The following is a 57,671-nucleotide window of genomic DNA, read 5'->3' on the forward strand; positions in this document are numbered from 1 at the left end:
CCGCCATGCGCCATGCGAAGCTCGCAGGAGCTGACTTCCTCAGCTATCCCCGGCCAGGCGATTCCATCGTTGATGGATAGCTAGGGCTGCCAGCTGCGACCTGGAGAGGCGCGCCGCATAGCGTTAGCAGGCCGGCGAGAGCCGGACTCATCCCCGATCGTCCAGACCGAAACTGCCCTTGGACGCTGGCCCTGGTCACTAGCTGTGGCCTGGAACGACTCTCTACTTTGCCCCTGGTGACACGGACCCGAGCGGAGGGCCTCAAGGCGCCGCGCCGGTCCCCCCGCCGCGGCCGGGGCGGGGGGCCGGATGAGGCCGCGGCCCTGTCACGGCGCCCATGGGTGCCGTAGCGTTGGCGTACTGCGCAGGCCGGCCATCGCGACATCGGGAGGGACGATGAGCGACCCCATCTGCTCCATGTGCCAACGGCCGTACGACCCCGAGTTCATGACAGGGCTGCCCTGTCGCGTCTTCAGCCGTGAGGACGTCGTGACTCCGGGCTGCCCGGCACAGCAGCGCATGATGGCGAAACTGAATGAACAGGCCCGCAGAACCCCGCCGGCGGGGGGATGTCTCATGCTCATCCTGGCGCTGCCCCTGCTGTTGATCCCTCTGTTCCTGTGACCGGGGCCGGGCGGCCGGTCAGTCCCCTGGATCGAAGGGGTCGTCCTCGGCTCCGCCTCCGTCGCCGGGCCCCTTCTTCCTCGACTCGCCGACCGCGGCGGCGATCCCGATCCCGAGGGGAGGGCCGGGTTGCCGGGCTTCGGTACGGCTGTGGCTCACTCCCGTGCCCGAGGCGGCTCCCTCTCGCGAGGGAGCTCCAGGACCGCTCTCACCGGCGATCCCCTCGGGGCCCGCGATCTCCAGGATTGGTTCCAGCAGACAGAACCGACCTGGAGGATGACCATGAGGATTCGCCGCACCGCGCTCGCCGGACTCGCCCTCGCCGCGATCACCGCAGGGACGGCCGCCCCGGCGATGGCCCAGACGGCCCGGACGGCCCCGGCCGCCCACGCCACCCCGTCCGCCGCCACCGCGCGGCAGGCCCTGCCGCCGGTGAACCCGGACGCGCTGCGCCGGGCGATCGCCGGGCTTCCCGACGCCGAGGGGACTGCCGCCCAGGTCCGGGTGGGCGGCTCCGGGGGGAGCTGGCAGGGCGTGTCCGGGGTGCGGGACCTGCACTCCAGACGGCCGGTGCCCGCCAACGCCCGCTTCCGGGCGGGAAGCGTGACGAAGGTCTTCACCGCGGCCGTGGTGCTCCAGCTCGTCGCCGAAGGCAGGCTGGACCTCGACCAGACCGTCCAGCACTACCTGCCCGGCCTGCTCCCCGAGAATTACCGGCCGGTCACGGTCGGCCAGCTGCTCAACCACACCAGCGGCCTGCCCCCGGCGGACCAGACCAAGGGACTGCCGGCCGAGGAGACGGCCGACGGGTTCACCTGGATCTACAAGCGCCGCTTCGAGCACTGGACACCGGAGCGGATCGTGGCGCTGGCCGTACAGGACAAGATGGAGTTCGAGCCGGGCACCGCGCAGCACTATCTCAACATCAACTACACCGTCGCGGGGATGCTGATCGAGAAGATCACCGGGTCGAGCTACGAGCGGCAGGTGCGCGAGCGGATCCTGCGCCCCCTGGGACTGCGCGACACCTCTCTGCCCACCGACGACCCGTTCCTCCACGGCCCGCACACGAACGGCTACCAGGTGCTGGACGGCAAGACGATCGACGTGACCGTCTGGGGGCACTCGATCGAGTGGGCGGCTGGCAACCTCGTGTCCACGACCGCCGACCTCGAACGCTTCACCAAGGCGCTCTTCCGGGGCGACGTCGTCCCGGCGGCCCAGTTGGAGCAGATGTTCACCGTTCCGCCCAAGGAGGTCAGGATGTACGGCGACGCAAAGAAGGAGGCGAATTACAGCATGGGGCTGACCCGGGTGGATCTGCCCGGCGGGATCGTCCTGTGGGGTAAGACCGGCGGCCGGTACGGCTATCTCACGGGCATCGGCGGGCTGCGCAACCCGGCGGGCGCTGGCGAGTCACCCCGCACGCTCGTCTACTCCTACAACTCGGTGGACGCCAAGTCCGAGAGCGTGAAGCCGAGGATGATGAAGATCATCATGACGGCGTTCTCCTGACGGGCTAGTGGCCCGTCACGCAACCTTGGCCGGATAACTGGTCCAGCTTCTGATCGGTAAGGGGCTCTGACCAGGCCGACCTCATCGCTCAGCACAGCCCAGTGCTCGATGAGTTCATCCATGCCAAGCGGCGGACGTTCCATACCCATAGATCCGCGCCAGGCCCTTCGCCATTACAGAAGGTCAGGCCAGGGATCTTTGAGGTTTGGCGCCTATGACACGTTGGTTAACGGCACCCCAAGTCGTCTGCCAAGTGTCATGAGAGCGTCAGTGGGTTTTGCCGCAGGATATCAGCGGGCTTCCGCCACGAAAGTGTCAGTAGGTCCCAATAGTAAGAATCGCGTCACGCGGCCCAAACGAGCGGCGGTTTCGCCGCCCGAACTCCCCGCGCGACCATCAGACCGTTTATGACGTGCTGGCCGCGTTCGTTCGCGAGCACCGTTCGGGGAGTCACAGAGGACGAAATCAGAAAAGTGGCTCATGTTGATACGACCCACAAGATGCGTTCACGTCCAGGGAGGTGGGTGTATGAAAGGCCACCTCCATGAGCGTGGCCCGCGCAAGATCCCGGACGCTCATCCTCCTCACCCCCGTGACAATCCGCGCGGGTATTGTCAGCCGGGGGCGCTAGCGTGCTCGTCCATGTCCGAGAACGCGCTCGTGATTCCCGAGCATCAGCGAAAGCGCCTCCACCCCCGGCGTGGTGGCGGCACGCCTGCGGCGCCCGCCGCCATCGACCCCGGCGCCGCCGAACGGCTGCGCAAGGCCCTGACGGAGTCGCAGGAGAGGGCCGAACGACTGCTCAGCCACGCGAAGAGCGCTCCCGAGCTGGTCGAACCCGCCCGCGCCCACCTGGACGGCCCCGCGAACCCCACCGGCGCAGCCGTCCTCGCGGCCGCCGTCGCGAAAGGGCCCATCGAGACGCAGGACCTCGCGGACGCGTGGACCACCGAGCACGGTCTGGCGTTCGCGGCCGCGGCGACGGCCGGGCTCGCCCGCGTCCGGGTCGAGCCCGACGGAGGAGGCATGGGTCGACGTCTTCAGCTGGTGCGCCACGACGACCACGCGCTCTTGTGGGGTCGCGGCGACGCGGCCTTCGACGACGTCGCTCCCCGCGTGCGCGCACTCATCGCGGCGGCCGGTGACAAGGAGTACCAGGACGTCGTCACGGTCCTGGCGGCATTCCGCCAGGACCTGATCGCGCGGATCGCCACGGCGTTCCTGGCGCCGTCGAAGACCGGCTGGGTGGACGACTTGTGCGCCGAACTGCCCGACAATCTGCCGCCCTGCCTGGCGCAGCGGGTCATGTGCTCGCTCGGCACGGCGGACCAGGTCGCGAAGTTCCGCGGGACGCGGCAGCCGTGGGGGTGGCTGGTCAGGGACCACGTCCTGCACACCGCGGCCGACGGGCTCGGTCCCGCACTGGCCCCTCTCCTGGCCGACCTCATCGACCGCACGGCCGATCCTCTGGCGTTGGAGGTCATGGGCATTCTGCCGTCCGACGAGGCATTGAAGGCCCTGGTGGAACGCCTCGGCCGGCCGGGCGTGCACGCGGTCGTCGTCGAGGCCGCGGAGCGCTTCCCGGAACGCGCGCGCCGGACTTTCCGCGACGCCGTGGACTCCGGCCCCGGGGAGATCGCCCGGTACGCGGCGCGCCTGCTGGGCGGCCCGGCCGTGCGGGAGGCGGGGTGGGCCGATGAGGCCGCGCCGGAGGACCTGCCGTCCGTGCTGGCCGACCCGCCGTGGGCCGGGGGCCTGCCAGACCGGAAGCGCGCCACTGTCAAGGGCCTCGAACCCCCGGCCGAGCGGACGGCCGTATGGGAGCCCAGTGAACGCGAGCGGTGGGCCGCTCCCCCAACCGGCGAAAAGGTCGACTGGGGGAAGGAAATCGAGCTCTTCCGCGACCGCCAGCTGCCTGCCGAGCGGCAGTGGGACCTGTTCCTGTCCGGCCCGGAGGAGGACGTTCGTCCCCTGCTCGCCCGCTGGAGGCCCAGCCTGACCGGGGCCGCCCCCGAACGGCTGGAGCCGATCCTGGCGCGCTTCTCCGCGGACGCCGCCCCGGCAGCGCTGGACATGGCCGACGTGCGGCCCGCGGCCACAGCGGAGCTCCTGCTCCCGTTCTGCGACGCCGGGATCGCCGCGCAGATGGCGGAGTGGCGGCTGCGGCGCCGCGCGCTGCGCCCCGTCGCGGAACGCTGGTTCGCACGGCACGCGGCAGCCGCGGCACGCGCGCTGGTCCCCGCCGCGCTCTCCGCCGCGAAAAAGGCAGCTGACCGGCGGGCGCGGCGCGACGCGGAGATGGCGCTGGTCCACCTCGCCTCGCATGGACACACCGACAACGTCCTGGCAGCCGGCCGAGACCACGGCTCCAAGGCCGCCGCCGAGATCGAGGCGCTGCTCGCACTCGACCCGATGGCGGCCGCCCTCCCCGCACAGATGCCCGATGCCCCGGACTGGCTGGACCCGCACCTGATCCCCGAGGTGCTGCTGCGGGACGGGCAGGCCCTGCCCGGCACGGCGGCCGGCCACCTGGTCACGCTCCTCACCGTGTCCGAGTTCGACGACGTCCACCCCGGCGTGGAGGCGGTGCGGCAGGCGTGCGACCCCGCCTCCCTCGCCTCGTTCGCCTGGAAGATCTTCGAGCTGTCCGGCCTGCGCGAGCGCGGTGGCGGCCGAGGCCTCGAGAACGAGGGCTGGGTCATGGCCGCGCTGGGCCTGCTCGGGGACGACGCCACGGCCCGCGACCTGACACCGTTGATCCGCAAGTGGCCGGGCATGAACGGGAACCGCATGGCCGTCGCAGGGCTCGACGCGCTCGTCGCGATCGGCACCGACACCGCGCTCAGCGAGCTCAACGGCATCGCCGAACGGATTAAGTACAAGGGCCTGCAGGGCCAGGCGCGGGACCGGATCGCCGCGCTCGCCGCCGACCGCGGGCTGACCGCCGAGCGGCTCGCCGACCGGCTCGTCCCCGACCTGGGCCTGGACGCGGGGGGCACGCTCGTCCTCGACTACGGCCGGCGCCGGTTCACGGTCGGGTTCGACGAGCAGCTCAAGCCGTTCGTGCTCGACGAGGACGGCACGCGGCGGACGAGCCTCCCCAAGCCCGGCGCGCGCGATGACGCCGAGCTGGCCCCGGCGGCGCACAAGCGGTTCACCGCGCTGAAGAAGGAGGCACGCGCCACTGCGGCCGCACAGCTGGAGCGGCTGGAGCGGGCGATGGTCGCCGGACGGCTCTGGAGCGCGGACGAGTTCCGCGAGCTCATCGTCGGGCATCCCTTAATCTGGCACATCGCCCGCCGGCTGCTGTGGACGGCCGGGGGCCGTACGTTCCGGATCGCCGAGGACCGCTCGCTCGCTGACATCGACGACGCCCAGCTCGCCGTGGCCGGCACCGACGAGGTCGGGCTCGCCCACCCCCTGCACGTGCCCGCGGACGAGTTGGCGGCGTGGTCCGACGTCTTCGCCGACTACGAGATCGTCCAGCCGTTCCCCCAGATCGGCCGCCCGGTCCACGTGCTGACCGAGGGCGAGCGTTCCGGGGCCGCGCTCGACCGGTTCCGCGGCCTGACCGTCACGACTGGTGCGGTGCAGGGCATGGAGCGGCGTGGCTGGGACCGTGGCGTCCCGCAGGACAACGGCATCATCTTCTGGATCTCGCGGCGCTTCCCCGGCGCCCGGACGGTCGTGCTGGACCTCGACCCCGGCATCTCGGTCGTCGCTCCGGGAGACTGGCCGGAGCAGCGGATCGAAGAGGTTCGTATCATCCCCGGCCACGACCCGTCCCGGCGGCCCGGCGCCTGGCATTCCGCGACCCTCGCCGACCTCGACGCGGTGAACGCCTCGGAGCTCCTGACCGACATCCTCCACCTCACCGACGGCCGCACGGCCACGTAGGCCGTTGCCCCGGCCGGGATGAAGCGCGTGTGGCTGAACGTGCCCTTCCCAAGGCGAGGGCCTTCGCTGGTCGCACCGCGAAGACCGGGGCCTAGCCGCCCCGCTCGTTGGTGAAAGCGCCGTCGGTCACGCCGAACCGCCACTGCCCGTCACCGTCCCACTTGGTGGTCCAAGCGTCCGCGAGGCGCCGGAGTCCGGCCCGAGTACGGGTGCCGTTAAAGGACGCCTGTTCGGGGCCTGGTGCTGGCAAGCCGCGACCGCGCGTGTTTCTCATAAACGTCCGTTATCACCACCCGGGCCGGATGGACCCCAGGTCGGGGTGTTCCGTATAGGCGTTCCGCGAACTGTTCCGGTGAAGGCCCCCTATCCGGAACACTTGAACCGGGCTGTACCGCTGGCGTATCCCGGCGAGCAACGCCGGCGAGGGTACTCACAGTGCGGTCCTCGACGCCATCGCCGACTACGAAGGCAGATGACCGCGCCACGGTGACGTGATGGTCCTGAGCTGCTCAGGCCGTCGATGCTGTTATGGCCCCCGGGGCTGCGCCAGCAGCAGCTCCGGCGGGCCCAGCGTTGCCACGACCTCCGGCGGGATGGAGAGATCCTCCTCCTCTTCCGGGTCGGGCCCGAATCTGGCTTCCACCTGCTCGAGGAACGCCCGCCAGTCCTCCCGGTGCTTCTGGTAGGCGGCCACGATCTTCTTGATCTTGTCGGGTACGCCGAGCTGCTCGGCCACCGCGCCCAGGTCGGCCGGCCCGCGCACCCAGCCGCCTCGCACGCGTACGGCCATGCCGTGCTCGGCCAGCGCGCTCAGCCCGGTCGTGGCGGCAGTCTCCGAGATGCCCGCCAGGCCGGCAACACCCGCAACTACACCATCCGCTAATCTCGCGGCAATTGAACAAGGGAGAGAGCCTGCACGCGCTGCGCCGCGACCTGCACTACGCCCAGCAGGGCGCCATCACCCGCCCGCATCTGGATGCAGCAGACCGAACAGGCGTGGTGCTTGACCCTGCTGACCAACTCCCTGGACAACGGAATATTATTCTAGAGCGGTGCTGGAGCTGCGTTCACAGGGCCGGGAGGTGAGCGACGAGATCCCGTCGCACATCTCGCCCGGGCACAGCGACAACATCAACTTCTTCGGCGTCATCAACGTGGACGTCGAGGCCGAGCTGGCCAAGCTCGACACCGGTGGCTGGCGGCCACTGCGACCCGCGCAACTGAGCTAGCTGGGGCTGACGACCTGATACGCCATGTGCCGCGTCCCATGAGGAGCGCGGCACAGGCGGTTGATCTCAAGAGGTGGCCCGCTCTGGGCGGCGGGCGGCGGGGAGCGAACGGCTCTGACAGCCGATCAGCTGAAGAACCTGCCGGCATGTCGCTACCGGTCGTCGCCGGGGTCGGCGATCCGAATGGGCACGCGCGGTGTTCAAGTGCGAAGCAGGAACTGTCAGCGGGTGAGGATGTGACGGTAACGTTCGGCTACCGCGATGGTCTCGCGTCCCACCTGCTCGAAGAATTCGCTCATGGCGTCCATCCGGGCTCCGGCCGGAGTCGAACGGCCGAGGGCTTCGGCGTTTTGGCGGGCGACCTCGGCGATGTTGGTGTTGAATCGCGCGCTGGCCAGGAGTGACCGGTACCAGATCTCCTTGTCGACGATGTAGCGGTCTCGCCGTCGGCGCTGATCTCGTTCCCGGCCGATCAGGTTCATCGCCTCAAGCTCGGCGACTGCCTTGGAGATGGATGCGGGGCTTACCTGCAGGCGTTGCACGAGGTCGGCAGCAGCGAGGCCACCGCTGTGCGTGGTAGACAGGCAGGCCAGCACGCGTGAGGACATCCGCGTCAGGCCCGACGCGACGAGAACGTCGGTGAGCTTGTCCTCCGCCTCTTGCGTTCTGGCCGCAGGAGGTTGTTGTGGATCGATCGCTATAGGGCGTTGACGCCGGGCGCGCTCTCGTGTCGCCTCGTGCGCCTGATCCGGGCGATAGGCGCCAGCGCCGCCGTTGCGGTTCACCTCGCGGCTGATCGTGGACGTCGGCCTGCCCAGTCGCCGGGAGATCTCGGCAAACCCGAGCCCTTCCGTCAGGCCCTGGGCTATCCGTTCGCGATCCTTAAGCGTCAACCTGCCTTCCGGCATCAGCTGCACCCCCTGTCGTCCACTCCGCTCCTTGCATTCAACCACACTCACTGCAACAAGTTGTTGCATTCATCGCCATTGTCATCGCAACAATGCCATTTATCAGCGCATTTACGGTTGACTATTCCATGAATGCAACGTAGCGTTTCCGCTTGTCCAAATGACCGAAGACGACCGAAAGGGGACCCATGGCAACGACAAGCAATCCCGGAACCAACCACGAGGCAGTGCAGCGCGTGTTGGACGGCGCGGTGGCGTCAGGCGCGACGCCGGGCATCGTGACCGAGGTCTGGAAGGGCGACTCGCGCTGGTTCGCGTCCGCAGGCAAAGCCGACGTCAGCACCGGGCGCGAACGCGTGCCGCAGGAGTTGTTCCGCATCGGCAGTGCGGCCAAGGCGTTCACCGCCGCCACCACGCTGAAATTGGTCGGTGAGGGCGTGCTCAGCCTCGACGACACGGTGGAGAAGTGGCTGCCCGGCTTGCTCGACGGCAGCCTGTACGACGGCGACAAGATCACGCTGCGGCAGTTGCTGAACCAGACCAGCGGCATCTACAACTACAGCATGGACCCGGAGTTCTTCGTCACCGGCCAAGGCGAGGCCTGGTACGAACGCCGGTTCAAGGTCTTCACACCCGAAGAACTGGTGCGGATCGCGCTACGGCATCCGCCCTGCAACGCCCCCGGCGAGGCTTTCCAGTACTCCAACACGCAGTACTACCTGGCCGCGATGATGGTGGAGAGGGCCACCGGAGAATCGTATGGCAACCTGCTCGATCGCCTCATTCTGCGGCCCCTCGACCTGACCCGGACGTCGCTCCCCACCACGCAGACGATCATCCCCGGACCGCATCCGGTGCACTACTCCCGGCTGTACGTGGAAGACCCGGCGGCGCGACTGCACGACGCGAGCGAGTCGAACGAGACCACCGCCTGGAGCGCCGGCGGAATGCTCTCCTCGACCGGCGACCTGCTCACATTCTTCTCGGCGCTGTTTTCCGGCCGGATCCTCAACCCGGCGCAGATGGAGGAGATGTTCACGACCGTGTCGACCGACGGCTCCGGGTGGCTGCCCGGCACCCGCTACGGGCTCGGCGTGTGGGTCAAGCAGAAGCTGCAGAGCGGCGTGCCCGTGTGGGGCAACGGCGGTGCCGACTATGGCACCTTCACCCTCGTCATGGGCAGCCCCGACGGCACCCACATGGTCGCCTCCCACGTGAACACCGACTTCTCTCCGCAAGCCTATGCGGCCTTCCTGTCCATCCTCGACATCGAGTTCAGCCGCGTCGAACACGCCGGTTGACCGCGACGCCGGACAGCAAGATGGCGGCGCCCCCGAGCTCATCGACAACCTGGTCGACTACGCCATGCTCCCCGCGGGCCCGAGCCGCATCGCGATCGGCTACGCCGGCGAGTTGGATCTGCGCAACCGCCGCGCCCGTGTGCGGCGCGAGGGCGGGCGCCGTCGACGTCATCGTCTGGCAGACCGCCACCGCTCGGCTGCTGCCCCGCCTGCTGGACGGACGCCACACCGGACCTGTCGTCCTCACCGACCGGTGCCGGGTGTCGGCCAGGTCGGCGATGCGCGGGGAGAACTGGTAGCCGCAGATCGCGAACAAGCCCGAAACGATGTCGGAATAGCTGGCGGTGTCGGTGACCACCGTCTCGGGCTTGGGTCCGCCGTCGAGGTTGTGGATGGCGTCCAGGATGAACAGCGAGTCGCGCAGCGTGCCCGGCACGACCAACCCGCCGATGCCCATCACCTGGTCGTTGACCACGTTCAGCCAGGTCGCGCCGCGCTGGCGGCCGAAGTAGACGGGGTTGTGGCCGGTGTGCAGGTTCTGCACCGGTACCACGAAGCACAGCCCGTCGGCCGAGGCGATGTGCCCGCCGCCCCAGCATCTGACGATGTCCAGCTCGGCCTGGGCGGCGATGAGGCGGGCATTGGCCGCCGCGATCGTCTCGCCGCGCAGGTAGCCCTGATCGACCTGCAGCAGCCGGGCCCGGGTCAGCGCGGGCACGTTCGGCTTCTCGATCGGCACCAGGCCGACATTGCACGCCTCGGCCACGATCAGCGCGGCCAGGCTGACCGGGAAGTCCTCCATGGGTGAGTCGGCGCCGGAGATGTGGGTGAAGTCGGCCGGCAGCCCGGTACGGTCGAACACCTCCAGCAGCAACTCGGGAAAATCCAGCCGGGGCAGCATGCCATCCAGCAGAGAGCGCAGCTCCTTCATCAGCGGCGGCTCTTCAGCCGCGCCGAGCTTCTCCAGTTGCAACCGGCCACCGACGAACTGCACCGCGGTGTTCGCCCCGAGCCCGTCCAGCACCCGGATGTAGGCGCCCTCCAGCGCGCTGGCGAGCTCGGCCAGGTGCCCGGCTGGCTCGACCTCCAGCTCAAGTGAGGCGAGGATGCGCGACTGCGCCTGCTGCCACGCCTGGCCGTCCAGCAGTCGCGCGCGCGGGTCGCTCCACCGCTCAGACCCTTCGGCGAACACATCGCGCCGACGCAGCGCGTGGTGCAGGTGCATGACCGCGCACGGCACGAACGCCGCCTTGTCGATCTGCCCCTCCGGGAGATCCGGATTGCGGTAGATGAGTGGCCGCCACGAGCCCGTGATCAGCGCCTCGTGCGCGGTGATGTCACCAGGGCCGTAGCGGCGGCGGTTCTTGGCCCTCGCCGCGGCGGCGCGCACCATCGCCAGCACCGCCGTACCGGCCTCGACCGCACGGAACCGAATCGTGGCCAGCAGCAGCTCGATGAAGCCCTGCACCGTGCGGTAGCGCTTGATCAGCTCGGCTCGCCATTCGGCGGCCGCGTCATCGTCGGTTGTGGGCACGAAGGCCGTGATCGTCTCCACCGCCGAGGCCAGCTTCTCGCGCGGCACCACCTCTTCGATCGCCTTCCACACCTCCACCAGCGACACCAGCCGATCCTCGGTCGCCTCCGGCGCCGACATCAGCACCTCCACCGCTGAGGCCATCGTGCGCGCCGCCTTGCGCAACTTGGGGAACGTGCGCAGTTGCTCGGCTTTGCCAGCCCGCTCCGCCCGGGCCAGCAGGTTCGAGGTGATGAGCAGGTCCAGCACGTCGAGGGCGTCGTCGACCGACGAGGTCTCCAGATGCCGCACGGTGGCCAGCAGCGTGGCCGCCTGCCGATCGACTTCCAGATCCCGCAGCGTCGGTGCCTTGGAGGCCAGGCCGTAGCGGGCCAGCGCGGACAGCTTCACCGCCGGTACCGGCTCCACGACCACCGCCCCGGCGCCCAGCCTGCCGATCTCGGCCACCCGATGCAGCTCCGCCACCATCACCCGGCCCGAGGCCCGCGTCGGCGCGGTGCGCAACCGCTCCAGCTCCGAGACTCACCGATCGGCAGGCACCTGCAGCAGAGCAGTCAGCCTCGCCCGCAGCTCCGGGCCTGCGCGCTCGGCCAGCGTGCGATACAACCGCGCGTGCTCCTGCCGGCGCACCTCGCTGATCAGGCGGGTCAGGGTGGTGATCCCTGTGGGCAGGAGAATGCCCTCGCGCAGCATGTGCACCACGGCGCGGTCGAACAGCGCCCGCGGTCCCTCGATCGTTGACCAGACCCGGGCGGCCACGTAGTCGCGGACCTCCTGCTCGCGTTTGGAGAACTCCGCCAGCTCCAGCAGGTCCCGGATCTCCCAGGCGTGTTCGTAGGCGGTCTTCGGCCGGGTCAGGTACTCCGGCGCGCACGCCGGGTCGATGTCGAGTTGCTCGGCGACGAACTCCAGCACCTCCCTTGGCACGTCCAGGGGGTCTTCGGCCAGGAAGGTGCCGAGCATCCGCACGGTCTCCCACTGCACCGCCCACCCCAGCTTCGTCGCCGGACGGCGCTTACCGGCCAGTGCCTCCAGCGCCCTGGAGTCCAGCCGAAAGAACTGCTCGAGTTCGGCCACCGACACCTCGAACGCTTCTTGAAGTCGACGCAGGCGGAGGGATGGTCGTCGAAGAGCAGCCCCCGAGCAGGACGTGATGTCGGCTGCCTTGCGGCAGCTGTTCAGTCCTTCCCTCGGCTGGCGAGCAGGTGACCGGTCTCGGTGCGCCGGTAGACCACGCGCCGACCGACCCGCGTGCCGACGACGAGGTCCGCATCGCGCAGGATGGTCAGGTGGCCGCCGACGGTGCCAAGTGACAGGCTTAGGTGTGCGGCGATTTCGCTGCTGGTCGCGGGGTGTTCGAGTTCGTGGAGGATGGCCGCGCGGCCGGTACCTAAAAGCCGCTCCAGCGACCGGGCGGGACGGGTGCGCGCCGCACCGTCGGCGGATCCGCGGGCCGGGTAGACCAGTGCGTACGACGTCGGCGGTGCCTCGCACAGCCACGTGCCGCTGCTCAGTACGCTGACCGGGACGAACAGCATGCCCTCGTCACCGACGACGCGGTCCGGGAAGGCTTGATCGCTGAAGCGGATGGCGTCTTCGCCAACCCAGGCGCTGCGGCGGCTCATATGCTGCAGAGCACGCGGCCAGCCATAGGCGGCCAGCAACCCCGCCCGGTAGGTGACATCGCGTTCCAGGAGGGCCCGCCGGCGCGGCCAGTCGGAGGCCACATGGGCCTCCCATGTGTAGTGGAGCAGGTCGGCGGTGCGGGCCGCCCAGCCTCGTCCGGTCAGCCAGTCCAGATCGTGCTGCTTCCAACTGCGCGCCACCGACTCCTCCAACTCAGCGCGCACCTCCTCGTCGGGCGCCCGAGTGACCTGCGCGAGCTCGTCTTCCAGGGTGGTGCGCATGCCGCCCGGCGGCGGGATCGCGACGTGGCTCGGCAGCCACTTGGTCGACCCCAGCAACCTGACCAGGCCCTCGGCGAAGGGGTCCACCTCGAGGGCGGCGCGGAACGCGCCGTGGTGGCGGGCATGCCAGGAGGCCAGCCATGGATCGGTGCAGGGCTTGCCAAGCACCATCATCGACCCCAACGTCTCGGCGAGCGGAGACAGCGCGAACCGGGACCGTGACAGGGCCAGAGTGCTCAACCGCAACAGCATCATCTTTCGCCTCCTGCCGAAACGATAGTGTCCGCTTCGGTGCTCCTGAACACTCCCGGCCCATGCGCTCGACCCTCATGCGACTGACCGACTTCCGCTGGTTCCTCTCCGCACAGGTGGTATCCCTGCTGGGCACTTCCATGGCGCCGGTCGCGCTGGCGTTCGGTGTCCTAGACGCATCGGGCAGCACCAACGACCTCGGTGTCGTCCTGACCACCCACATGGTGCCGCTGCTGGCCTTCCTCCTGGTAGGCGGGGCCGTGGCCGACCGCCTCCCGCGCCGGACGGTCCTGGTGGCCGCCCACCTGGGCTCAGCCCTCACCCAGGGCGGCGTCGCCGCCCTTCTGCTCACCGGGAGGTACGCGCTGCTGCCGGTGGCCGCCCTGGGGTTTCTCAGCGGCATCCTCGCTGCGTTCACCACGCCGGCCCTGCGCGGCATCGTGCCCCAGCTTGTCCCCGGGGATCGGATACGGCAGGCGAACGCCCTGCTGGCATCGGCGAGAAACACCACGAAGATCCTCGGACCGAGCCTGTCCGGGATCGCGGTCGCAGCTACCGGTGGCGGTCCCGCCATCGCCTTCGACGCTCTGACCTACCTCCTCGCCGCGGGCTTCCTCACCCGACTGTCCCTCGCAGCGGCTCCGACCGCGCCGCGGCCCTCCTCCAGGATGCTGGCCGACATCCGCGACGGCTGGACCGAGTTCCGGCGCATCCGCTGGGTGTGGACGGTGTCCCTGTGCTTCTGCGTGATCAACCTGGTGCAGGTCGGCACCTGGCAGATCCTGGGACCCGTACTGACCAGGCAGCTCAGCGGCGAGGAGACCTGGGGGTTCGTGCTCAGCGCCCGCGGCGTCGGCATGCTGGTGATGAGCACGCTGATGTACCGGCTGGTGGTCAGGCACCTGCTGCGGCTGGGCCAGCTGATGAGCGTGCTCGGCGCGCTCCCCCTACTCGCACTCGGTGCGCACCTGCACGCCTCCTGGCTGATCGCCGCCGCCTTCGTCGCCGGACTGGGATCCTCAGTCGCCGCCGTCGGTTGGGAAACCTCGCTGCAGGAGCACATCCCCGCACATGTGCTCTCGCGCGTCTCGTCCTACGACGACCTGCTGTCCTACATCGCGATCCCTATCGGTCAGCTGGGCGTGGGACTGCTCGCCGACAGGTTCAGCGGCTTCCAGGTGGCCGCGACCGCTGGCATCATCTACGCCGTCGCGGCCGTTCTCCCTCTGGCCTCCGCCGCCGTGCGCCGACTGCCACACGCCCAAGACGACCATGCCCGTACTGCGAGTTCCCTGGTCGCGGGTGCGCGCCGCCGGCGCCGCGCTCATGCACTCCGGTCCAAGCCTCAGTAGGCCGTGACCCGGTCGGGTTCCTGGGCAGGTTCGGTCGCACGGTCCTGCCTGTGACCGCCTGCGGTGGGCCGCGGGCGGATCGGCCACCACATGGCCCGGCCGAGGAGTGCGGCAAGGGCGGGGACCAGCACCAGCGACACGACGAGCGCGGAGAGCATGATGCCGAGCGTCATCGCGAAGGCCATCTGCTCGTTGCCCGGGGACGTGATGAGGCTGGCGAAGGTGGCGGCCAGTACCACGCCGGCCGTCGCGATGGCCGGCGTTGTGTGCTGTACGGCGCGGGCCACGGCGGCGCGAGCCGTACCCGGTCGCCGCATCTCCTCCCGGATCCGGTCGGTGATCAGGATGTTGTAGTCGGTGCCCAGCGCCACGACGAACAGGAACAGCACCAGCGGGAGGGCGAAGCTGACGCCCGGCTTGCCGAGAACGTGCTGGAACAGCAGGGTGGCGGCGCCGAGGGTGGCTGCGAAGCCGAGCCCGACGGAGAGCATCAGGATCACCGGTGCGAGCAGGCTGCGCAGGAGCAGCAGGAGGATCAGCGCGATCAGCGCGGCCGCGACCGGGAACACGATCGTGAGGTCGTGGTCGACGGCGGCCGACATGTCGGCGATGATCGCCGGCGTCCCGCCCACGTGTGCCGTCGTACCGGCGGGCGTGTGCTGGGCGACCGCTGCCCGGATCGGTCCGGAGGCCAGGTCGCGGGCCTGCTGGCTCTGCGGGTCCGCGGTCGGGTAGAGATCGATCCGGGCAGCACGGTGGTCCTTGTTCAGGACGGTTCTTGCGACCTGGCCCACGCCCTTGACCTGGGTGAGCGCACGGGAGAGACCGTCGAGTCGGTCGGCTGTGAGGGTGCCGCCGTCGGTGGCGGCGACGAAGACGCTCGTCGGGTCCGACACGCCGGCGGGCAGTGTGCGGGAGATCTCGGCCGCGGCGGCCGCGGCGGCGGTGGTCTGGGCACCGGAGCCGCCCTGACCGTAGTCCATGCTGATGCCGATCAACCCGGCGGCCAGCGCGGCAAGCAGGGCGACGGAGGCGGTCAGCATCATCAGCGGTCGTCGCGTGACCAGCGTGCCCAGGCGGGCGGCACGACCGTCGCGCGGCTCGCCGCGCAAGGCCGCCCGGGAGGGCCAGAACATCTTGCGCCCGGCGGCCGCGAGCAGCGCCGGCAGCAGGGTGAGGCTGCCGAGCAGCATCACCAGGACCGCGACGGCGATCGCGGGGCCCATCGAGCGGAACTGCCCGAAGGTCGCCACGCCCAGTGTGGCGAACGCGGCCACGATGGTCAGCGCCGCCGAGGTGATCGCGGTGCCCACCCGGCCGGAGACCTGCGCGGCCACCTCGCGGGCGGACTGCTCGGGCCAGGACCGCAGCTGCTCGCGGAAGCGGAACAGCAGGAACAGCAGGTAGTCGATGCCGATGCCGAACAGAACCACGTTGATCAGCCCCGGGGTGCTCGCGTCGAGCTTGAGCCCGGTGAGCATCGCGGCACCCGCGACGGCTCCCGCCGCCACGAAGCCGATCACGGCGACCGCGAGCAGCGGCAGCAGGGCCGCCAGCACGCTGCGAAACACCAGCACGTTGAGCAGGATGATGAGCCCCATGATGAGGCCGCTCCCGACCGTCGTGGCGGTCTTGCGGGAATCGACGGTGTCGACGGTGTCGGCGAGAGCACCGGTGAAGCCGGTACGCATCCCCGCCTCGGAGAACTGCGTCCGGGCGGCCTCCCGGAAGGTCCGGTAGACGCCCTGGACCCCCTTGTCCGCACGATTCCCGATCAGCTCGACGGAGAGCAGTTCGAAACTCCGGTCTGGCGCCGTCATCGCCGGGGCGATCCGGGGCGTCTGGGAGCGGTCCGGGATCAGGAACTGCTGCGGGCCGTCGTCTTCCCTGGGCATGATCACCCGGCGCTTGCCCAGCTTCGCCGCCTCGGCCTCGACCCGCTTCTGGTCGGCAGGGCTGAGAGCCTTGCCGTCGATCCGCGCGACGAGCACCGTCACCGTGGTGGCGTCGGGGTTCGCTCCGAACCGCTCCTTGGCGATGTGCAGCGCGGCGGCCGAGTCGTAGCTCCGGGGCAGGAAGTCCCCGGCCTGGTTCTGGGTGACGCGGTCGAACAGCGTCGGGGTCAGGGCGCTCAGTGCGACACCCAGCACCGCCCAGAGGGCGATGACCTTCCACGGGCGTCTGGTGGAGTATCCGGTCAGGGCGCGGATCACGATGTCCTCCGGCGGACGGACTTGAATGCGGACGTCTGCCGGGGGCTCCCGGCCGGTATCCAGACCATCAGTGCAAGAGGCGGCAAACCTCCTGGCAGCGGATGATCCGGGCCGGGGCCCTGAATCCTCCCCCCGGCCCGCGACCAGGACCCTGGTCCTAGTCCCGATCCGGATACGGGTTCGCCAGCTGCCGCCGCCGGTGCTGCCACTGCGGCTGCTGTGCAACCCTGGTCCGGGGCCGGAAGGCCGGATACAGGGGGAAACAGACATGCCCAGGAGCCGACACGTCGGGCCTGGCGATGCCCGGGAGCTGCCGCACATCGACAGCGCCGAGCCGCCGTGGACCCGTAACGACGCGCTCGTGACCGGCGGGGCGTGCGTGATGAACCTGCTCAGCTACGCGTTCTTCAACGCTCCCGACGGCCGGCACGCCGTGAGCGTGGCAGGGTTCCTCTTCGTCGCGCTGGCAGCCCTGCCGCTGCTCGCCCGGCGCCGCCACCCGGTGGCGGCGCTCGCGGCCATCCTGGTACTCGATGCGACGGCCACCCTGACCGTGCCGCTGCCCAGGCACTTCGGTGCCGTCCTGGTGGTCGCCCTGTACTCGGTCGCCAGGGCCTGGCCCGGCCGGATGACGGCGGTCGCGGCCGCCGCGACGGTGTCGCTGACGCTGCTGAGCCAGAGCAACGGCCGCGTTCCACCCTGGCAGGACGCCGTCATCCCGCCCCTCACCACCCTGATCGTCGTCGGCACCGCCATGGCGGTCAACCGCTGGCAGCAAGAGGTGGCGGCCAACCGCAGGCTCCTTGCCGACCGTGCGGTGGCCGACGAACGCCGCCGCATCGCACGGGAGTTGCACGACATCGTGGCCCACCACATCACCACCATGCAGCTGATGGCCGGCGGGGCTCGGGCCAACATCGCCGAACCTGAGGTGGTCCAGGACGCCCTGGTCACTCTGGAGGCCTCCGGGCGGCTCGCGCTGCGCGAGATGCGGCAGCTCCTCGACGTACTGCGGGACGGCGACGAACCGGAGGCCGTGCCGTCGCAGCCCCAGCCAGGCGCCGACGACCTCGGCCGCCTGGTAGCCGAGTCCCGCCTTGCCGGACTGCCGACCGAGTTCAGCGTCCACGGGCCGCGGCGCCCGCTGTCGCCGACCGTCGGCCTCACGGTGTTCAGGATCGCCCAGGAGGCCCTCACCAACGCCCGCAAGCACGCGGGGCCCGCCCGCGCGTCCGTACAGCTGACCTACCGTCAGGATCGGGTCACCATCGAGGTGCGGGACGACGGCGGGGGCACACCGCCGCAGGAGGCGGCGGTGGGCTTCGGCGGATACGGCCTGATCGGCATGCGCGAGCGCGTCGCCCTGCACGGCGGCACTCTCACCGCCGGCCCGCAGGCCGCCGGGGGGTTCGCCGTGGTGGCCGACCTGCCGCTGACCACGGACGAGGCGGACGAGGCGGCCGTCCAGCACGAGGGGGTAGGCCGATGACCGGGACCGGGCCGACGCCGCCGATCAGGGTGCTGATCGTGGACGACCAGCTGCTGGTACGGCGCGGACTGTCGCTGATCCTCTCCCCTGACCCGTCCTTCGAGGTGGTGGGAGAGGCCGAGAACGGCGCGCAGGCCGTCACCCTCGCCCGCCGGCTGCGCCCCGACGTCGTGGTGATGGACATCCGGATGCCCGTCCTCGACGGGGTCGGCGCGACCAAGGAGCTCGCCGCCACCGTGCCCGGCTCCCGGGTCCTGGCCCTCAGCACCTTCGACATGGACGAGTACCTCGTGGGCGCCCTGCGCGCCGGGGCCTACGGGTTCCTGCCCAAGGACAGCTCCCCTGAGGACCTGAGCGCGGCGATCCGCACCGTCCACGCCGGCGAGGCCGCCGTCGCCCCGCGCCTGCTCACCCGGCTGATCTCCACCTACGTACGCGCACCCCACGGTGCGCCACCGACCCCCACGGGCCTGGGTGAACTCACGCGCCGCGAGATCGAGGTGTGGCGTCTGATGGCCACCGGCCTCGACAATACTGAGATCTCCCGCGTCCTGGACATCAGCCTCTCCACCGTCAAGAACTACATCACCAGCATCTTCGACAAGCTCGCCGTCCGCGACCGCGCCCAGGCGGTCATCGTGGCCTACGAATCGGGCCTGGTCACTGCCCGGGTGGTAGCCGGGGACCCGCCCGGCGACGGGCAGCGGGGAGCGGTGCGCTCACTTCCCGCACAGGGTGGTGTCGAGAAGGGCCAGGACATCGGGGGCCCTGCTTGGCGGGTGCGCCGTCGGCGGTGACCGCGCGGCCACCCCCGGCACCACTCGACGGCGAGCGGTGCCGCCGAGGCAGCCATGATCATCGCTACCGGTCCCGCCTTACGGGATGATCAATCGGTCGGTGAGGTGCCGCAGAGTGCGTTGTCGATCAGGCGGGCAGTGGCTTGGCCCTGCTCTCGCGTGCCGGGGTAGGTGGTGCGTGAGACGATCACGCTGGTGCGGCCGTCCTGGGTGACGGCGTTGTCGGTGATGAACCCGGGTGTGCCGCCAGGGTGCGACCAGGCCGTGACCCCGCAGCTCAGTTGCTGCTTGGCCATGCCCAGGCCGAACTCCCTGCCGGGCGCGCCGATGGGAACCGTGGTCGTCATCTTCTTCAGCTGTTGCGGCGGCAGCAGCTTCCCGCCCAGCAGCGCACGCCAGAACCTGCTCAGGTCGCCGGTGGTGGTGACGGCCTCGCCCGCCGCACCGGCCCAGCCGAGACTGAGCAGGGTGACGCGGAACGGCCTGGAGGTCTTGGCGTCCTGGGTGTAGCTCTGCGCGTGCGGCGTGGGCAGGAGCGGGGAGTCGCCGGGCAACGTCGTGTTCCGCAGCCGCAGCGGCGTGATGATCCGGCGCTTCACCTCCTTGCGCCAGGAGTTCCCAGTGGCCCGCTCGATGACCAGCCCGGCCAAGAGGTAGTTGATGTTCGAGTAGCTCCAGCGGGAGCCGGGGGCGAAGAGCGGGCGGTGGGCGACGCTGAGAGCCACCAGTCGCCGCGGGTTCATGCGCAGGAACCGGTAGGTGCGGTAACCCCGCTCGGTGCGCATCTTCTTCTCGATGTCGCCCACGGAGTCATACAGGCCGCTGGTGTGCTGGAGCAGGTGTCTGATGGTGATCGCGCGCCCATTGTTGCCGTTGCCGCGCACCAGCCCGGGAAGCCACCGTTCGACGCTGTCGTCAAGGGACAGGCGGCCCTCCGCCTCCAACTGCAACATCACAGCAGCGACGAAGGTCTTGGTGTTGCTGCCCATCCGGAAGTGCCCGTCGAGCGGGATCGGCACGTTGCGGCCCCGCACCGCCGTGCCGCTCGCTGCGGCCAGGTCACCGCCGAGTGAGACCACCCGCGCCTGCACTCCCAGCGTGCCGGCGTCGCGGATCGCATCCAGATCCGCCTGCAATGCCGCCCGATCGTATCCGGACCACGATGCGTGAGCCGGACCCACCGCCAGCGCACCGACGGACGCGGCCACGGCCGCTGACGCCACGACCGCATGGAAACGGCGCCAGCCCACACTCTTCATCATCATTCTTTGCCTCCCGGCAGATTCGATGCTGCCCACCATGTCTGGTGGAGTATCCGGTCAGGGCGCGGATCACGATGTCCTCCGGCGGACGGACTTGAAGACGAACGTCCGCCGGGGGCTCCCGCCCGATATCCAGACCATCACTCCGAGAGGCGGCAAACCTCCTGGCAGCGGATGATCCGGGCCGGGGCCCTGGGTCCTTCCCACGGCTCGCGACCAGGACCCTGGTCCTGGTCCTGGCCCCGATCCGGATGCGGCTCCGCCGTCGGACACGTTCTTGGCTGGCCACACCCTCTAGGCGGTGCGGATCACGGCGACCGGGCAGTGCGCGTGGTGCAGCGCTCCTCTGCTCACCGAGCCAAGCAGCGCCCGCTGCAGGGCGTTCCTGCTGTGACTGCCGACGACCACCAGATCAGCCTGCGCTGACGCCTCGCGGTCGAGGCGATGCGCGAGGTCGGCATCGACATCACCGGCGAGCAGCCCAAGGTCCTCACCATCGACGCCACGTCGAGGCCTCCGACGCCGTGATCACCATGGGCTGCGGCGACGCCTGCCCATCTTCCCCGGCAAACGCTACGAAGGTTGGAAACTTGACGACCCCGCCGGCCAGAGCATCGAGGCCGTGCGGACGATCCGGGACGAGATCAGGGAGCGAGTCGACAAGCTGATCGCCAATCCCCTGCCCGGCTGACGATCAGCCCGCCGGCTGACCGCTGGGCCAGGGAAAACGCCTCGCACCGCGGCCGTGGAGCCGCGTACCGTCCATGCTGTGGACACCAACGAACAGCGGGACCTGCGCCCGCTGATCAGCTGGCTGGAGCGCATCGAGCCGTGGCAGAAACTCACCGGTGAGGACTCGCGTGCCTGGCAGGCCGACCCGCGCAGTTCTCTGGCCGGCGACGATGCCAAGACCGACCCCTTCCAGGTGTCCCACGCCGTCTGGCACGCCCTGACCGTTTCGGTCACCGAGATCGTGCGCGGCGCGGGCGAGCTGACCACGCTGGGCGCCGATCTGGCACAGCTGGTGTGGAGTGGCTGCAGCGCACTGGCCCACGGCGACGCCTACGGCACGCTGGCGATGCTGGACAAGGAAATCGTGGCCCGGAACCAGGACGTGGCTCTGGTACGCGTCACCGGTTCGATCAGCGGCCTGTACTGGTGCACCGTCGCAGCCGTGCTCATGGTGAACCAGGGGTTCGAGCTGCTGCAGGCACGCAGCGTCTCCTACCGTTGAACCCTCGTGCCGGCCGGGCCCGCGCCAGCCGCCGGTGACTGTCGGTGCTGGGTGGTTTGCTGGCGTGTATGACGCTGGTGAACTGGGAGCGCTTACCAGGTGAGACGGTCGAGGAGTTCGTCGCGGCGATGCTGCTGCTCCGGCATCCGCACGGCAACCGGATCACTCCCTCACGCGGAGATCGGGGTCCCCGTAGCTTCGGCCGAAAATCCAACAGATACGCCTCTGGCCTGCATTGATAGGCAGAGCTCAGGTCTGGCGCACCACCCTGAGACCTCTGCATAAGTACAGGTGAGAGGCGTATCTGTTGGATCCTGCGCCATTACTACCGGGACCCCTCACCTGTGGAGGCTGATGGGTACTCATGGAGTCCTCTCAAAAGGGCATGCAGAATCAGCGCCGGAGCAAGGCCGGTCGCCGGGATGGCTGGTCGAAGGGCCGGTCCCGCGCACAGTGGGCCGGTGTGTATGCGGGCGTCAGGCCAGGCTGCGGCCGCGTTGTACGGCGGCGAGGGCCGCCTCGGTGTCGGCCGTGGCGAGGTCGGCGTTCATGTGGGCGCCGGCCAGGGCGCCGGCTGCGGCGGAGGCGCCGACTTGGGCGGTCAGGTCGGTGGCGTTGCCGGCCACCCACACGCCCGGCACCTCGGTGGTGCCGGCCATGCCGGAGGCGAAGCGGCGGCCCATGCCGCCGGGCAGACCCTCCATCGGCAGGCCGAGTTCGTCCAGACCGTCGGTGCGGGCCTGCATACGGGTCACGACCGCGAGCACCCGCCGCGGCACCAGCTCCCCATCGCTCAGACGCACTCCCGCGATGGTGCCGTCCTCGGCGGTCACGACCCTGTCCACCTCGGCATCGACGACCTGGATGTCGCGTGCGGCGAAGCGCGCTCGCGTGTCCTCGTCGAGCTCGGTGTCGCGGGTGAAGTAGATGAGGTCGTCGGTCAACTGGCGGAACAGCAGCGCATGATGGATCGAGGCCGGGCCCACCGCCAGGATCCCGATGGGCTCGTCGCGTACCTCCCAGCCGTGGCAGTACGGGCAGTGCACAACGCCGTGCCCCCAGTGCTCGGCGAGCCCGGGAAGTTCGGGCAGCACATCTCGCAGGCCGGTGGCCACCAGCAGACGGCGCGCCGTCAGGGTGCGGCCATCGGCCAGGGTGACGGTGAAGCGCAGGCCGCCCTGCGCAGGCGCGGTGGCCGGGCGGGTGGAGGTCACTTCGCCGTCCACGACGAGGCCGCCGTAGCGCCGCACCTCCTCGCGGCCGATGCGTAGCAGCTCAGTCGGCGAGGTGCCGTCCAGGCCGAGCAGGCCGTGCACGCCTTCGGCGGGTGCGTTGCGGGGAGTGCCACTGTCGATCACGACGACCGAGCGGCGGGAGCGGGCGAGCATCAGCGCGCCGTTCAGACCTGCGGCGCCACCGCCGATCACCACGGCGTCGACGGCCTCCCCCGGCAGATGAGCGGTAGTCGTCGCAGCCATCGGGTCGTAGCCTTTCATTCGTGCGGGGCCCGGTCGGTCCCAGGGGTCGTACACGAATGACGGTAACCATGCCTTGCGGTTAGAGCATACGATATTGCCTATGACGCAAATCGATGGCGAGCTTGACAGCCTGGTGCGCAAGAGGATCCGCGCTTTGCGGGTGGCGCAGGGCTGGTCCCTGGAAGAGCTGGCCACCCGCGCCCACCTCAGCCAATCCACACTGAGCCGTATCGAGAACGGCCAGCGCCGCCTCGCCCTGGACAGCCTCGTCGCCATCGCCCGCGCCCTGGACACTTCGTTGGACCAGCTCGTCGAGACCGCCACCGATGACGTTGTCACCAGTCCCATGATCGACGGCGTCCATGGTCTGATGCGCTGGCCCATAAAGGCGGATCCGGGCATGACGGTCGTGCGTCAGCGCATGACCGAGCCGCCACCCGACAACCCTTCACGTATGCGCGCTCATCCCGGCCGCGAATGGCTCGTCGTCCTGTCCGGCACCGCCGTGCTCTTGCTGGGCAACCGGCGCTTTCGCATTGAGACCAACCAGGCGGCGGAGTTCCCCACGATGCTCCCGCACGCCATCGGCGCCGAAGGCGGACCGTGCGAGATCCTGGGCATCTTCGACCGCGACGCCCGCCGCGGCCACCAACGCACCGACCAAGACACCAGCCGCCCCTGCCCGTAAGGGTCCATGCTTGCGCGTTCGGCAGACCATCCGGCCAATGTCTTGCGTATCCGGAAATGCGGCACGCCACGACAACATGATCGTTTTAGCGTGGCGTCATGACCCACGCCTACCCGCACACCTCACACGGTGACCCGCACCATCAGCCCCAGGTCGACGCCGACGGCCAGGCGGAGATCCTCGACCTGGACGCAGAGGTCCTGGCCGAGCACATCGCGTCCGTCGCTGAATGGCTGCCTGTCGAGACCTCCCCTCGTCACATCGTGGATCTGGGCTGCGGGACCGGAGCCGGCACCTTCGCCCTGCTCGCCCGCTACCCAGAAGCGCACATCACCGCCGTCGACTCCTCGGCCGAGCATCTGCGCCGACTGCGGGAGAAGGCCCGCACGCAGGGGGCGGATGATCGCGTGCGCGCCGTGCAGGCCGACCTCGACACGCCATGGCCCGACCTCGGCACACCGGAGCTGGTGTGGGCGTCGGCAGCCATGCACCACCTGGCCGACCCCGACCGAAGCTTGCGCAAGGTCTACGACCTGCTCGCCCCCGGCGGACTGTTCGCCGTCGTCGAGCTGGACGGCTTCCCCCGCTTCCTTCCCGAGAACGCGCCGGAAGACCGGCCCGGGCTGGAGGAGCGCTGCCACGCCGCCCTCGCGCACCACCACGCCGAACACGTGCCGCACCGCGGCGCCAACTGGGGTCCCAAACTGACCGCGGCCGGCTTCACCGTCGAGGGAGAACGCGCCATCACCGTGCACATCGACGGCTCCCGCAACAAGGCGGTCGGCCACTACGCCGTGAGCAGCCTGCGGCGCCTGCGTGGCAGCGCCGCCCACCTGCTCGCCGCCGACGACCTCGCCGCCCTCGACCGGCTGCTCGATACCGACAGCCCGCACAGCATCCTGCGCCGCAGCGACCTCGCGGTCCGCACCGAACGCACCGTGTGGGCCGCACGGCGCAACTGAACTGCGCGACGCCACCGCATGTGCGCGGTGTAACGCAGGTGGCTGCCCATGCTCAGCTCGGGACTTTGCGCGACGCCGACCTTCCTCCCTGTCGCTGCCAGTCTGCCCTGGGCCCCACGGTGCAGGGACGGCCAGCCAAAGGGCTGGTTGCCTTCCAGGCAGTCCTTCTATCGGCTTTTTTGCCTTACGCGCAACAATCCATGCCTCTCAAGCAACTGCCTCCTAGGCTGGTCATCAGGAGCGCAGACCTAGACACGCAGCCTCCCCTGTGCAGCACGACCGCCGCAGCGGAGGACATACACCTTCCGCGCATCGATGAGCGCCCCCTCGGCGCAGAAAGAAGGAAAGCCTCATGAGAGCCCACCACAACCAGTCGACCGCGGCGCGCGCCCCCGGCGGCAGCGAGCCTGCCGAGTACGAAGCGTGGCGCCAGGGCAGGTGGGAGGAGATCGCCGGGCCGAACGGCAAGGCGAAGGTCGTCGCCAACGGCAAGGTCGTCGGACCGGACGTCCACACCCTGCCGGGCGTTCCCGGGCAGTGGAGTACCGACGAGGCAGGCGCCCTGACCGTGACAGCCGCTGTCGAGAACGGGGTGAAGGTGGGCGGCGAAGCGGTTGAGGGAACGGCCGAAGTGCCTTCCGGCAGCCCTCTCGAGTTCCCCGGTGGCCGCGTCGGCTTCGCGGGAGGATCGGATGGCGTCTACGGCCTGGTCGTCATGGACCATCAGGCAGTCGCCCGCTCCGGTCTGACCGGGATCGACACCTACCCCTACGACCCGGCCTGGGTCTTCGAAGGCGAATACCGCGAGGCACCCGAGGGCCGCCGCATCGAAGTGGGGCGGCTGACCTCACCGCGCAGCACGGAAGCCATCCTGGCGCCCGTCGATCTCGCCGTGACCGTCAACGGTACGGAATACGTGCTGGCCGTCCTTGAGGACATGCCCGGACAGCGCCTGGTGGTGTTCACCGACGAGACCAACGGGAACGAGACGCCCGAGATCGGCCGCTGGCTCGTCCTGCCGCTCCTGGAGCCCGACAGCAGGCTGACGGTCGACTTCAACAAGGCGACGCTCTCGCATCACCACCTGCAACCTTCCGTCTTCACCTGCCCTCTCTCGCCTCCCGGCAACCATCTGCCGATGCGCGTCGAGGCAGGAGAACGCGCCCTGGTCTACGACACGACCGACCGAAGCTGACCGCGCACCCGGTACGTAACCCCCACACAAACAGAAAGAAGCAACACCATGAGCCAGGACCTCAAGGACATAGCCATTTCGTACCTGCGCAGCCTGGAACAGCGCGACTGGGCCACCGCACGCGCCATGTGCGCCCAGACGGCGACCGTCTGGCACAACGACGGCAAGGGCGAGGAGACGATCGAGGAGAACATCAAGGGGATGGAGGGGCAGATCGACGCCATCGAGTCGATGCGCTACGACATCATCCGCCAGTTCTCCCAGCCCGACGAAGTCCTCCAGCAGCACGTGGTGCACGTGGCCACGAAGGACGGCGTGCGCGGCCAGGTGCACGCTGCCGTGTACTTCCGCTTCGACGGCGATCTCATCACCCGCATCGAGGAGTACGCCAACTTCGTGCCCGCCGCTCAGGACGACGCCATCAGCGCATGACGTAGCCCTGATCTGAGCGTTCCAGCCGGCCGGTCGGGCCAGCTGGAACGCTCAGTCACACCGGCCGGGACCGCCGCGGGGTTCTCGGTCATGAACACACCGAGCATCCGTACGATGCCCACTGCCCCAGCTTCGTCGTCGACCACCGCCGCAGGGCCACCTGCTCCAACGAGGTCCGATCCAGCCGGAACGGCTCCTGAGGGAATCGAACGTCACGAGCGACCTGCTCATCAGAGAGAAATTCGAAGGGCATGGCCCAGGAACGTAAGCCTGCCAACCAGCCCAAACCCGGCCCCGAAACCAAGATCAAGCCCCTACCGCTGATCCCTGCACTCAGCCTCCTCGAAGGCCGATCTTGGCGATGAACACGGCGAGGTTCGCGACGGTCCGCTGGATCTTCTCCTCCAGGGTGAGCGACTCGTGGAGCCGCGCACCGACGCCCGCGTCCTTCTTGCCCCGCACGTACAGCGGGCAGGCGAGGTCGCTGCATATGTAGGCGCCCACGGAGTTGCCCTGCTGCCCGGCCTTGCCCGCCTTCGCGGCGACCATCAGCGAGACGCCTCCGGTGTGGGTGGTCATGCATAGCGAGCACATACTGCGCAGCGTCTGCCAGGAGGTGGCACTGGGGCAGCGCAGCGCGAGTGCCACCAGGCGGCCGTCCAGCTCGGTGGCGAGGTAGGCGCGGTCGGGGGCCTGGGGATCTCGCCAGCCGAGGAAGTCCAGGTCGTCCCAGGGGCGCTCGGCCAGGTCGCGAGGGACGGACAGGCGCTTCGCCTCGCCCTTGGTGCAGTTCACGAACGCGGCGCGGATCTCTTGCTCGGTCAGCGGGTTCATGAGCGGTAGGCTAATTTGCCTAAAACTGTTAGGCAAATGCATAATGGCTGCCGCTAGATGGGAGAAGGGTTATGGTTCGAGCAGGGCTGACCACAGAACGTCTGACCCGGGCGGGGGCAGAACTGGCCGACGAGGTCGGCTTCGACCAGGTGACCGTCTCGGCGCTCGCCCGGCGGTTCGATGTCAAGGTCGCGAGTCTGTACTCACACCTGAAGAACTCCCAGGACCTCAGAACCAGGATCGCCCTGTTCGCCCTCGAAGAACTCGCTGACCGGGCCGCTGACGCCCTGGCCGGGCGCGCCGGCAAGGACGCCCTGGCCGCCTTCGCGAACGTCTACCGCGACTACGCACGGGAGCACCCCGGCCGCTACGCCGCGGCCCGGCTCAGGCTCGACCCCGAGACGGCGGCCGCCAGCGCCGGCAGCAGGCACGCACATATGACGCGGGCGATCCTGCGCGGCTACGACCTGACGGAGCCGGACCAGACGCACGCGGTCCGGCTGCTGGGCAGCGTCTTCCACGGCTACGTCAGCCTGGAGCTGGCCGGAGGCTTCGACCACACCGACGTCGACTCGCAGGAATCCTGGTCCTGGATCGTGGATTCCCTCGACGCCCTGCTGCGGAACTGGACCGCACCTTGACCGGCAGCGGTCCGCCGCGCCCCGGCGCATCTGAACAGTCCGGAAATCTTGATCAACAGGCTGAGGCAATGAACACCGAGCACGACTGGATCACCACACCCGTCACCGCAGACATCCTGCGCGGCGTCCTCGACGTGGAACGCACGGCGCACGGCCTGCTGCCGCACCGACTGCCCGCTCGGGCTCGCCGGCAGATCCCCGACGACCAACTGGCCATGGCCGAGGCCCAGCCGTCCGGCGTGCGGTTGGCCGTCCGCACCCGGGCCACCACCATCGAACTGGACACGCTGCCCACCAAGAGGGCCTACCGAGGTTTCCCGACCCCGGCGGACGGCGTATACGACCTGCTGGTCGACGGCCGTCTCACTGCCCAGGCCACGGTGACCGGCGGCAATGTCCGCACGATCGACATGGCCACCCAGTCCGTCGAACTGCGCGAAGGGCCTGTCGGCACCGCCCGCTTCACCGATCTGCCCGCGCGTGACAAGGACGTCGAGATCTGGCTTCCGCATACGGAGATCACCGAGCTGATCGCCCTGCGCACCGACGCCCCGGTCGAGCCGGCGCCGGACAGCGGGCGCAGGGTGTGGCTGCACCACGGCAGCTCCATCAGCCACGGCTCGAACGCCGCCCACCCGACCGCCATCTGGCCGGCCCTGGCCGCCGCCCAAGGCGGAGTGGAGCTGGTCAACCTGGGGTTCGGCGGCAGCGCGCTGCTCGACCCGTTCACCGCCCGCGCGATGCGGGACACCCCCGCGGACCTGATCAGCCTCAAGATCGGCATCAATATCGTCAACGCCGACGTGATGCGCCTGCGCGCCTTCACCCCTGCGGTCCATGGCTTCCTCGACACCATCCGCGAAGGGCATCCCACCACACCGCTGCTGGTCGTGTCCCCCATCCTGTGCCCGGTCCAGGAGGACACCCCTGGCCCCCTCGCGCCCGAGTTCGACGGCGGGACCTTGCGGTTCAAGGCCACGGGCGACCCCGCCGAACGCGCCGCCGGGCGCCTGACGCTCAACGTCATCCGCGACGAACTCGCCCGGATCGTCGAACAGCGGGCGGCTGACGACCCGAACCTGCACCACCTCGACGGCCGCGACCTTTACGGCGAGACGGACTACGCCGAACTGCCGCTGCCCGACGAGGTCCACCCTGACCCCGCCGGACACCGCCGCATCGGCGACAACTTCGCGCGGCTCGTGTTCGGCGCCGGCGGCCCCTTCGCCACCAAGACCGGCTGACCAGATCGCGGAAAGCTCATGGGTGGAGTACTCGCCGAACCGGTTGATGTGCTCGGCCAGAGGACCAGGTCCTCCCCTCAGCAACTGCCGCACGATCTTCGCTCCAGGGCGTTGTGGAAGATGACCGCGTTCGTGAGCAGCGCATGGAACGTCATCGTCTTCCCCTGCTCGGCCGTCGTGCGACATGCGCGACAGTGGGATCCACCGCGGCGAACCTCAGGGCCGTCGGCCGGATGGGAGTCGGCACTCGCCGAGCCGCCCCCCGGCGAGGTGAGGACGATGCGGCTGGACTCTCCCCCCATGGGAGGCCTCATGCTACTCCTGACGATCCTGGTAGCTGGTCAAGGAAGTAGCGGGGAGAGTGGGTGATCGTTTGATGAGTGCCGCGCCGCTGATCGCAACGACGAAGCGACGCCGTAGTCAGCGGCCGGAGCCGGAACCCGGCGAGCCGGCCCTGTGTCGCCTCGACGGCCACCAGCGCTCAGCATGACGGCACCCCCGCAGCCACCAGGCCCTGTTCTGACGGTGGTGCAGGATCTTCACATGGCGCGTGCCCGCCACGGCAGAAAGTATGGATGCGCTGGAGAACGGGCGTGTCGCCCCGGACAGTGACTGCGGGCACCCTGATAGCCCAGTTGTTGAGGAGAGCGACGTATGACCATCGTGACTGACATCGAGGCTCGCGGCATGCACCACTGCGAGACGACGGCGCTGGGGGTGCTGTTGCGGCATGAGGGACTTGATCTGTCCGAGCCCATGCTGTTCGGGCTGGGCTCGGGCCTGTCCTTCGTCTATTGGGACAGCAAGGGCATGGCGTTCCCCTTTCTCGGAGGCCGCGTCAAGCCTTTCGACCTCACCAGGAACCTGACTGCCAGGCTGGGGCTGACATTACTGGCCAAGGAGACCACCTCACCGCGTAAGGCGTGGGAGAACGTGGCGGCCCCCATCGATGCCGGGCGGCCGGTCGGCCTTCAGCTCGACTGCTTTCACCTGGAGTACTTCCGGTCCAAGGTGCACTTCGGCGGCCATGTCGTCGCCATGTACGGCTACGACGAGCACGACGTCTACCTGGTGGACACCGACCAGCAGGGAGGAGCGGTGCGCACCAGCCGGGCCAGCCTGGCCATGGCGCGGACCGAGCGAGGCCCGATGACCGCCAGAAACCGATCTTTCACCATCACCCTGCCGGAACACTCGCCCGGCTGGCAGGACCAGATCATCCCCGCCATCAGGGACTGCGCCGACGCCTTCCTTGCCGCTCCCATCGCGAACCTGGGCCACCGCGGCATCGAGAAAGCCGCCAAACAGGTGCCCACATGGCTGCTGCGCACCGGCAATCCGCAGCAGGACCTACCGCAAGCCGCCCTCCTCATGGAGAAAGCCGGCACCGGCGGCGCCTTGTTTCGCGCCCTCTATCGCGACTTCCTCGGCGAGTGCATCCAGCTGATCGACGACAGCAACCTCCGCGCCGGTCACAAGCTGTACGCCGAGGCCGCCACCCTGTGGACGGACGTGGCCATCTTGATCACGAAGGCTGGAGAGAGCGGCGACGTGGGGCATCTCGAGGAGGCCGGCGTCATTCTCCACGATCTTTCGTGCATCGAGAGGAATGCCATGCAGGTGCTGCGTCAGTTGTAGCTCCGCTTTTTCACATATCCGCGCTGCGATGAGTCGGGGCAGGTCATCTCTGCGACCGGGGCCAGGCCATCAGCGGTTCGATCAGCCAGGAAGGCAGCACCGGCACATCGCTCCCCATGTGATGATCGCGGCGCTGGTGGTTGTCTCGTCGGACAAGTGAGCGGCAGCCCCGTCACGGTCACGACGCTCCGCCGTAGAGCGCCCGGAAGTGCAGCAGCGTCTGATAGTCCGAGTCGGATTCCGTAAGCGTGTAGTCGTCCTCCAGGACGCCGTTCTCATCCCACTGCTTCGCCCACAACGTCATGCCGTACTCGTACTCGCCGTCCTCTGCGAGCTGCCCGTTCTTGTGCCACTCCCGCGCCCGCCCGTGCTTCGCCCCCCGCGCAAAAGTCGAGTCCACCATGGGCTGCCCCGACGGATACCACTCCTTCGTCGACCCCCACTGCAGACCCTCCCGGTAGGTCGTCTCGGACCTGAGGGCGCCGTCTTTCTCCGTGAACGCGACCCCGGTGAAGGGCACGTCGTCCAGGTGGTAGAGGCCGTCGTCTTCGTAGACGACTCGGTCTGCTGGGACTCGATCCATGGAGGCTTCCTAGCTGTCTTGTCGTCTGGTTCGACGGGCGCGTCCTGCCCGCTGCCGGCCCGCAAGCTCCTGCTACCGCTGGTGACTTGTGGTCTGATGCGATTCTGCCAAATCGCTGTGGTCGTCCGAGGAGCGCTGCCGGGCACGGCGGCATCTGTTCGGGGAGCCAGAGCACAGGTGTGGCGTCAGCAGGACCCAACCGATCCCCTCAACCCGTGGCTATTCGCGCGAGTGCCACTTGTGCGGCGAATACCTTGATGAAGTAGCGTGACCTGCGTGACTGCCGGGTCGGCCTTGGGCCACGCACCAGAGAGCAGCCCGGCTGACGCTTGATCGCCGGGCGGGCCCGCGGCCCGCCGTCTTCTTCTCCATTCAGTACGGCACAGCAGGAACCACCCATGGAGAAGGATGGATTTCAACAAGCAGGTCATCGACGAGTTCCGCGCCAACAATGGCCAAGTCGGTAGCTATGTCGAGGGAGCGAGGCTGCTCCTGCTCACCACCACCGGCGCCCGCTCGGGCAAGCCACACACGACCCCGCTCGTCTACCTACCCGACGGCGTCGAGCGCATGCTGGTCATCGCCTCCGCCGGAGGAGCGCCGAACAACCCGGCCTGGTACCACGATCTGAAGGCCAACCCGCGCGCCACCGTCGAGACTGGCGTCCTCATCTTCGATGTCGAGGCGGAGGTCCTGGAGGGCACCGAGCGTGACGCGGCGTTCGCCCGCGCGGTGGAAGGCGGCCCTGGCTGGGCCGACTACCAGGCCAAGACGACGCGCACCATCCCGGTCGTCGCACTTCGCGTGACTGGTCCGCCTCGGGATAGCGCCCCGTCGGGCGGTGCGTACCTCAAGCTGGTGCACGACGGCTTCCGCCGCGAACTCGCGCTGATCCGCAAGGAGCTGTCCGATTCAGGACGGCCAGGCCTGGGCGTACAGCTGAGGATCACCTGCTTGACCGTCTGCCAGGGCCTGCACCATCACCACACGGGCGAGGACACCATGATGTTCCCCAGCCTGGCCGAGCAGCATCCCTCGCTCGCTCCGACCTTGGAGCGGCTGGCCAAGGAGCACGAGCGCATCACCGTACTCCTGGAAGAGCTGAAGCAGGCCCTTTCCGGTGAGGATCCGCTGAAGGTACGGGCCGAGATCGAACGGCTCGTCGACGAGCTCGAAGCGCACCTGACGTATGAGGAGGAGCAACTGATCCCGATTCTCGACCTCGCCTGAAGTCAGCAGGCGATCGCCTCTGCCCGGGTGGCGCAGGCGCGACACCTCCGTGTCGGGGACGAGGGCGGCGCTCCGCCGCCCTCGTCCCCGTGGCGTCTATCTACCGTTGATGGCCACCTCGAGCAGGTCGATCGCCGACCCGTTCGCGTCGCCGTCGAACACCAGCTTGACGTACTGGGCCGAGGCGCTCAGCGGGTACCGGTTGGAGAAACCGAAGTCAGCGGTGCCCGTGGGGCCGTTGATCGTACCGGCGTCGTTCCATGACACGCCGTCGACGCTGGTCTGGATCTTGATGGTCTTGGGCGTGTTGAGATACTTCTGATCGAGCGAGTTGAAGTTGATGGCGATGTTCGAGATATCGGACTTCGCCTGGAGCTTGAACTGAATCCACGCCGCCTGGCCCGCCGGTGCCGACCACTTCGACTGGTCGAAGTGGATGCCCTCGATCGTTCGGCCGTCGACGAGGTCGGCCACCCCGTCCTGATCGTGACTCGAGGTGATCTCCGCGACCCCCGCGAGGTTGCGGTACGGCAGGAGGTCCAGGAAGACCCTGTTGGTCGTCACGGTCTTGCCGTCCACCGTCACGTCCGCCCACACGACTCCTCTCGTGGGCTTCTCCACAGCCGGTGTGGTGATCTTGTTGTGTTTGAAGGTGAACGTGTCCACTTCCTGGATGGCGACCGGCTTGTACTTGTCGCCGCCGGTCAGGTCGACGACGCCGCCATGCCATCTGATCTGCGCCGCGTCCAGCCCGATCGGTCCGCCCTTGGCCGACCTGCCTTCGATCTCGTAGCTCAGCCCGTCGTTCAGCGGAAACTCGCCGTATGCCTCCTTCCCTGCGACCAGCAAGGACGCCTCGATCATGTCCTCGCCCACGTGGATGACGTGGTCCCTGACTCGGACCTTCAGCGTGCCCTGCTTGGTGATGCCCTCATGCGTGCCGGCGACCGTGATGGTCGTCGTGCCGTTCGCTCCCGCGGTCACGACTCCCTTGCCATGCACCGCCGCTACGTCGGGATTCGCGCTGCTGTAGGTCACGTCCGAGAGCTGCGCCTTCAGCGCGGGATAGGTCATGTATCCCTCGGCACGGACCTTCAACATCGCGGGTGCGACCTGCTCGCCGGTCGCGAGGACGTCGGTCAGCTTGTACGTCCGGGCCGGATCATCGGTCACGATCTTGATGATCGTGTCGACCGGGTCCTCCCCCACGTCGGCCAGGTTGATCGACAGACTGTCTCCCCGCTGGCTGAACGAGGTGATCGGGACGTTTCTGTTCAGCCATGTCACCGACGTCACCCGATCGTCGACCGGGCCGATGGTCAGGGACCTGCCGGCGATCGCGTCGAAGCCCTTCTTGCCGTCCGGCCCCTTCATGATGTGGAGGTAGATGGTGTTGTCCCGGGCGGTCGCGTAACCCCACTGCGGGCCGGTCGCGCCGTTCGGGAAGGCGAACTTCTCGTAGTTTCCTCGCCCGTCGTCGTCGTAGCCGTAGCCGGACAGGAAGTACGGCGTCGTTCCGGTCGTGGACTCGTGCTTTTCTGGACTGCCGTCCGGCGCGAACCAGCCGACCAGGTTCTCCCTGACGTCGATGAATTCCTGGGCGGCCTTCGGGTACCTGGTGGCGATTTCCTGGGGCGAGTGCCAGTTGGGCCCGCGGCTGTCGATGATCGACTGATCGTTGTTGTCCGCGTAGCCCCGCCCGGCGTTCATGACCATCTCCTTGGCCACCTGCCGGTAGTCATCACGTTTGCCGTAGTACGGCGACAGTTCGTCTCTGGTGTGGATCATCTTCCACGGTTCCATGACCGTCCGCTTGAGAAGATGGTTCCGAGCCGTGTTGGCATAGATTCCCGACGCCTCGTCGGTTCGGAGATCAGGGTCGCCGTACTCCTCGCCCCAGGCGTTGGAGTTCACGATGATTCCGTCGGAGTAGTTGCGGATGCCGCTGTAGACGACGTCGAAGTTCTCTGTCCTGTGCCCCTGGGGGCCGTCGAAGTACAGGTAGCTCGGGTCATAGCGGCGAATGAGGTCGGCGATGTCCTGGACGGTTCTGTCAGTGGTCTGGGACGCGTAGTAGAGGCCGAACCTGACTCCCTGGCGTTTTACTGCCTGCTCGAACCTCTTGATGCCGTCGACGACGTTCCCGTGCCCGTCCTTCGGATAGTAGATGTGCCGATCGCTCTTGGGGTCACAGAACTTCGAAGGCCAGAAGTAGGCCTGCTGGTTCGTTTCGACCGACACCAGCGAGTGTCCTTCGCTCTTCGCTCTGGCCGCCCATCGGTCGACGGAGAAGTTCGGATCGACAAAGGAGTTGTACACGGCGGTGGCATGCGTCAGAGCACCGACTCTGCCCTCTTCGAACCACTTGTTCGGACGTTCCTTCACGGTGATGGTGAAGTCCTTGGTGGCGCGGGTCCCCTTGCTGTCGGCCACCTGCACGGTGAAGTGATAGTCGCCGGGTTCGGCGTTGACGCTGATGACGCCCTTGGTGCTGTTCAGGTCGACCTTCCCGTCGACCAGCCCGTCCGCGATCGTGCCGTCGGAGTTCAGCTCCAGGCCATCGGGCAGCTTCCCGCCGACCACCTTCCAGGTGTATCCCGGCGTGCCTCCGGCGGCCATGAACTGGAACGCCGACGCCGAGACACCATAGGCGTTGCCGGTGGCGGACTTGTTCCAGACGTAGGGCCATTCCTTGTAGCCGGTCGGCAGGGCCTTGGTCGCGTCGCCCGACAACCCCTGCGACACGATCTTCAGGGTCTCCGACGGCCCCACGACGGAGTTGACCAGGCCGTCTATCCGGTTACCCGCCTGATCCGTCACCCGGCCGTAGAAGCCGAGATACGCCACGTTCTTGTCCTGCGCCACCGGCACACCGTTCGCGTTCACGTCCTCCGTGTAGGTGTGCCTGATCTGGATCATCAGCTTGTTCCAGCCCTGCCGCAGGTGGACGGCGCTCTTCGTGAGGTCCTTCTGCACCTCCGCGGGCGTGCTCGGATCCGTCATGCACCGGTCGTTGGCGTAGAGCCGGTACGAGCCGCTCGCACCGACGTTGACATACGCCTGCTGCTCGACCGGGCTGTAGACGTAGGTGTGCGCGTACACGTACTTGTTCCTCGTGTCCACGCCCTGCTTGACCGTGTAGTACCCGTAGAGATCCTGGTAGTCGTCATAGTTTCGGTTGTAGACACGGTCGTCGAAGTACTCCCACGTCCGGCTTTCGCCGCCGAAGCTCAACGCCTCGCCGACGCCCGGAGTGATCTTCGTCTTCCCGTCGACGGGTTCCGCCCTGTTGTAGACCTCGATCTCGGAGATTCCGGTGATCGACGGGTACGGCACGCGGCCCTTGTCGATCTCGACCTTCATCTCGCGCACGTTCTTCAACCCGGGCCGTACCGAATACACGGTGGGCTCGGACGGGCTGGCGGATGTGCTGTTGACCTTGCCGGATTCAACCTTGCTGCCATCGTCCAGGGTGAAGGTGAGGTGATACCAGTCGTTCACGTGCCGCGAATCACCCCACTGCGCGATCCGCACCTCGTTGAGCGCGACGGGCTCGCTCCATTTGAGGTTCACCCATGGGCTGGAATCATTTTCGGTGACCCACTGCTTCCTGGTGTCACCGTCGACCAGATACGCGACCGGATTCACCGCCAGAGTCGATGACGATGCCGTGATCTCCGACGCCTTGGGCGCCTGGTTCACCAGCTCCCCGGCCTCGCATTCATAGAGCTTGTCGGCCACCGGGGAATCGAACGGGCCCGACACCAGCCAGGAGTTGATGAACGGCGCGTTCCCGGCGGCCTGCTGCGCATACGCCGTCGTGTTGACAGGGCCGAGGAGCAGCGCCGCGACGATCACGGCGCCTCCACCTAACATAGTGGCGATTTTTCGCATTGTTCCAGAATCTTTCTACCCTGCGGGCTGTCAGGCCTTGAGGCTTCCGGCCGACAGTCCCGACCGCCAATACCGCTGCAGGACGATGAAAGCGATGACGAGGGGAACGACCGAGATCAGCGAGCCGGTGACCACGATGTCGTACCAGGGCTGGTCTCTCAGTTGGCTGTTCCAGAAGTAGAGCCCGAGCGTGAGCGGCCAGAGCTTGTCGTCGGCGAGCATCATCAGCGGCAGGAAGAAGTTGTTCCAGATTCCGACGAACTGGAACAGGAAGATGGTGACCAGGGCGGGCGACATCAACCGCAGTGCGACGGTGAAGAAGATGCGCAGTTCGCCCGCGCCGTCTATCCGTGCGGCGTCGGTCAGGTCGTCGGGTACGGAGGCCGTCGAGTACACCCGCGCGAGGTAGACCCCGAACGGGGTGACGACGCTCGGGATCAGCACCGACCAGTACGTGTTGACGACCCCCGCGGATGTGGCGAGCAGGTAGAGCGGCAGGGCGAGCAGCGGCGGCGGGATCAGCACCGCGCCCATGATCACTGCGAACACCCCCTCCCTGCCTCGGAACGGGTACTTCGCCAGGGCGTATCCAGCCATCGCGGCAATGAGCGTCGCCGTCAACGCGCCCCCAGCCGAATACAGCAGACTGTTGAACATCCAGCGAGAGAAGCTGCCGTCGCTGTGCTCGAAGACCTTGGCCACGTTGCCGGCGAGGTTCTGGTTCGCGCCGAACCAGAAACCGTTGGTGCCGAACAGGTCGCCGTTGGACTTGGTGGCCGAGACGAACAGCCACCAGACGGGCAACAGGAAGTATCCGGCGATCGCCAGCAGCAGCACCACGGTGCTCAACTGAGCGGCCGAAGATCCACGGTGCTCGGCCGGACGTGCGGCCCGCCGCGAGCCGGCCTCATTCTGTTCGCTCATCACGATCCCCTGCTGCTCAGACGCAGGAAGCCATAGGACAGGACGAACGTCGCGAGAGCCAGCACCACCGCGATCGCCGCGGCGTAGTTGTAGTCGTTGAGACCGAAAGCCGCCTGGTAGGAGAGCATCACCGGGGTGTAGCTGTTGCTGATCACCGAGGTCATGGAGCGCAGCACCATCGGCTCGCCGAACAGTTGCAGTGTGCCGATGATGGAGAACACGCCGGTCAGGGTGAGTGCGGGACGCAGCAGAGGGATCTTGATGTGCCAGGCGATCCGCACGCCGGAACAGCCGTCCACCTCTGCCGCCTCGAACAGCTCGCGCGGGATGGACCGCAGAGCCGTATGGAGGATCACCATGTTGTATCCCGTCCAGGACCAGGTGACGATGTTGCCGATCGAATAGAGGATCGTGTCGGCGGTGAGGAAGTCGACCTTGACGCCGGCGTCCTCTCCGAGACCGACCAGCGGGCTGATTCCGGGTACGTAGAGAAACGACCACAGAACTGCTGCGATCACTCCCGGGATCGCGAACGGCAGGAAGTACGCCAGCCGGAGGAAGCGCCCGAACCGCACCGCCTGGGAGTCCAGCAGGAGCGCCAGCAGCAGGGCGAGCCCGAGCATCACCGGCACCTGGATCAGGCCGAAGGCCAGCACCCGGAGCACACTGGTGACGAACGAGTTGTCCGCGAAGACCCGTGCGTAGTTGAAGAGGCCGGCGAAGACGGTCTCGGCCGGCCCCAGCCCCAGCCCGGAGCGCTTCACCCGGAGCAGGCTCTGGTAGACCGCGTACCCGATCGGCAGCACGAAGACGGCTGTGAACAGCACGGCGAACGGCGCGAGCAGCAGGGCCGCCGTGCGGCGGCGACGGATCGCGGCGCCGGGCCGGTTCCGGCCGCGGCTCCCGGGTGATGCCGCAGGGCGCTCCACCCGTGGAAGGGATTCGACCTTACGGCTCATCCTTCGACCTTCAGGCCCTTCGACTTCAGCGCCTCCACCGTCTTCGTCTGCAGGACGTCCAGCTGGGCGGGCAGGGTGCCCTTACCGGAATAAGCGGTGTTGACCGCGTCGGTCAGGTCGGCGCCGAACTGCGACTGCGTCGGCCCCCACTGCCAGCTCGTGTCGGTGTTCTGTGCGGCCTCGGCGAACACCTTGAAGATGTTCTGGCCACCGAAGTACTCCACGCCCGTGTTCACCTCGGGCAGTGACAGGCCCGCGGTGGCGGCCGGGTAGATTCCCGTCACCTTGATCAGGTTCTTCAGGCTGTCGGGGTTGGTGCTCATCCAGGTGGCGAACTCGACCGCTTCCTTCTTGTTCTTGCAGCCCTTCAGCACGGCCGTACTGGACCCGCCCTCGTTGCCGAACTTCTTCTCCCCCGCCCTCCACTGCGGCATGGGAGCGACGGCGAACTTGCCCTTCGCGCCCGGGGCGTTCTCCGCGATCAGTGGATGCAGCCACACCGCGCCGATCGCGGTCGCGACCTTGCCGGACTGCAGCGCACTCCACCATGCGGCGCCGTAGCCCTCGTCGGTGACGTTCACCAGCTTCTTGTCGATGAGGCCCTGCCAGTAGTCGGTGACCTGCTTGGTCTGTGCGGCGTTGACGGTGACCTTCCAGGTGTCGCCTTCGGCCGCGAACCACCTGGCCCCGTTCTGCCAGGCCAAGCCGGCCAGGTCGACCGATCGCAGGTTCAGGATGTACGCCTTCGCGTCGGCCTGACGCAGCTTCTCGGCCGCCTTGGCGTACTCGTCCCATGTCTTCGGCACCTCGATGCGGTACTTGTCGAAGATGTCCTTCCGGTAGTACAAGGCCGTCGGGCCGGTGTCGACCGGGATGCCGTACGTCCGGCCGGCGATGGAGACCTGGTTCCAGGTCCATGGGATGAACTGCCCCCGTGCGCTGCCGGCCTCGCCGGTGACGTCCTCCAGGGCGTTCTCGAGCAGGAACGTCGGCACTGACTCGAAGCCGATCTGCGCCAGGCAGGGGGCGTTGCCGGCCTTCACCGCGGAGAACATCTTGTCGTACCCGCCCTTGCCGCCCGAGGGCAGCTTGTTGAACGTGACCTGGATGTCCTTGTGGCTGGCGTTGAACCGTTCGACCGACTTGTCGTATCCGGGCGCCCATCCCCAGAACTCAAGCTTGATGACGGACGAGGACGAACCGGGGTCGTTGCCGCCGCATGCCGTCACGGCGAGCGGCACCACCAGTAAGGCCGCGGCCGCTTTCCTGATCGCCGTCTTGTTCACAGGTGTTTCTCCTCTTTCAGGGCATGCCGTGCGGGCCGCCGTTGGTGGTCGGCACCACCGGCGGCCTCGGACGGGCTCGCGCTAGCGGTTTCGGACGGTGAGGGTGTAGGTGATCGGCGCGTCCGGGAGGGCTCCGCCGTTGCGGGCGGTGATGGTGAACTTCCTGGCGCCGGGCTGGGTGGGGATGCCGGTGATGGCGCCGGTGTCCTTGTTCAGGGTCAGCCCGTCCGGCAGCCGTCCCGAGGTGATCTCATACCGGACCGTCTGGGGGGTGCTGGAGGTCACCTTGGCCTCGTACAGCTTGCCGAGCTGGGCATTCGGGGGCCGCGGCGTGGTAAAGCCCGGGGCGGGGGCCTTGACTGCCTGGGCCTCACCGACGGGGTTGCCGGCTGCGTCCAGCCGCTGAAGTGACCACGCCTGACCGGCGGTGATCTCCTCCAGATGCCAGTTGGCGGTGAGATCGGCCATCAGTTTCTGCTGGGCGGGGGTGAAGGCGCCGGCGTTGACGGCCGACTCCCATCTCTTGATCGCGGCCAGGATGGCCGACGTGTTCGAGCCCGACGACAGGCTGCTCAGATTCGTCTCGTACCACCCGAAGGTGGCGCCGAGCGATGCGGCACGGGCCAGGTTCGTCTCGGTCTTCAGCTCGGTGTCGTTGCCGTTGATCGGCAGCGAGCCCGCCATCGGAGGAAGGAAGTTGGCCCGGTAGTAGTCGTTGTTCCAGCTGATCTGCTTGTAGTCGGAGTCCGGCCAGCCGAGCCCGCCGTAGTTGAGCCGCGACTGGGCTTCCCAGGTGTTGCCGGAGACGTTGCTGGCCTCGGTGATGAAGCCGTCGACGGAGTCGAGTTTGCGGTAGACGGCGTTGACGAGATGGGCGAAGCCCCGGGCGTCCCAGCCGGTGTAGGACAGCGATTCCGATCCGTCGTAGGAGATGGTCCGGATGCCGGTGGTGTTGACCATGGCGGCCAGCCGGATAGCGATCTCGTCGATGATCGGCAGACCGCCGATCGCGCCGCCGTAGCCGTTCATGATGACCCGGGTGGCGCCGGTGCCGGCCGGGTAGGCCGCGGCGGCAGACCCCCACTGCCCGCGTGACACTCCGGTGAACTGCCACTCGGTGTCGCTGAGCTTGGTGACGCCGGTGAATGCGACGAACTCGTCACCGATGCGCAGCCGTTTGCCGTAGACGTCGCCCGAGTCGCCGTCCGCGTACAGCGTGGTGTCCGCCCGTCCGAGCGGGCGGGTCAGCTTGACGGTCTTGCCCACCGCCAGTCGCGAGTCGGCCGGCGGCGGCGACACGTACGGGTCCCGTGGATCGAGGAAGTCGGCCAGGGTGTGGACGCCCACCCTGACTCCCTCCTTGGCCGCATCGGCCACCAACTGGGTCGCGCCCGCGTCCGAGCCCCCGAAGTCGCCGTTGAACTGGTAGTGGCCTGTTGTCACCCAGGGACCGGCCGCATTCTGCACCGAGTAGAGATTCTTGATCCCTGCCTGCTTCGCGAACTTCACAGCGGTTGGGAGGCTATTGCCGTTCAGGTCGTGGAGGGCGAGAACCGATTGCCGGGTAGCCTGAGCGACCTTCTGCCACTGCCCGTCGATGGTCGGGTAGGGCAGGCTCTGATCCTGTGCGATCTGGCTGAGAACGCTGAGTGCGAGATCTGGCGCGGCGCCGAACAACGCCAGCTTCGATCCGATGATCTGTCCGCCGGGCCCCTCGATCGGTCCGACCGGGATCTGGTTCCGCCTGACCCGAACCTTGCTGTAGTCATAGCTGTAGGCGCGCAGGATGCTTCCCCACGTGGTCTTCGCTGCCACGCTCCACTCCGTCTGGGTGCCCAGCGAGCCGAAACCGCTCTGCGTGAGGTCCGCGCCGAATCCATAGGAGTCGTACTCCGGTGGCCAAGATCCCACGGTCTTGTCGTTGAGCGGACGCAGCCCGAACCGGAACGTGTCGTCGCCGACCGCCCCGACGTTTTCACCGACGGTCTGGGTGACCTTCGTCGGCAGCGGACCCCACAGCAGCGTCTGCACGTCCGCACCGGGTGCGGGGGTCAGGCCGACGACCTCCAAGGTCGAGTAGGTCGGGAGTGTGACGACCTGCACGTCGACCGTCGCCTTGCTGGTGCGGAACGTCAGCATCTTGCCGTGCTGAGAGAGCTCCACCTTGGTGGGCACCGCCCGCTGCCCGTCGGCGACCACGCTCACCAGCGGGACCGACTTCCCCGGCGCGAGATAGTCGGCACCGGTTCGGGTGTCCACCAGGCTGGTCACCAACCCTGTGTCGCTCAGCCCGATCGCCAGGTAGCCCGCGCCGATCCGCACGCCGTCGGCCGCCGCGGCCGCGGGGATGGGTAACCCCGCACTGCCGCAGGTGACGATGACCGCGGCGATGACCGCCGTGGCACCTCGGATTCTCACCATCTGCACTCCTGATCTTCGCCGAATTGGCTACTCCAGCGCCGGGTGAACGAGCCGTGGGTGCCATCGCAGACATGTATCAGATCTATGCATCGGCCAAGCAGGCCTACGAGCGGGAACTCGCCAGGCATCTCACCTGGTCAACCGGGTCTGGTCTCGCCCAGGCGCGGTTTCCTCAGTATGCGGCGCAACATCCATCAGGTCAATAGATCAGTATTATTTGGGCTCCAGCTGGCTATAAACCCTAAAAATCGGAGTAGCCGATCCCCGGACTGGTGGGGGCGCGAACGAGGCCGTCGGGGCCGATCGCGGGTTCGCGGATCACCGGGTTGGTGTAGACGAGGGACTCGTAGTAGGTGGTGTTGGGGATGGCCATGCACAGGTGGGCGTTGACGATGCCCGTTCCGTGGACCTCTGCCCGGAGCTGGAAGCTGTCGGCGAGGTGGGCGATGCGCATGGCGCCGGTGATGCCTCCCTTGTACTGGGCGCTGGTGCGGACGTATCCGGCCGTGTTGGCCACGATGAAGTCGGCGACGTTCATGTGCGCGCCGTCGGAGGTCTCGGCGACCAGGAGAGGGACGGTGACGCGTTCGGCGAGCCACCGGTAGGCGGTCACGCTGAACTCGCGGATCGGCTCTTCGTACCAGGTGTATCCGGCTTCGGACAGCGCCTGTCCGAGGTAGAGGGCGTCGGTGAAGTCGAAGCCGGCGGAGCCGTCGTACATGAGGGGGACCTCGTCACCGACGTGGGCCCGCAGCTTCTGGCACAGCTCGGCGTCGGCGCGGGCGTCGCCCCAGGCGTGCAGCTTGATCGCCTTGTAGCCGAGGTCCAGGCACTGGTCGGCGACGTCGAGGTACTCCTCCACGCTGGAGAAGGTCACCGTGCTGGCGTAGGCGGGGATCGCGTCCCGGTAGGTGCCGAGCAGTTGGTGCACGGGCAGGTTCGCGGCCTTGCCCGCCAGATCCCACAGCGCGACGTCGACCAGCCCGAGCGCGTAGATGGGGAGTTCCTCGATGCGGTCGAGCTCCCACAGGCGCTGCCAGAGGAGTTCGCGCCAGAGCGGGTCACGGTTCAGCAGGTCCTCGCGGATCCGGCGCTGCACCAGGTCCGCCACGATCACTCCGCGCCGCGTGTGCGCCTCTCCTATCAGGCCGGCGTCGGTGTGGATGCGCAGGATGCCGCCGACCACCGGCCCTTCCGAGCCGGGGAGTCCGGCTCGCCAGCGGAAGGGCGGCTGCGCGGGCAGATCGACGAGTTCGACGGTGACATCAGTGATTCGCATGGGTTCCTTCGTGTGGGAGGTCATCAGAACGAGGCGTCGTCGCTGGGAAAGAGACGGTGACGGATCTCCTCTTGGAACTGCGCCATCGTCATGTCGATGTGCCGGGTCATGAGCGCCACGGCCTGCTCCTCATCGCCGGAGGCGACGGCGTGGGCGATCGCCAGATGCTGATCGGCGGCCACCACGAGCGATCCGCTCGCGACCCCCGCCAGCCCGATGATGCTGACCTGCCGTTGGAGGCGCTGCACCGATTCGACGGTCGCCAGCAGGAACATGTTGGACGCCGCGTCCGCGACCTCCCTGTGGAACTGCTCGTCGGACCGGTTGAAGGCTTCGATGTCGTTGCGCGCCGCGGCCTCCGCCGACAGCTGCGCCGCCTCGCGCAGCGCCTTCACCTGTGCGGGTACGGCTCGCTGCGCCGCCAGGCGGGCCGTGGCGGACTCGATGTGCCGCCGGAACGCGAACATCTGGTCGACCTGCCCGATGTCCGCGGGCAGGAACTGCGCGAACGACTCCCGCAGAGAGGCGTCCTCAGGCTCGGCGACGTAGATGCCCCTGCCCTTCTGCACGCTCAGCCTCTTCACCGCCGAAAGGATCTTCACCGCCTCCCTCACGACCGTCCTGCTCATCTGTACGGCATCTGCCAGATCCTTCTCCGTCGGCAGACGGTCTCCTGGCCTGAGCCGCTCACGGACGATGTACTCGAGAATCCGCTCCGCCGCGATCTCGTAACCGGGCCGGTAGTTGGCCTCTGAGCTCGACTGTTGCGGTAGCACAGCTGATTGGTTCAATCCCTTCCCCGCCTCTCATCCGATCTGCATACGGGTGCATCTTAACCCTAATGTTTCGGATCTATAGGCCACCGCCCTGGCGGTGAATCGCATCTAAGGGTTGACTCGGGTGGATCGACTATCCCAGACTACGGAGCACACAGCACCGCAAACCCTCCCCATACAGCGGATTCATCGGCGACGCGACTCCCCAGCCGCGGCCAGAGATGTATCAGATCAATCCTCTCCGGAAGGAGCCTTGTATGCATGCAAAGCCACGATGGAGGTCGTCAGTCGTGGTGGCGGGGCTCCTGCTGAGCGCCGCCGCGTGCGGTGGCGGCGCTGACTCCGGCGACGGGAAGGTCCAGCTCAGCTACCGGATCTGGGACAAGAACCAGCTGCCCGCCATGCAGCGCATCGTCGACAAGTTCCAGGCGACCCACCCGAACATCCGGGTCGGCATCCAGCTCACCGCCAGCCAGGAGTTCTGGACGAAGCTCCAGGCCGACGCGACGGGAGGCAGCGCGCCCGACGTCTTCTGGATGAACGGCCCGCACGCCCAGCTGTACGCCTCCAACGGCGTGCTGCTGCCTCTCTCTGACGCGATCAAGAGCGGGCAGGTGAACCTGTCCAACTATCCCGAGGCGTTGTCCCGGATCTACAGCTACCAGGGCACGCAGTACGGCGTGCCCAAGGACTTCGACACGGTGGGGCTCTGGTACAACAAGAAGCTCTTCGACGCCGCCAAGATCAAGTATCCCGACGACACGTGGACCTGGCAGACCGTCGCCCAGGTCGCGCGCAAGCTGACCGACGCCTCCAAGGGCGTCTACGGGATCGCGGCCCCGGCCTTCGGCCAGGAGAACTACTACAACACCATCTTCCAGGCGGGCGGGCAGGTCATCTCGCCCGACGGTAAGTCCTCGGGATACGACCAGCCCGCCGCGGTCGCGGGCCTGCGGTTCTGGACCGATCTGATGAAGGCGGGGGTGTCCCCGTCGCTGAAGTCGATGACCGACACCTTCCCCTCCCAGCTCTTCGAGTCCGGCAAGATCGGGATGTACTACGGCGGCTCCTGGAACGCCATCGCCTTCGCCCAGAACAGCGCCGTCAAGGACGGTGTGGACGTCACGGTGCTGCCGAAGGGGACCAAGAGGGCCGTCGTGATCCACGGCCTGGCCAACGTCGCCTACGCCAAGACCAAGCACCCCAAGGAGGCGACCGAGTTCATCACCTTCCTGGGCTCGAAGGAGGCGGCCGACATCCAGGCCCAGGCCGGAGCCGTCATCCCCGCCTTCAACGGCACCCAGGACGCCTGGGTCGACTCCATGCCCCAGTACCACCTGCGCTCGTTCCTGGACCAGCTGGCCTACGCGGTGCCGTTCCCGACGTCGAAGAACACCGACGCCTGGCAGACGCAGGAGCCCACGATCCTGGGACCCGCCTGGTCGGGCGAGAAGGACGTCGACACGGCGGCCAAGGAACTGGCGGCGGCGATGAACACGGCGCTGGGCAAGGAAAAGTGATGTCTTCCAGGCGCGGTGCCGAGCACGCGTGGGCCTACGCCATGGTCGCGCCCATGACCATCGGGCTGGCGGTGTTCTACCTGTGGCCCATCGCGCAGACCTTCTACTACAGCTTCACCGAAACGGGTCCCTTCGGAGGACATACCTGGGTCGGAGCCGCGAACTACCGCGCCCTCGTCGACGAACCGGCAGTGGCGCAAGCGGTGACCAACACCCTGGTCTACGCGGCCATCCAGCTCGCAGGAATCCCCCTGGCGATCCTGGTGGCCGCCCTGTTGAACAGGCCCGGGCTCCGCGGGCGCTCGATCTACCGGACGCTGTACTTCCTGCCGGTGGTCACGATGCCGGTGGCCGTGGCCATGCTCTGGCGATGGATGTACAACGGCGACTACGGCGTGGTGAACTACCTGCTCTCCCTGGTCGGAGTGGCGGGACCGCACTGGGCAGCCGACCCGTCCGTCGCCCTGTACGCCCTGGCCGCGATCGGCATCTGGATGGCCCTCGGCTACAACATGGTGATCTTCCTGGCCGGGCTCCAGGGCATCCCCACCGACTTCTACGAGGCCGCCGCGATCGACGGGTCGAGCCCGGCCCGGACGTTCTTCCGCATCACGGTGCCGCTGCTGAGCCCGAGCATCTTCTTCGCCACGGTGCTCACGATGATCAATTCGCTGCAGATGTTCGACCTGGCCTACATGATGATGAGCACCCCAGGCAGCGCGGCGGGCACCGCCAACCCCGCGCTCCCCCGGGTCCGCACCATCGCCTACCTCTTCTACCAGAAGGCGTTCGTCGAGCACGATCTCGGTTTCGGGGCCGCGGTCGCCTTCGTCCTGCTCGCGTTCATCCTCGTCATGACCGCCCTCCAGTTCCGCCTCCAGCGCAGGTGGGTGCACTATGCGTGACGGAACGGTCGGCGCTCGACGGCCTGCGGCCTCGGTCGCCACCCACGTCGTGCTCGGAGCCGGCGCCCTGGCCATGGTCGGGCCGTTCGTCTGGCAGCTCCTCACGTCCCTGAAGACGTTCAGCGAGACCACGCGGGTCCCGCCGACGCTCCTTCCCCAGCAGTGGGAGTGGGGCAACTACGCGCGCGTCTTCGACGTCCTGCCCTTCCAGCAGATGTTCCTCAACACCGCGCTCATGACCGCCGGACGGACCATCGCCCAGCTGGTGCTGTGCTCGCTGGCCGCCTACGCCTTCGCCCGGATGCGTTTCAGGGGCAACAACCTGCTCTTCGGGTTGTTCCTGTCGGTGCTCATGGTGCCCAGCCAGCTCTTCCTGATCCCGCAGTACCTCATCATCCAGGACCTGGGCTGGGCGAACACGCTGCAGGGACTCATCGTGCCCGGGATGTTCAGCGCGTTCGGCACGTTCCTGCTCAGGCAGTTCTTCCTCGCGCTGCCGCGCGACATCGAGGAGGCCGCCCGGCTGGACGGCGCCAACCCGCTCCGGGTGTACTGGCACATCGCGCTCCCCCTGGCCAAGCCCGGGCTGATCGCGCTGACGATCCTGACGGCGCTCTGGTCGTGGAACGACCTCATGTACCCCCTCGTCGTCACCACCGATCCGAGCACGATGCCGCTCTCGGTGGGCCTGGCGACCCTGCAGGGCGAGCACTTCACCGACTACTCGATGCTCATGGCGGGCTCGATCATGGCGACCATCCCCATGATCGCCGCGTTCGTCCTGCTGCAGCGTCACTTCGTTCAGGGCATCGCCTTCACCGGTAGCAAGGGTTGACCGCATGAATGATCTGAGACTCGGTGTGATCGGCCTCGGCGTCCGCGGCGAGCTGGCGGACCTGGCTCATCGTCCCGCGGCGGGTTCCCGGGTGGTGGCCTGCTGCGATCTGGATCCGAAGGCGTTGTCGGGCGTCAGGGACCGGTTCGGGCCCGATGTGCGCACCACGACCGACCATCGCGAACTCGTGGCGGCCGGGCTCGACGGGGTGCTGGTCCTGACTCCGGATCACACCCACGAGGGCATCGCGCTGGACTTCCTGTCCAACCGCGTGCCGGTGTTCCTCGAGAAGCCCATGGCGATCACCACCACCGGTTGCGACCGCCTCCTCGCCGCCGCCCAGGCCTCCGGCACGCGCCTCTACGTGGGGCACAACATGCGCCACCTGCCCGTCGTCATGGCCATGCGCCAGCTGGTCGAGGAGGGCGCCATCGGACAGGTCAAGGCCGTCTGGTGCCGCCACTTCGTCGGCCACGGGGGCGACTTCTACTTCAAGGACTGGCACGCCGACCGGCGCAACACCACAGGTCTGCTGCTGCAGAAGGGCGCCCACGACCTCGACGTCATCCACTGGCTGGCCGGTGGATACTCCCGGCTGGTGACCGGCCTGGGCGGCCTGGTCGTCTACGGCGACATCGCCTCGCGCCGGGACCGCACCGGGGAGCGCATGACCGACTGGCTGGCGCCCGCGCACAACTGGCCACCACTCCAGCAGCGCGACCTCAACCCGGTCGTGGACGTCGAGGACCTCAGCATGATGCAGATGCGCCTGGACAACGGCGTCTTCGCCAGCTACCAGCAGTGCCACTTCACTCCGGACTCCTGGCGCAACTACACGATCATCGGCACCGAGGGGCGCATCGAGAACTTCGGCGATTCAGACGACGTGACCATCAAACTCTGGAACCGCCGCTCGGACTACCACGCGGACGCCGACGACTCGATCCACGTCCAGACGCCGGCGGGATCTCACGGCGGAGCGGATCCCCGCCTGATCGAGGAGTTCCTGGACTTCATCCGCCACGGCGGAAACACCGTCACCTCCCCCGTCGCCGCACGCGAGGCGGTCGCCGCGGGGTACGCGGCCACCCAGTCGCTGCGGAGCGGCGGCCGCCCCATCGAGATCGCTCCTCCCGACCCGGCACTCATCGCCTACTTCGACAACGGCCAGCGATAGCCCACCCCCCAAAACCAAGGAGGACCCTTGGACAGGCGCACCTTCATCGCCGCCGGTGCCGTGAGCTCCCGCACCGCACTGACCATCCCCCACTCACCCGCCCATGCCTCCGCCGGCCCACCCACGCTCACTGCCGGTTTCCTGTCGGTGGGTCTGAGCGAGACCGGTCAGGTGACCAGCCTCGTGGGCCTGCGCGACGGCACCGACTACCGTGCTGCTCGCTCCGTTCGCCGTGCTTTTCGTGGCCGTGTTCGTCATCCCGATCCGCCAGAGTCTGTTTCGGCTGCAGCGCTCGGGCCTGGGGCATGGTCCGCCCAAGACGGTGTTCGCCGGGCGGGGCAAGTACGCGCAAGTCTTCGCCGCGTTCAGCCCGCTGGCCGGCCTCGGAGCGAGAGCGGGCGCTGAGGTCGACTTCCTGTTCTCGATCGGGAACATCGTGACCTGGTCCTGGGCCGGATACAACAGGCCGATCCTCTACACGGCACTGCAGTCGATTCCCCGCGAGCTGTTCGAGGCTGCCGAGGTCGATGTCGCTCCGGCTTGCGGGTCGCCTGGCAGATCCCGTTGCTGCGCCCAGACCGGCGTCTTCTCCATCATCGGCTGGTTGCGACTGTTCGGGGAGCCGACGGCGTAACGGCCGATGACATCCGCGATCAGTAACAGCAACACCCCGGCGATGCTGTCCTACCAGGCGCCGTTCGGCCTCGACGACTACAACCTGCCGCGGTTCCGGCCGTGGCGACCTTCGTCATGCAATGCGCACCTGCGCCTGGTCATGTCGAATGCCAGGTACCACGAGACGTTGCTCCGACCTCGTGGTCCAAGAGCCGGCTGTGGGGATGAGCCGGCGAGCAGCGGCCGGGCATCGGATATCTCGACACCTGCAAGGAGGTAGCGTGACAAGATTACGGAAGATCCAGTCCGGCGTCGTCGCAACGACGATTGTGCTCGCACTTGCGGCGGCCGGCAGCGTTCTCACTGGACCGCAGGCCCGTGCGGCTCAGACGGGAGGGACCGCGCCGTACCTGAATCAGTGGGCGGTGTCCGGTCCGTACACCAATCCGGTAGTCGAGCAGTCTCCTGCTCCCGTCGTTCCCGCCCTGGGCGCGTCCCTGGTTGATCCGGCCAGCAAGGAAACATCCACCTGGCAGTACTTCGACGACCGCATCTTCAACCGGAACTACGACGACTACAACGACCTGATGGGCTATTTCGACGTCAAGCAGGGGCAGCCGACAGCCAACAAGTGGGTTGTGGCCGCAAGCTACGTCTACAGTCCGGTCGCGCAGACTGTTCAGTGGCAGGTGGGCGGATCGGGGCTGTACCGGCTGTTCGCCAACGACGCTCCGGCCGGGCAACAGGACCGCGTCGCGGCTCGGGTGAGCAAGGAAGGTACGAGACATCCGATCCAGCTGAACCAGGGCTGGAACAAGCTGCTCATCGAGATTCAGCACAAGAACACCGGCACCAGCAAGAACTTCCTTGGTTTCTACGCGAGGCTCTGCGACGCTGCAGGCAATGTCGTTCCCGGGCTGACGTACTCGGTCACCGGGCCGAACGCGGCCGACAATCAGCTCACCATCGTCACCAAGGGGCTGAGCATCGACCGGCATGCATTCGATGCGCGCAACGCGGATGTCCCGGCGAACGACTACCCGTCCAACACACTGCCATACGCCTACGACGAGAACCCGTATGTCGGCATGGTGGCAAAGATCGACGGCAACCGAAACACGTCGAGCATTGCTCCGCAGGCGTCTCCCTTCGCCTTCCAGGCGGCCGGCGGCAGTCCCGGCTACTCCTGGACACTCGCCGACGGCCAGTTGCCCCCCGGCCTGACGCTGGCGCCGGACGGCCACCTCGACGGCACGGTCTCGGACGGCGCCAACAGCGCATCGCAGAAGGACTACACCTTCACCGTGAAGGTGACCGATACCCGCGGTTCCACGACGACGAAGCCGTACACCATAACGGTCAAGAAGAACCCGGTCGACTGGTTCATCGAAGGCAAGATGTCGGCCCTGTCGCACACCACCGGCACGATGCCGAACCTGTACGACCCGAACTTCAACTACGACGAGTGGGCACAGACGGCCAAAGAGATGGGCATGACCCTGCTCTCGACCGAGAGCCTGCAGAACACCATCTACTACTGGCCGTCGCCGAACGCCAACCTGACCCCGAACAACGCCAACAAGCAGTACAAGTACAACGCCCTGTTCCAGGCCGCGGACGGCAGCTGGCAGGTTCGGGACCGGGTGCTGCAGGCCAAACAAGCCGCCGAGCGGTACGGGTTGAAGTTCGGCGTCTACCTGTCGTCACTCTTCGAAGGATCCGAGATCCTCGAAAGCGATATCCAAGGTCTGGTCGCAAGATACAACCCGTGGTACCTCTTCGCCGATGGCGGTCCAGAGAGCTACTCCAATCTCGACGTCGCCTGGAGCTCCGCGCGCAACTACAACGATCGGGTCCTGATCGATGCGAACCCCAACGCGCAGACCGGCGACCAGGACATCACTCTTCACGAGCGTCCGTTCTGGAACAGCGAACCGTACAACGAGGGCGGCTGGCGTGCCGGGATCCTGCCGCAAGCCAGAAAAGTCGCGCATGAGGAATGGAACGACCCGTACACGACGGCACTCGACATCTGGACGCAGTACGCCAAGGGGAACGAACGTGACAACTGGATCGAAGCCACGAAAGAACTGATCAACCAGTACGGTCACGGCTATGTCATGAACTACGACTCCTCCATCACCGTGACTCGTGGCATGGACAACCTGAGCAGCAACCTGGACAACACGAACATCTTCTCGATGGTGCCGATCTCCTCGCAGCAGCTGTCGGACATGCGGACTTCGATCGTGAAGTGGATGGACAACGGGCGCGGACCCGATCTTCGCGAGTCGGTGTACGGCACCATGCCGTACACCATGGACTACACCCTGAAGCCCGGCTGGTACACCGACCCGCAGAAGGCGATCGCCCATGGGCAGGGGCCGGACTGGGGCTACGCCATGTCCCGCGACCAGTACGTCTACATGCACATGATCAAGAACCAAATTGCGGGCGTGCCGAAGGCGGGATTCGCCGGCCAATCGCTGATGAGCCACATCGGCCCCTTCGACTATCCGGTAGACCAGGTCAAGTGGCTGAACAAGGGCAACTCTTTGCCCTTCACAACAGAGAAAGCGAACGGCAAGTACTACATCTCGATCGACACGTCCGACGTCACGGCAGATCCCATTGACACCATCATCAAGATTAGGACCGAGAGCCCGGTCAGAAAGTACAAGATGACGAGTGTCAAGCTCTTCAGCAGCCAGACTGCGGCAAACAGCCTGCAGCTGCGGGCCGAGAGCTACATGAACGACTACACCAACGTCCTCGCACCCGCCAAGCTCAAGTTCACGAGCAGCAATGTGCGGGTCGCTACCGTAGGAGCGGCAACAGGCCTGGTCAAGGCCGCCGGCGACGGTGCCGCCACCATCACCGTGACGGCAACCTACGACGATGGCGTGAACCGTCCTCAGGTCATGACCGACACCTACCCGGTCAAGGTGCAGGGCCGCGCCATCTCGGCCGCACTTCCCCTTGCCGGCGTGAACATGCGCACCAACGGCGCGCTGTTCTGGGGACAGTTCGCCACCGACAGAGATATTCCGGTGACGTTCACGGGCTACACCCGAAAAGGCGGCGAGGTCGACATCCTCGACGCTTCGGCCATCAAGTACCACTATGCGACGGTCGACGGCAGGCGCGACAACTCCGCGGGTAAGATCGTGGTCACCGAGGTGCCGGTCGACCAGTCACCGTTCATTGTCACAGGCAACACGATGCGGTTCACCGGCAAGGTTTCCACCCCCACGATGTACAGCTACTGGGCAGACGTGACGGTGGACGGGAAGACCTATACCTCCACCCGGAACTACATCACGCTACTTCCGGACGCGAACGTGGCGACCGGAATAACGCCGAAGGTGACAACCGACAGCGAGCACGCCAAGCTGTTGTCCGACGGCACGATCAACGACACGACCGGCGGCAATCTCACGAAGTGGTCGGCGCCGGCGGGCGACGAGAATCCGAGCATCACGTACGATCTGGGCAAGATGCAGGACCTCTCGCGGGTCAACATCTTCTTCAACCACCACATGCCGAATGCCGACAACGTCACTTACTACAACGTGCCGAAGAAGCTGAAGATCGAGTACAGCGTCGACGGCTCGCAGTGGACCACCGGCAACGAGACGAATACGGTGTCCGGCGCCGGGCTGCCGACGTCGAGGAACACACTGGCCGTTCCGCGCAGCGACACGACGTTGTACGCGTGGGAACAAGAGGGCCTGTACTACAACTATCCGGTCGATCCTGGCCGGCCCAGCGTGCACGCACGTTATGTGAGGGTTTCCTTCCCGGGCGGCGGCCAGGACGGCAGCCCGATCGATGTGCTGGAAGTCCGGGTGCTCTCGCTGACAGATCTGACCGCCCTGGGCCGTCTCGAACTGCAACCGAAGGCCGGTGCGGACGGCCAGACGGCGACGATCGATGTCAAGGGTTACTCCTTCCTCGGTGCGCCTGTCGACCTGAAAGGTGCGAAGGTCGCGATCACCAGCGACAACCCGTCCGTGGTGGCCGTCGGCGCGGACAAGGTGCTGTCGTCGGGTGGGGCGGGGAGGGCACGGATCAACGTCACTGCGGAGCTGGCCGGCTACCGGGCCGACGACTACTTCTACGTCGACGTTGATGCGGACGGACGCATGTCGTTCCCCACATTTCTGAAGCAGGTGAAGCTTGCGCTGAGCGACGGCTCCATCAGGGTGAACAATCCGGTCGTCGGCACGATCGAAGGAACTCTGAACACCGGCGAGAAGGCGAACCTGTCGAAGGCGAAGATCGAGTATGTGTTCAGCGACAGCAAACTGGCGGCTGTACCGGGCAGCAACACCATCGTGCTGAAACAACCGATCGCCAGCGGGTTCCAGGCGACCGCAAAGGCAGTCGTGACGCTGGACGGCGTGGCGGTGGAGTCGAACCCGGAGACGATTACGGCGCATGGCGACAACATCGCGGGCTCGGCCACGGTCACGGTGTCCTCGGTTCGCGACCGAGACGGTGTCCCGGACGGCAACAACCAGGACGACCGCTATCTGGGAACGAAGGCGACGGACGGCAACAAGACGACGTCCTGGGCGGCGAAGAAGGCGGACCGCAACCCGTGGATCAAACTTCAGTTCCCGTCCCCGGTGGAGATCGATCGCATCAACCTGGTCGACCGCGGCGCCGCCGTCAACCAGATTGTGGAAGGCGTGTTGGAATGGGATGGCGGCAGCAAGAAGGTGACCGGGATCCAGTGGGACGGTCAGCCGGACAACCTCGTGACGTTCGATACTCCGGTCAAGACAGGCTGGGTGAAGTTCACCATCGATCCTGACAACACCTACAACAATCCGAGCGACGCGGAGTGCGGGTTGGCCGAGTTCGGCGTGTTCGAGGTGCAGAAGCCGAAGACCGTCGTAGATTTCAGGTCGGTTGCCGTCGATACGACGATCGGCGAGATTCCCACGCTGCCTGCGCAGATCGAGGCCGTCTCCAGTGACGGCACGACCGGATCCGTCGATGTGACCTGGGAACCGGTTACCTCGGACATGGTGGCCAAGAGTGGATGGTTCACCGTCCGTGGTGTCGTAGCGGGAACGTCTGTCAAGGCGACAGCTGTCGTCAACGTCGCGGATCGGTAGTCGCGAGCGACAGTGAACGATGGTGCCGTCAACCAGGAACTCACGGAGTCCTGAGCGCGGCCAGACACCATCACCTCCCCCGTCGCCGCACGCGAGGCGGTCGCCGCGGGGTACGCAGCCACCCAGTCGCTGCGGAGCGGCGGCCGCCCCACGACCCGGCACTCATCGCCTACTTCGACAACGGCCAGCGATAGCACACCCCCCGAAACCAAGGAGGACCCTTGGACAGGCGCACCTTCATCGCCGCGAGCTCGCTCACGGCCCTGACCATCACCAACCAGCCCGCACATGCGACCACGCGCAGCGACAGCAGACCGTCCAAGATCTCCGCCGGATTCCTGTCCGTGGGTCTGAGCGAGACCGGCCGGGTGACCGGTCTCGTGGACCTCCGCGACGGCACCGACCACCTGGCCGAGGGGAAATCCGTGCCGCTGGTCAGCGTCGTCGCCGACGGGCAGCACGAGGCCCCCACCGCGGTGCGGGTCTCGCCGCGGGACCCGGGGATCCTGGTGTTCTCCAGCGCCAAGGCCACGATCGAGGTCAAGATCGTCAAGCATCCGACCTACACCACCCTCGAGATCGTCAACCTCACCGCCGCCACCGGCGTGGACGTGCAGACGCTGCTGTGGGGCCCCCTGCCGACGAACGTCTCCCAGACGATCGGACAGACCGTCGGTGTCGTCAGGAACGACGCCTTCGCCTTCGGGATACGCCCCCTCAACGACAAGACGGTCGGCGGCTGGCCGAACGAACACCTGGCCTACGGTTTCGGCCCCGACATCGTCTGGAACCCCTTCGGCCTGCAGACCGGCGACGACCAGGAGTGGCTCAGGAACAACGTCGCGGCCAAGACCGGCTGGGGCAGCCTGCTGCGCGCCTACACCTACGACTACAGCAGGACCCGGATCCGCCAGCGGACCTCCGGCTACCAGGTTCCGCTCGAACCGGTGCCAGCACCGGAGGGCCAGATCGTCGGCTCCAAGATCGCGTTGTTCGGCAGCCCGCCCGACCTCGCGCTCAGCGTGCTGGGTCAGATCTCGGAAGCCGAAGGTCTGCCGTACCCCACGCTGAACGGCCAATGGCAGAAGGCCTCCCAGGCCGCCTCGCAGTCCTTCTTCGTCCTGTTCGACCTCGACACCAGGACGGCCGCGGCCGCGAGCCGCTACGCCAAGCAGGCCGGCATCGGCACCATCTACGCCATTTCCGGCGATGGCCCGTGGAAGTCGCACGGGCACTACGAGTTCAACGACGCCTTCGGCGGGTCGGACGCCGCCGCGGCGGCGCTGGTGGCCACGGCGCGCGAGAACGGGGCGGAGGTGGGCGTGCACACCCTGTCCGACTTCATCGACGCCTCCGACCCCTACGTCGCCCCGCCGCCCGCCGACGACCGCCTGGCCGTCGGCGGCTCGGTCAAGCTCACCCGGCCCGCCACCGCCTCCGACACCACGCTTCACGTGGACGCACCCGAACCGCTCGGCGACGGCGTCGCGGGCAAGAGGCTCCGGATCGGCGACGAGTTCGTCACCTACTCCGGTCTCACCCAGGTCAGCGACAAGGAATGGCAGGTCACGGGGGTCCAGCGGGCCCAGTGGAGATCGTCCGCCCAGCCGTACCCCACAGGGACGCGAGCCACGCGCATCATCCAGAACGGGTACGGCGGCGCGATCGGCGGCCTCCCCATCATCGAAGAGATCGCGACACGCCTCGCCGCGGCCTACAACTCCACCGGCATCACCTCCACCTCCTACGACGGGCTGGAGTCCGCCGCCGAGAGCGGCTGGGGAGGCTACGGGTTCGCCCGCCTCGTCAACGGTGTCTACCGGCGCCTGAAGTCCACCGAGGGCTTCATCACCGAGGCCAGCAACCTGTGCTCCAACACCTGGGACGCCCAGTCACGGGTCAGCTGGGGAGAGATCGGCGTCACCGACTACGCCCAGATCAAGCGGAGCAACGTCTTCTACCGCGCCAACTACCTGCCCGGCATGATGGGCTGGCTCGGCCTCTCAGGCTCCGACACCCTGCTCAAGGTCGAGGCGACCATGGCGCGCGCCGCCTCCCTCGACGCGGGCATCGGCTTCGAAACCACCGTGCAGAGCTTCCAGACCGGGTCCAACACCGCCGCCGTCCTGGAGGCCATCAAGATCTGGGAGTCCGCGCGGCGCAGCGGCGCCTTCACCGCCGGCCAGAAGGCACTCATGGGGGACCCTGCCACCAACTGGCACCTCAGCGTCGTCACCCCCGATCAGGCATGGTCCCTGCAGCAACTCGACGCCTCCGGAAACCCTGTCGGAGCACCCCAGGCCGTCGAGGCCCCCAAGGCGGGCTTCGCCAACCCGCAGCCTCCCCACGCGCGGGCCGGACGGCTCTACGAGTTCAAGATCGCGTCAAGGTCGCCGCTGACCACGCGGTACGACATCACCTCGGGAGCCCTCCCCGCGGGGCTCACCCTGCACAAGGACACGGGCGCCATCACCGGCATCCCCACCAAGCCCGGCGCCGCCAAGTTCACGATCACGGCGAAGGGTGCAGCGGACGCGTCCATCACCTACACGCTGAAGGTGACCGCCTGACAGACCACCCGGTTCACCCCCGCCCTCCGCGAAGCGAGCTCGTGCACGCGCAGGTCACGATGCGGACCCCTGGCCAGGGGCGAGCGTGAGCAGTGCCGGCCGCCCAGACGCGCCGCGAAGCTGGTCCGCTTCGACCATGCCGCACGGGTGAAGGCGCAGCCCGAGTCGCGGCGGAGGGCGGCTACACCGACCAGTCCCACCTGCATCGGGACGTCATGGCGGTTGACGACCTCGCATGGCCGGCCACGAAACACCCGCCCAAGACCCATGCCTCTAGCGGTGTGCCGTCAGGGTGTAGGCGTCCCGGGCGCAGCCGGTGATGCGCCAGCCGCCCGGTGTCTGCCGGGCGGCGACGTCCGTGAGTCCGGTGCTGCGGACGACCGGCCGGGCGGCGCCGGGGAACCAGACGTCGAGGCCGCACCCGGTGCCCTCGCCCTGGACCGTGAGGCTCGCCTGGTCCGCTGTGAGGTCTGTCAGGCGGCCGGGGGCGGACCGGGGGTAGGGGCGTGAGAGCTCGGCGACGTATTCGGGGGTGGGGGGCAGGTCCTTTTCGGTGGCACAGTCCTCGATCATGAGGTTGCCGCCGGTCTTGGACTCGGCTGCGGAGTGGGCGTCGCCGCAGGACTGTTTCCAGACCCAGAACGCGCCGCCGATGCGGTGCCGATCCTCTTGGTCGGTGTATTTCGTGATCGGGGCCGAGGCGGGGTCGCCGAACCAACCCCACTCCCCCGACCAGAGCCCGGCGCCGTAGTACGCCGCTGCCCGGCTCGCCAGGTCGAAGCCGCGCTCGATGCTCGTGACGGTGATGCCGGTGCCTTGGTCGATGGTGATCGACTCGTTGTAGAGGTGAGGGGCGAAGACGAGCAGCCGGTCGTCGGTGAAGTCCTTGGGCACCGAGACCTCGAAGCCGAGACCCGACCAGAGCACGGACGGCTCGAAGAAGAT

At 67.6% G+C, this 57,671-nt stretch carries 42 protein-coding genes and 2 pseudogenes (1 of these 44 running past the window's edge); 25 read left to right on the plus strand and 19 right to left on the minus strand.

The window, feature by feature from the left end:
• Window positions 1-396 precede the first annotated feature (396 nt).
• From ABT294_RS34280 to ABT294_RS34290, 3 genes are all read left to right on the plus strand, one after another.
• Window positions 397-624, plus strand: coding sequence for a hypothetical protein (locus ABT294_RS34280; protein WP_350810474.1), 228 nt, complete (start codon window positions 397-399; stop codon window positions 622-624).
• Window positions 625-906: 282 nt separating this feature from the next.
• Window positions 907-2,139, plus strand: a complete 1,233-nt coding sequence (locus tag ABT294_RS34285) for a serine hydrolase domain-containing protein (protein ID WP_350810475.1) — start codon at window positions 907-909, stop codon at window positions 2,137-2,139.
• A gap of 642 nt (window positions 2,140-2,781) precedes the next feature.
• Window positions 2,782-6,036, plus strand: coding sequence for a DUF4132 domain-containing protein (locus ABT294_RS34290; protein WP_350810476.1), 3,255 nt, complete (start codon window positions 2,782-2,784; stop codon window positions 6,034-6,036).
• Window positions 6,037-6,562: 526 nt separating this feature from the next.
• Here ABT294_RS34290 and ABT294_RS34295 read toward each other — a convergent pair.
• Window positions 6,563-6,826 carry a hypothetical protein gene (locus tag ABT294_RS34295; protein ID WP_350810477.1) on the minus strand — a complete coding sequence of 88 codons (264 nt, stop codon included), beginning with the start codon at window positions 6,824-6,826 and terminating at the stop codon, window positions 6,563-6,565.
• Window positions 6,827-7,073: 247 nt separating this feature from the next.
• Here ABT294_RS34295 and ABT294_RS34300 point away from each other — a divergent pair.
• Window positions 7,074-7,265: pseudogene (locus ABT294_RS34300) on the plus strand (hypothetical protein); the annotation flags it as partial.
• A gap of 221 nt (window positions 7,266-7,486) precedes the next feature.
• On the opposite strand, the gene ABT294_RS34305 reads toward ABT294_RS34300, so the two are convergent.
• Window positions 7,487-8,173 (minus strand): helix-turn-helix domain-containing protein, encoded by a 687-nt coding sequence (locus ABT294_RS34305; RefSeq protein ID WP_350810478.1) that lies wholly within the window; start codon window positions 8,171-8,173, stop codon window positions 7,487-7,489.
• 188 nt (window positions 8,174-8,361) lie between these two features.
• On the opposite strand from ABT294_RS34305, the gene ABT294_RS34310 reads away from it, so the two are divergent.
• Window positions 8,362-9,474 carry a serine hydrolase domain-containing protein gene (locus ABT294_RS34310; protein ID WP_350810479.1) on the plus strand — a complete coding sequence of 371 codons (1,113 nt, stop codon included), beginning with the start codon at window positions 8,362-8,364 and terminating at the stop codon, window positions 9,472-9,474.
• On the opposite strand, the gene ABT294_RS34315 is transcribed toward ABT294_RS34310, so the two are convergent.
• The 3 genes from ABT294_RS34315 to ABT294_RS34325 all read right to left on the minus strand — a co-directional run bounded on the left by ABT294_RS34315 (window position 9,449) and on the right by ABT294_RS34325 (window position 13,170).
• Window positions 9,449-11,512 carry a Tn3 family transposase gene (locus ABT294_RS34315; protein ID WP_350810480.1) on the minus strand — a complete coding sequence of 688 codons (2,064 nt, stop codon included), beginning with the start codon at window positions 11,510-11,512 and terminating at the stop codon, window positions 9,449-9,451. The genes ABT294_RS34310 and ABT294_RS34315 overlap by 26 nt on opposite strands.
• A gap of 18 nt (window positions 11,513-11,530) precedes the next feature.
• Complete coding sequence (locus tag ABT294_RS34320; protein WP_350810481.1) at window positions 11,531-12,091, minus strand: DUF4158 domain-containing protein; 561 nt, start codon at window positions 12,089-12,091, stop codon at window positions 11,531-11,533.
• 95 nt (window positions 12,092-12,186) lie between these two features.
• Window positions 12,187-13,170 carry a helix-turn-helix domain-containing protein gene (locus tag ABT294_RS34325; protein WP_350810482.1) on the minus strand — a complete coding sequence of 328 codons (984 nt, stop codon included), beginning with the start codon at window positions 13,168-13,170 and terminating at the stop codon, window positions 12,187-12,189.
• Window positions 13,171-13,229: 59 nt separating this feature from the next.
• Here ABT294_RS34325 and ABT294_RS34330 point away from each other — a divergent pair, with 59 nt between their 5' ends.
• Entirely contained in the window at window positions 13,230-14,519 is a 1,290-nt protein-coding gene (locus ABT294_RS34330; protein WP_350810483.1) for an MFS transporter, read from the plus strand.
• Here the strand turns inward: ABT294_RS34330 and ABT294_RS34335 are convergent.
• A complete protein-coding gene (locus tag ABT294_RS34335; RefSeq protein WP_350810484.1) occupies window positions 14,513-16,732 on the minus strand; it encodes an MMPL family transporter in 2,220 nt (739 codons plus the stop codon). The two genes, ABT294_RS34330 and ABT294_RS34335, sit on opposite strands and share 7 nt — an antisense overlap.
• 268 nt (window positions 16,733-17,000) lie before the next feature.
• Between ABT294_RS34335 and ABT294_RS34340 the strand changes: the two genes are divergently transcribed.
• A complete protein-coding gene (locus ABT294_RS34340) occupies window positions 17,001-18,221 on the plus strand; it encodes a sensor histidine kinase (protein WP_350810485.1) in 1,221 nt (406 codons plus the stop codon).
• Window positions 18,218-19,018, plus strand: a complete 801-nt coding sequence (locus ABT294_RS34345) for a response regulator (RefSeq protein WP_350810486.1) — start codon at window positions 18,218-18,220, stop codon at window positions 19,016-19,018. The genes ABT294_RS34340 and ABT294_RS34345 overlap by 4 nt, the downstream gene beginning before the upstream one ends.
• An 89-nt stretch (window positions 19,019-19,107) precedes the next feature.
• Here the strand turns inward: ABT294_RS34345 and ABT294_RS34350 are convergent, their stop codons facing one another.
• Complete coding sequence (locus ABT294_RS34350) at window positions 19,108-20,154, minus strand: serine hydrolase domain-containing protein (protein ID WP_350810487.1); 1,047 nt, start codon at window positions 20,152-20,154, stop codon at window positions 19,108-19,110.
• A gap of 420 nt (window positions 20,155-20,574) precedes the next feature.
• A complete protein-coding gene (locus ABT294_RS34355; RefSeq protein ID WP_350810488.1) occupies window positions 20,575-20,688 on the minus strand; it encodes a universal stress protein in 114 nt (37 codons plus the stop codon).
• 24 nt (window positions 20,689-20,712) lie between these two features.
• Between ABT294_RS34355 and ABT294_RS34360 the strand changes: the two are divergent.
• Together ABT294_RS34360 and ABT294_RS34365 are read left to right on the plus strand one after the other, a co-directional pair.
• Window positions 20,713-20,971 (plus strand): annotated as a pseudogene (locus ABT294_RS34360) (low molecular weight phosphatase family protein); the annotation flags it as partial.
• Between the two features lie 78 nt (window positions 20,972-21,049).
• Entirely contained in the window at window positions 21,050-21,514 is a 465-nt protein-coding gene (locus ABT294_RS34365; protein ID WP_350810489.1) for a hypothetical protein, read from the plus strand.
• 476 nt (window positions 21,515-21,990) lie between these two features.
• On the opposite strand, the gene ABT294_RS34370 is transcribed toward ABT294_RS34365, so the two are convergent.
• Window positions 21,991-22,992 (minus strand): NAD(P)/FAD-dependent oxidoreductase, encoded by a 1,002-nt coding sequence (locus tag ABT294_RS34370; protein WP_350810490.1) that lies wholly within the window; start codon window positions 22,990-22,992, stop codon window positions 21,991-21,993.
• 100 nt (window positions 22,993-23,092) lie between these two features.
• Between ABT294_RS34370 and ABT294_RS34375 the strand changes: the two genes are divergently transcribed.
• The 4 genes from ABT294_RS34375 (at window position 23,093) to ABT294_RS34390 (ending at window position 26,269) form a co-directional block, all read left to right on the plus strand.
• Entirely contained in the window at window positions 23,093-23,680 is a 588-nt protein-coding gene (locus ABT294_RS34375) for a helix-turn-helix domain-containing protein (protein WP_350810491.1), read from the plus strand.
• Between the two features lie 98 nt (window positions 23,681-23,778).
• Window positions 23,779-24,642 (plus strand): class I SAM-dependent methyltransferase, encoded by an 864-nt coding sequence (locus ABT294_RS34380; protein ID WP_350810492.1) that lies wholly within the window; start codon window positions 23,779-23,781, stop codon window positions 24,640-24,642.
• 352 nt (window positions 24,643-24,994) lie between these two features.
• Window positions 24,995-25,837: a DUF1684 domain-containing protein gene (locus ABT294_RS34385; RefSeq protein ID WP_350810493.1), complete on the plus strand. Its 843-nt coding sequence runs from the start codon at window positions 24,995-24,997 to the stop codon at window positions 25,835-25,837.
• A gap of 48 nt (window positions 25,838-25,885) precedes the next feature.
• The gene (locus tag ABT294_RS34390; protein WP_350810494.1) at window positions 25,886-26,269 is read left to right on the plus strand and encodes a nuclear transport factor 2 family protein; all 384 of its coding nucleotides are present in this window, start codon (window positions 25,886-25,888) and stop codon (window positions 26,267-26,269) included.
• Between the two features lie 333 nt (window positions 26,270-26,602).
• Here the strand turns inward: ABT294_RS34390 and ABT294_RS34395 are convergent, their stop codons facing one another.
• Window positions 26,603-27,103, minus strand: a complete 501-nt coding sequence (locus ABT294_RS34395) for an FBP domain-containing protein (RefSeq protein ID WP_350810495.1) — start codon at window positions 27,101-27,103, stop codon at window positions 26,603-26,605.
• Between the two features lie 71 nt (window positions 27,104-27,174).
• Here ABT294_RS34395 and ABT294_RS34400 point away from each other — a divergent pair, with 71 nt between their 5' ends.
• The 3 genes from ABT294_RS34400 (at window position 27,175) to ABT294_RS34410 (ending at window position 30,626) form a co-directional block, all read left to right on the plus strand.
• Window positions 27,175-27,744: a TetR/AcrR family transcriptional regulator gene (locus tag ABT294_RS34400; RefSeq protein WP_350810496.1), complete on the plus strand. Its 570-nt coding sequence runs from the start codon at window positions 27,175-27,177 to the stop codon at window positions 27,742-27,744.
• A gap of 68 nt (window positions 27,745-27,812) precedes the next feature.
• A complete protein-coding gene (locus ABT294_RS34405) occupies window positions 27,813-28,988 on the plus strand; it encodes a GDSL-type esterase/lipase family protein (RefSeq protein WP_350810497.1) in 1,176 nt (391 codons plus the stop codon).
• A gap of 654 nt (window positions 28,989-29,642) precedes the next feature.
• Window positions 29,643-30,626 (plus strand): BtrH N-terminal domain-containing protein, encoded by a 984-nt coding sequence (locus tag ABT294_RS34410; RefSeq protein ID WP_350810498.1) that lies wholly within the window; start codon window positions 29,643-29,645, stop codon window positions 30,624-30,626.
• 178 nt (window positions 30,627-30,804) lie between these two features.
• Here ABT294_RS34410 and ABT294_RS34415 read toward each other — a convergent pair whose 3' ends face one another.
• Window positions 30,805-31,209, minus strand: coding sequence for a toxin-antitoxin system YwqK family antitoxin (locus ABT294_RS34415; RefSeq protein ID WP_350810499.1), 405 nt, complete (start codon window positions 31,207-31,209; stop codon window positions 30,805-30,807).
• A 408-nt stretch (window positions 31,210-31,617) separates the two neighbouring features.
• On the opposite strand from ABT294_RS34415, the gene ABT294_RS34420 reads away from it, so the two are divergent.
• Window positions 31,618-32,439: a nitroreductase/quinone reductase family protein gene (locus ABT294_RS34420; RefSeq protein ID WP_350810500.1), complete on the plus strand. Its 822-nt coding sequence runs from the start codon at window positions 31,618-31,620 to the stop codon at window positions 32,437-32,439.
• Between the two features lie 96 nt (window positions 32,440-32,535).
• Here ABT294_RS34420 and ABT294_RS34425 read toward each other — a convergent pair whose 3' ends face one another.
• The 7 genes from ABT294_RS34425 to ABT294_RS34455 all read right to left on the minus strand — a co-directional run bounded on the left by ABT294_RS34425 (window position 32,536) and on the right by ABT294_RS34455 (window position 43,978).
• The gene (locus ABT294_RS34425) at window positions 32,536-36,315 is read right to left on the minus strand and encodes a discoidin domain-containing protein (RefSeq protein ID WP_350810501.1); all 3,780 of its coding nucleotides are present in this window, start codon (window positions 36,313-36,315) and stop codon (window positions 32,536-32,538) included.
• 48 nt (window positions 36,316-36,363) lie between these two features.
• Complete coding sequence (locus ABT294_RS34430; protein WP_350810502.1) at window positions 36,364-37,257, minus strand: carbohydrate ABC transporter permease; 894 nt, start codon at window positions 37,255-37,257, stop codon at window positions 36,364-36,366.
• Window positions 37,257-38,216: a carbohydrate ABC transporter permease gene (locus ABT294_RS34435; RefSeq protein WP_350810503.1), complete on the minus strand. Its 960-nt coding sequence runs from the start codon at window positions 38,214-38,216 to the stop codon at window positions 37,257-37,259. The genes ABT294_RS34430 and ABT294_RS34435 overlap by 1 nt, the downstream gene beginning before the upstream one ends.
• Window positions 38,213-39,502 (minus strand): ABC transporter substrate-binding protein, encoded by a 1,290-nt coding sequence (locus ABT294_RS34440; RefSeq protein ID WP_350810504.1) that lies wholly within the window; start codon window positions 39,500-39,502, stop codon window positions 38,213-38,215. The genes ABT294_RS34435 and ABT294_RS34440 overlap by 4 nt, the downstream gene beginning before the upstream one ends.
• 81 nt (window positions 39,503-39,583) lie before the next feature.
• Entirely contained in the window at window positions 39,584-41,923 is a 2,340-nt protein-coding gene (locus ABT294_RS34445; RefSeq protein ID WP_350810505.1) for an Ig domain-containing protein, read from the minus strand.
• 241 nt (window positions 41,924-42,164) lie between these two features.
• Window positions 42,165-43,202 carry an enolase C-terminal domain-like protein gene (locus ABT294_RS34450; RefSeq protein ID WP_350810506.1) on the minus strand — a complete coding sequence of 346 codons (1,038 nt, stop codon included), beginning with the start codon at window positions 43,200-43,202 and terminating at the stop codon, window positions 42,165-42,167.
• A 23-nt stretch (window positions 43,203-43,225) separates the two neighbouring features.
• Window positions 43,226-43,978, minus strand: coding sequence for a FadR/GntR family transcriptional regulator (locus ABT294_RS34455; protein WP_350810507.1), 753 nt, complete (start codon window positions 43,976-43,978; stop codon window positions 43,226-43,228).
• A 257-nt stretch (window positions 43,979-44,235) separates the two neighbouring features.
• Between ABT294_RS34455 and ABT294_RS34460 the strand changes: the two genes are divergently transcribed.
• The 7 genes from ABT294_RS34460 (at window position 44,236) to ABT294_RS34490 (ending at window position 56,726) form a co-directional block, all read left to right on the plus strand.
• A complete protein-coding gene (locus ABT294_RS34460) occupies window positions 44,236-45,498 on the plus strand; it encodes an ABC transporter substrate-binding protein (RefSeq protein WP_350810508.1) in 1,263 nt (420 codons plus the stop codon).
• Window positions 45,498-46,403, plus strand: coding sequence for a carbohydrate ABC transporter permease (locus tag ABT294_RS34465; RefSeq protein WP_350810509.1), 906 nt, complete (start codon window positions 45,498-45,500; stop codon window positions 46,401-46,403). Before ABT294_RS34460 ends, ABT294_RS34465 begins: the two co-directional genes overlap by 1 nt.
• Complete coding sequence (locus tag ABT294_RS34470) at window positions 46,396-47,238, plus strand: carbohydrate ABC transporter permease (protein WP_350810510.1); 843 nt, start codon at window positions 46,396-46,398, stop codon at window positions 47,236-47,238. Before ABT294_RS34465 ends, ABT294_RS34470 begins: the two co-directional genes overlap by 8 nt.
• A 4-nt stretch (window positions 47,239-47,242) precedes the next feature.
• Window positions 47,243-48,415: a Gfo/Idh/MocA family protein gene (locus ABT294_RS34475; protein WP_350810511.1), complete on the plus strand. Its 1,173-nt coding sequence runs from the start codon at window positions 47,243-47,245 to the stop codon at window positions 48,413-48,415.
• 241 nt (window positions 48,416-48,656) lie between these two features.
• Window positions 48,657-49,049 carry a hypothetical protein gene (locus ABT294_RS34480; RefSeq protein WP_350810512.1) on the plus strand — a complete coding sequence of 131 codons (393 nt, stop codon included), beginning with the start codon at window positions 48,657-48,659 and terminating at the stop codon, window positions 49,047-49,049.
• 262 nt (window positions 49,050-49,311) lie between these two features.
• Window positions 49,312-54,156 (plus strand): DUF7402 domain-containing protein, encoded by a 4,845-nt coding sequence (locus ABT294_RS34485; protein WP_350810513.1) that lies wholly within the window; start codon window positions 49,312-49,314, stop codon window positions 54,154-54,156.
• A 221-nt stretch (window positions 54,157-54,377) separates the two neighbouring features.
• Entirely contained in the window at window positions 54,378-56,726 is a 2,349-nt protein-coding gene (locus ABT294_RS34490) for an Ig domain-containing protein (RefSeq protein WP_350810514.1), read from the plus strand.
• Between the two features lie 273 nt (window positions 56,727-56,999).
• Here the strand turns inward: ABT294_RS34490 and ABT294_RS34495 are convergent, their stop codons facing one another.
• Window positions 57,000-57,671: the 3' portion of a cellulase family glycosylhydrolase gene (locus ABT294_RS34495; RefSeq protein WP_350810515.1), read on the minus strand. It continues 1,767 nt past the right edge of the window; the window shows 672 of its 2,439 coding nt (coding positions 1,768-2,439); the start codon falls outside the window, past its right edge; it ends in the stop codon at window positions 57,000-57,002.

The sequence above is a fragment of the Nonomuraea sp. NPDC000554 genome (assembly GCF_040300065.1).
Taxonomy (GTDB): Bacteria; Actinomycetota; Actinomycetes; order Streptosporangiales; family Streptosporangiaceae; genus Nonomuraea.

Excerpts from the sequence above, each read along its gene's own strand:
- ABT294_RS34280 (WP_350810474.1), top strand. The coding sequence starts at position 397 with ATGAGCGACCCCATCTGCTCCATGTGCCAACGGCCGTACGACCCCGAG.
- ABT294_RS34285 (WP_350810475.1), top strand. The coding sequence starts at position 907 with ATGAGGATTCGCCGCACCGCGCTCGCCGGACTCGCCCTCGCCGCGATC.
- ABT294_RS34290 (WP_350810476.1), top strand. The coding sequence starts at position 2,782 with ATGTCCGAGAACGCGCTCGTGATTCCCGAGCATCAGCGAAAGCGCCTC.
- ABT294_RS34295 (WP_350810477.1), bottom strand. The coding sequence starts at position 6,826 with ATGGCCGTACGCGTGCGAGGCGGCTGGGTGCGCGGGCCGGCCGACCTG.
- ABT294_RS34305 (WP_350810478.1), bottom strand. The coding sequence starts at position 8,173 with ATGCCGGAAGGCAGGTTGACGCTTAAGGATCGCGAACGGATAGCCCAG.
- ABT294_RS34310 (WP_350810479.1), top strand. The coding sequence starts at position 8,362 with ATGGCAACGACAAGCAATCCCGGAACCAACCACGAGGCAGTGCAGCGC.
- ABT294_RS34325 (WP_350810482.1), bottom strand. The coding sequence starts at position 13,170 with ATGATGCTGTTGCGGTTGAGCACTCTGGCCCTGTCACGGTCCCGGTTC.
- ABT294_RS34330 (WP_350810483.1), top strand. The coding sequence starts at position 13,230 with ATGCGCTCGACCCTCATGCGACTGACCGACTTCCGCTGGTTCCTCTCC.
- ABT294_RS34340 (WP_350810485.1), top strand. The coding sequence starts at position 17,001 with ATGCCCAGGAGCCGACACGTCGGGCCTGGCGATGCCCGGGAGCTGCCG.
- ABT294_RS34345 (WP_350810486.1), top strand. The coding sequence starts at position 18,218 with ATGACCGGGACCGGGCCGACGCCGCCGATCAGGGTGCTGATCGTGGAC.
- ABT294_RS34370 (WP_350810490.1), bottom strand. The coding sequence starts at position 22,992 with ATGGCTGCGACGACTACCGCTCATCTGCCGGGGGAGGCCGTCGACGCC.
- ABT294_RS34375 (WP_350810491.1), top strand. The coding sequence starts at position 23,093 with ATGACGCAAATCGATGGCGAGCTTGACAGCCTGGTGCGCAAGAGGATC.
- ABT294_RS34380 (WP_350810492.1), top strand. The coding sequence starts at position 23,779 with ATGACCCACGCCTACCCGCACACCTCACACGGTGACCCGCACCATCAG.
- ABT294_RS34385 (WP_350810493.1), top strand. The coding sequence starts at position 24,995 with ATGAGAGCCCACCACAACCAGTCGACCGCGGCGCGCGCCCCCGGCGGC.
- ABT294_RS34390 (WP_350810494.1), top strand. The coding sequence starts at position 25,886 with ATGAGCCAGGACCTCAAGGACATAGCCATTTCGTACCTGCGCAGCCTG.
- ABT294_RS34395 (WP_350810495.1), bottom strand. The coding sequence starts at position 27,103 with ATGAACCCGCTGACCGAGCAAGAGATCCGCGCCGCGTTCGTGAACTGC.
- ABT294_RS34400 (WP_350810496.1), top strand. The coding sequence starts at position 27,175 with ATGGTTCGAGCAGGGCTGACCACAGAACGTCTGACCCGGGCGGGGGCA.
- ABT294_RS34405 (WP_350810497.1), top strand. The coding sequence starts at position 27,813 with ATGAACACCGAGCACGACTGGATCACCACACCCGTCACCGCAGACATC.
- ABT294_RS34410 (WP_350810498.1), top strand. The coding sequence starts at position 29,643 with ATGACCATCGTGACTGACATCGAGGCTCGCGGCATGCACCACTGCGAG.
- ABT294_RS34415 (WP_350810499.1), bottom strand. The coding sequence starts at position 31,209 with ATGGATCGAGTCCCAGCAGACCGAGTCGTCTACGAAGACGACGGCCTC.
- ABT294_RS34420 (WP_350810500.1), top strand. The coding sequence starts at position 31,618 with ATGGATTTCAACAAGCAGGTCATCGACGAGTTCCGCGCCAACAATGGC.
- ABT294_RS34425 (WP_350810501.1), bottom strand. The coding sequence starts at position 36,315 with ATGTTAGGTGGAGGCGCCGTGATCGTCGCGGCGCTGCTCCTCGGCCCT.
- ABT294_RS34430 (WP_350810502.1), bottom strand. The coding sequence starts at position 37,257 with ATGAGCGAACAGAATGAGGCCGGCTCGCGGCGGGCCGCACGTCCGGCC.
- ABT294_RS34435 (WP_350810503.1), bottom strand. The coding sequence starts at position 38,216 with ATGAGCCGTAAGGTCGAATCCCTTCCACGGGTGGAGCGCCCTGCGGCA.
- ABT294_RS34445 (WP_350810505.1), bottom strand. The coding sequence starts at position 41,923 with ATGGTGAGAATCCGAGGTGCCACGGCGGTCATCGCCGCGGTCATCGTC.
- ABT294_RS34450 (WP_350810506.1), bottom strand. The coding sequence starts at position 43,202 with ATGCGAATCACTGATGTCACCGTCGAACTCGTCGATCTGCCCGCGCAG.
- ABT294_RS34460 (WP_350810508.1), top strand. The coding sequence starts at position 44,236 with ATGCATGCAAAGCCACGATGGAGGTCGTCAGTCGTGGTGGCGGGGCTC.
- ABT294_RS34465 (WP_350810509.1), top strand. The coding sequence starts at position 45,498 with ATGTCTTCCAGGCGCGGTGCCGAGCACGCGTGGGCCTACGCCATGGTC.
- ABT294_RS34470 (WP_350810510.1), top strand. The coding sequence starts at position 46,396 with ATGCGTGACGGAACGGTCGGCGCTCGACGGCCTGCGGCCTCGGTCGCC.
- ABT294_RS34475 (WP_350810511.1), top strand. The coding sequence starts at position 47,243 with ATGAATGATCTGAGACTCGGTGTGATCGGCCTCGGCGTCCGCGGCGAG.